The sequence below is a fragment of the Streptomyces radicis genome (assembly GCF_003626575.1).
GTDB classification, from domain to species: Bacteria; Actinomycetota; Actinomycetes; order Streptomycetales; family Streptomycetaceae; genus Streptomyces; species Streptomyces radicis.
Window position 1 is genome coordinate 1 of record NZ_RBDY01000045.1, and the last position, 48,393, is coordinate 48,393.

Here is a 48,393-nt window from a genome sequence, read left to right on the forward strand (position 1 = left end):
CACGACCACCACCGGGACACCCAGCCCCCGCACCTCCTCGTAGAACGCGGGATCCAGGGCCCACATGGCCAGGATCACCCCGTCCGGCGCGCGGCGGCGCAGCCCGGCCAGCCACCGCTCCCGCGCCCCGCGCCACCCGCTCAAGGGCGGACCGCCCCGCCGCGGCCACCCACCGACAGTGCAGCCCGTCGAGCGCCGCGCTCAGGGCCGCGTCATCGTCCGGCGCCAGACCGGCGGTCGCCAGAAGCCCGACGTGCAGCGACTCACGAACGTCCCGGACGGCGGCAAGCGCCGCATGGCCACCCCCGGGTCAGCCTCCCACGCCCCGGCGACCGCCTCGCCCTCCGCGGCGTCGACAAGCCCCGCCCACACGCCCCGATCCCGGAGGCTCTCCCTCGTGCGCCTGTCGATCAGGCGCTCGACGTAGCGACCGCTCAGGTGGCGGGCGGTCGGTGTGCGCGTACGAAGCCGGTTTGGTAGGCGATGGCTACGAGTTGTGCGCGGTGGCGGGCTTCGAGTTTGGTCATGATGCGCTGGATGAAGGTGCGTACGGTCAGTGGGCTGAGGTGCAACAGTTGGGCGATCTCGACGTTGGTGAGCCCTCTGGCGGCCTGCGCCAGGACTTCGCGCTCGCGGGAGGTGAGTGTCTCAAGTGCCCGTGGCACGGCGGTTGATGGGCCGGGGATGGCGAGGTAGCGGGTGACCACGGCGCGGGTGGCACTGAGCAGTTCGGTGGGGGTGGCGCCCTTGCCCAGGAATCCGGTCGCACCGGCACGCAGGGCCTGGGTCACGTACTCGTCGGTCTCGAAGGTGGTGAGGACGAGGATGCGGACCTTGCCGAGGGTTTCGCCCTGGGTGATCTCTTCGGCGGCGGTCAGCCCGTCCTTGCCGGGCATCCGGATGTCCATGACCACGACGTCCGGTGTGGTGGCCCTGGTCAGGTCGACGGTCCGGGCACCGTCCTCGGCGAGGCCGACGACTTCCATGTCGTCGGCGGCGTCGATGAGGATCTTGAAGGTGCCGGCCAGGAGGGCCTGGTCGTCGGCGAGCAGCACCCGGATGGTCACTGGTGATCCTCGTGGTCGGCGGGCGGGGGGCCGGTGGGGGTGGGGTGAGTCGGCGGGGAGCTCGGCGATCACCTCGAATCCACGGTCGTCCTTCGGTCGCGCTCGGAGACGTCCTCCTACGGCCTGGACTCGCTCGCGCATGCCGATGAGTCCATACCCGGGGATGGCGTTCGCCGCTGTGCGCCGAGGGCCGGTGTCGCAGACCGTGATGGTCAAGAGGCGGCCGGTGCAGGAGAGGTGCAGGAAGGCTGTGGGGGTTCGGGCGTGCTTGGTGACGTTGGTCAGGGCCTCTTGGATGATCCGGTAGGCCGTGAGGTCGACGCTTGGTGACGGTGGCTTGGGCGTGCCGTCGCAGGTGAGACGCACGGTGAGCCCGGCGTGTTCGAAGGTGTCGAGGAGATCGGGGAGATGGGCAAGGCCGGGTGCGGGACCCAGGGGGTCTTCGTGGCCGGTCTGGCGCAGCAGCCCCACGGTTGCGCGTAGTTCGTTCAACGCGGAGAGCAGCGTGGGAGTGAGGTGGCGCAGGGCGTCCCGCGCCTGGTCGGGCTTGGCGGACAGCAGGTGGTCGGCGGTGGCGGCCTGGGCGTGGGCGAGGGCGATGTGGTGGGCGACGACGTCGTGGAGTTCGCGGGCGATGCGCATCCGTTCGGCGCCGACCCGATGCCGTGCCTCGTCCTCGCGTGTGAGTTCGGCGAGTTCGGCTCGGGCCTCGACGGCGGCGACATAGTCGCGGCGGCTGCGGGTGGAGTCGGCGACGGCGCTGGCCAGGAGCACGAAGCCGACGAGGCCCACCTGTTCCGGCTGGACGCGAGAGTCGTCGGGGGCCCAGACGACGGAGGCGGTGAGGAGGGTGAGCGCGTAGGAGCCGCGGCTGAGCCGGGCGGACCGTCCTGGGTTTCTGTCGTCATCGGTCGGCGATCCCACCTGCGACGATGCGCGCGGCGAGGGCCCTGGCCGCTTCCTCGGCCGCGACCCTCGTGCACGCTCGGCCTGACGAAGATCACCCGTCGGGTCGGTCGCGCCGGAGACCTCCCGGTCGTCCGCCCACGCGAAGATGTGCCCGCCGACGCCGACCGCCGCCCGCAGCACGTTCTCGCGCTGCCGCTCAGGCGAGAGCCGACGCACGCCCAGCAGGCGTGTTCCGCGGCCATCGCAGGAACGCTCCACCCTCTCCGCGTCGAACGCCGCCCTCTCCCCTTCGGCGCGAAGCCCAGGGAGAATCGGCGGCCAGCCCCCCGGGGGCGGGACTCAGCCCAGGAAGCTCAGCCGCACCTGGCGTTCCGCGTTGTCGACATTCGTGTCGACAAGGCACACCGACTGCCACGTGCCCAGCTGGAGGCGGCCCGCGATCACCGGGATCGTCGCGTGCGGGGGGACCAGGGCCGGGAGGACGTGGTCGCGGCCGTGGCCCGGGGTGCCGTGGCGGTGGCGCCAGCGGGCGTCGGGGGGCAGCAGCTCGCGCAGCACCGCGAGCAGGTCGTCGTCGCTGCCCGAGCCGGTCTCCAGGATGGCGATGCCCGCGGTGGCGTGCGGGACGAAGACGTTGAACAGGCCGTCCGCGCCGCCCGCGGCCTCCCCGACGAACTCCTCGCACGCGCGGGTCAGGTCGGTGACGGACTCGGACGAGCCGGTCGGCACGCGCAGCACTCGGCTGCGCAGGGGGTCACTCATGCCTCCCACGCTACGCGGGCGTGGCCAGGCTGGACTGGCGGACGATCAGCTCGGGGTCGAGGACGATCCGCTGGTGGATGTGCAGGCCCGCCCCCTCGCCGGTCTCCTCGAGCAGCAGCTCGGCCGCCTGCCGCCCCATCCGCACCGCGGGCTGGCGCACCGAGGTCAGCGGAACGGCCGCGGCCGAGGCGAACTCGATGTCGTCGTACCCGACGAGCGCGACCTCGTCGGGCACGCGCACCCCGGCCGCGAAGAGGGCCTGGAGCACGCCGAGGGCCAGCAGGTCGTTGGCGCAGAACACCGCGGAGGGGCGCGGGGACAGGCCCAGCAGCCGGGCGCCCGCGTCGCGGCCGCACGCGACGTCGAGCCGTTCGGCCTCCACATGGACGAGGGAGTCCTCGCCGAGCCCGGACTCGGTGAGCGCGGCGACCGCGCCCTGCCTGCGGTCCTGGCACTGCGGCAGCGACATGGGGCCGCTCACATAGGCGACGCTCCGATGCCCCTGCTCCAGCAGGTGCCGCACGGCGAGCACGCCGCCGAGCACGTCGTCGACGGACACCGAGCAGCCCTCGGCGCTCGGCAGGACGCGGTCGACGAAGACGAACGGGATGTGGTGGCGGCGGAAGTCGGCGAGGTTGCGGCCCGACATGTCGGCGGGGGTCACCAGGACGCCGCGCACGCGCTGCTCGGCGAAGAGCGAGAGGTAGTCGGCCTCCTCGGACGTGCTCTGCGCGCTGTTGCACAGCATCACGCCCAACTCGGAGGCGCGCGCGACCCGTTCGGCGCCGGAGGCCACGTCGACGAAGAAAGGGTTCCCCATGTCGAGCACCAGCAGCGCGATGATGCGGGACTGACCGGCCCGCAGCTGGCGGGCGGACTCGCTGCGGACGTAGCCGAGCTCGGCGATGGCCGCCCGCACCCGCTGCCTGGTCTCCTCGGCGACCATGTGGGGGCGGTTGATGACGTTGGACACGGTGCCCACCGACACGCCTGCCTGCCGTGCCACCTCTTTGATCCCCACCGTGTGCGCCATCCTCGTGTCCCGCTCCCTCGTCCGCGCGCCCTGTCGCCGCCGAGCCATGGTATGTGCACCACCGGGCCGTGGGGCGTTCCGCGGCGGGACGCCGAAGGGCCGGAACGCGCCAGGTGGCGCGGGCCTCAGGGGAGGTGGAACACCTCGGTGAGCGGACGCATCGCCTCGTCCGGCCTGGCCCCGTCGAGGGCCTCGAAGAACTCCCCCATCTCGGCCTGCCAGCGGGCGTTGACCTCGGTGGCGTCCATGGCGCGCCGGGCCGCGGCGAAGTCGTCGGTCTCCAGGTAGCCGACCAGGAGGCCGTCGTCGCGCAGGAAGAGCGAGTAGTTGTGCCAGCCCGCCTCGGAGAGGGCCGCGCGCATCTCGGACCACACGTTCTCGTGCCGCTCGCGGTACTCCTCGATCCGGTCCTGGCGGACCTTCAGCAGAAAGCAGACCCGCTCCATGGCCCCTTCCCCCTTCTGAAAGGTTTCACCGGTCGCCGCACGCTAGCCACGCCCCTCGGACGGCGTCAAGATCCGCACGGCGCCCGGGCGAGCGCCGGGTGACCACGGCGGCGCGCGGCGTTCGGCGCACGCCCGCCCGTCTTGACAGCCCTTGCCGCCCGTCTTAGCGTCCAGACAGTGAAACGATTCATACCCCGCATCCGCACGGCGTCGCGCACCTTGGGAGCCCTGATCGCATGACCGCCCCATCCGCCGTCAAGGCGGCCCTCACCTCGCAGGCCATCGAGACCCCGTCGTGGGCCTACGGAAACTCCGGCACCCGCTTCAAGGTGTTCGCCCAGCCCGGCGTCCCCCGCGACCCGCGGGAGAAGCTCGACGACGCCGCCCAGGTCCACCGCCACACCGGCGTCGCCCCCACGGTCGCCCTGCACATCCCCTGGGACCGGGTGGACGACTACGCCGCGCTCGCACGGCACGCCGACGACCTGGGGCTGCGGCTCGGCGCGATCAACGCCAACGTGTTCCAGGACGACGACTACAAGCTCGGCAGCGTGTGCCACCCGGAGGCGGCCGTGCGGCGCAAGGCGCTCGACCACCTCTTCGAGTGCGTCGACATCATGGACGCCACGGGCTCGCGCGACCTGAAGCTGTGGTTCTCCGACGGCACCAACTACCCGGGCCAGGACGACATCAGGGCCCGCCAGGACCGGCTCGCCGAGGCGTTGACCGCGGTCTACGAGCGGCTCGGCGACGACCAGCGGATCCTGCTGGAGTACAAGTTCTTCGAGCCCGCCTTCTACACCACCGACGTCCCCGACTGGGGCACCGCCTACGCGCACTGCCTCAAGCTCGGCCCCAAGGCACAGGTCGTGGTGGACACCGGGCACCACGCCCCCGGCACCAACATCGAGTTCATCGTCGCGCTCCTGCTGCGCGAGGGGAAGCTCGGCGGCTTCGACTTCAACTCCCGCTTCTACGCGGACGACGACCTGATGGTGGGCGCGGCCGACCCGTTCCAGCTGTTCCGCATCATGTACGAGGTGGTGCGCGGCGGCGGGCTCGACCCGGCGGCGGGGGTGGCGTTCATGCTGGACCAGTGCCACAACATCGAGCCCAAGGTCCCGGCCATCATCCGCTCGGTGATGAACGTCCAGGAGGCCACGGCCAAGGCGCTGCTCGTCGACCGCGACGCGCTGGCCGCCGCGCAGGCGTCGGGGGACGTGCTGGGCGCCAACGCCGCGCTCATGGACGCGTTCTCGACGGATGTGCGGCCGCTGCTCGCCGAGGTGCGCGCGGACGCGGGGCTCGACCCCGATCCGGTGGCCGCCTATCACCGCTCGGGCTGGGCGGAGAAGATCACCGAGGAACGCAAGGGCGGCCAGCAGGCCGGCTGGGGGGCCTGAACCGATGACGACGCACGAGGACAACGGACCCGTCGATGAGCTGCTCGCGCGCTCCCACCGGCTGGGCTCGGACCCGCGCAACACCAACTACGCGGGCGGCAACACCTCGGCCAAGGGCACCGCGAAGGACCCGGTGACCGGTGGCGACGTCGAGCTGCTGTGGGTGAAGGGCTCGGGCGGCGACCTGGGAACGCTGCGCGCCGCCGGGCTCGCGGCGCTGCGCCTCGACCGGCTGCGGGCGCTGACCGAGGTCTACCCCGGCGTGGAGCGCGAGGACGAGATGGTGGCGGCGTTCGACTACTGCCTGCACGGCAGGGGCGGGGCCGCGCCCTCGATCGACACGGCGATGCACGGCCTGGTGGACGCGCCCCATGTGGACCATCTGCACCCGGACTCGGGGATCGCGCTCGCGTGCGCCGCGGACGGCGAGGCGCTGACCGCGGAGTGCTTCGGGGACCGGGTGGTGTGGGTGCCGTGGCGGCGGCCCGGCTTCCAGCTCGGCCTTGACATCGCGGCCATCAAGGCGGCCAACCCCGGGGCGATCGGCACGATCCTGGGCGGTCATGGCATCACCGCGTGGGGCGCCACGAGCGAGGAGTGCGAGCGGAACTCCCTGGAGATCATCCGCACCGCCGAGCGCTTCCTCGCGGAGCGCGGCGGGCCCGAGCCGTTCGGCGCGGTGCGGGCGGGGTTCGAGGCGTTGCCCGAGGGTGAACGGCGGGCGCGCGCCGCCGCGTTGGCGCCGGTGATCAGGGGGCTGGCGTCCACGGACCGGCCGCAGGTGGGGCACTTCAGCGAGGCCGAGGCGGTGCTCGACTTCCTGGCGCGCGCCGAGCACCCGCGCCTGGCGCGCCTCGGCACGTCGTGCCCCGACCACTTCCTGCGGACCAAGGTCCGCCCGCTGGTGCTCGACCTGCCGGCGGACGCGCCGCTCGACGAGGCCGTGGCGCGCCTGCGGGAGCTGCACGCCGAGTACCGCGAGGAGTACCGGGCGTACTACGAGCGGCACGCGGACGCGGCGTCGCCGCCGATGCGCGGGGCGGATCCGGCGATCGTGCTGGTGCCTGGCGTGGGGATGTTCTCGTTCGGCAAGGACAAGCAGACGGCGCGGGTGGCGGGCGAGTTCTATGTGAACGCCGTCAACGTGATGCGGGGCGCCGAGGCGGTGTCGTCGTACGCGCCGATCGAGGAGCGGGAGAAGTTCCGCATCGAGTACTGGGAGTTGGAGGAGGCGAAGCTGCGGCGCATGCCGCCGCCCAAGCCGCTGGCGACGCGGGTGGCGCTGGTGACGGGCGCGGGCTCGGGCATCGGGCGGGCGACCGCGCGGCGCCTCGTCGACGAGGGCGCGTGCGTGGTGGTGGCCGATGTCAACGCCGAGGCGGCGGAGACGGTCGCCAAGGAGCTCGGCGGCCCCGACCGGGCGGTGGCCGTGACCGTGGACGTCACGTCGGAGGAGGGGATCGCGGCGGCGTTCTCCACGGCGGCGCTCGCGTTCGGCGGGGTGGACCTGGTGGTCAACAACGCCGGGATCTCCATCTCCAAGCCGCTGTTGGAGACGACGACCGAGGACTGGGACCGGCAGCACGGCATCATGGCGCGCGGCTCGTTCCTGGTGTCGCGCGAGGCGGCGCGGGTGATGACCGAGCAGGGGATGGGCGGCGACATCGTGTACATCTCGTCGAAGAACGGCGTCTTCGCCGGGCCCAACAACATCGCCTACGGCGCGGCCAAGGCCGACCAGGCGCACCAGGTGCGGCTGCTGGCCGCCGAGTTGGGCGAGCAGGGGATCCGTGTCAACGGTGTCAACCCCGATGGGGTCGTCCGCGGCTCCGGCATCTTCGCCGGGGGCTGGGGGGCCAAGCGGGCGGCGGTGTACGGGGTGCCCGAGGAGCGGCTCGGTGAGTTCTACGCCCAGCGCACGCTGCTGAAGCGTGAGGTGCTGCCCGAGCATGTGGCGAACGCGGTGTTCGCGCTGACCGGCGGGGACCTGAGCCACACGACGGGGCTGCACATCCCCGTGGACGCGGGCGTCGCGGCGGCGTTCCTGCGCTGAACTCCCCTTCCGCGTCCGCCCGTTGACCGTTCGCACCGCCTTCGACCGAGGAGAACCGCCATGCCGTCCGCCCCCCGTCCCTTCGCCGCGGTGGATCTGGGGGCGGCCAGCGGCCGGGTGATGCTCGGGCGGGTCGCCGACGGCGAGCTGTCGCTGACCGAGGCGCACCGCTTCCCCAACGAGCCGGTGCGGGTGGGCCCGACGCTGCACTGGGACATCCTGGCGCTGTACCGGGGCGTGCTCGACGGACTGCGGGCTGCCGGGCGGACCGCGGGCGGGCGGCTGGCCTCGGTGGGGGTGGACTCGTGGGCGGTGGACTACGGGCTGCTCGACGCGTCGGGCGCGTTGCTCGGCAATCCGGTGCACTACCGCGACGGGCGCACCGAGGGCGTCGCGGCACGGGTGGCCGAGGCGCTGCCGCCGCGGGATCTTTATGCGGCGACGGGATTGCAGGAGCTTCCCTTCAACACCGTCTACCAGCTGGCCGCCGCCCGGGACACGCCCCAACTCGCCGCAGCGCGCACGCTGTTGCTGATCCCCGATCTGATCGCGTACTGGCTGACCGGCGTGGCGGGCACCGAGCTGACCAACGCGTCCACCACGCAGCTGATCGACCCGCGCACGCGCGACTGGTCGCCGGTGGTGGCGGACGCGGTGGGCGTGGACCTGGGCCTCTTCCCGCCGCTGCGCCTCCCCGGCGCGCCCGCGGGGGAGCTGCTGCCCGGGGTGCTCGACGGGACGGGGCTCACCGGTCCCGTTCCGGTGACGGCGGTGGGCTCGCACGACACGGCGTCGGCGGTGGCGGGGGTCCCCGCGGCGGGGGAACGTTTCGCCTATATCGCCACGGGCACGTGGTCGCTCGCGGGGGTGGAGCTGGACGCGCCGGTGCTGAGCGAGGAGAGCCGCAGGGCGAACTTCACCAACGAGCTCGGCGTGGACGGCACCGTGCGGTACCTGCGGAACATCATGGGCCTGTGGCTCCTCCAGGAGTGCCTGCGCGACTGGGCCGCGGCCGGGGAGCCGCACGATCTCGGCCCGCTGCTGGAGCGGGCGGCGGCCGCGGCGCCGCTGCGCTCGGTGGTGGACGCGGGGGATCCGGCGTTCATCGCGCCGGGGCGGATGCCGGAGCGGATCGCGCGGGCGTGCCGCCGCGGCGGGCAGCCGGTGCCGCGCGACGCCGGGGAGACGGTGCGCTGCGTGCTCGACTCGCTCGCGCTCGCGCACCGGGCCGCGGTCGAGGACGCGGTGCGGCTCTCCGGCCGCGCGGTGGACACCGTGCACGTGGTGGGCGGCGGGGCGCGCAACGCGCTGTTGTGCCAGCTCACGGCGGACGCGTGCGGGCTGCCCGTGGTGGCGGGCCCGGCGGAGGCGGCGGCCCTGGGAAACGTGCTGACACAGGCCAGGGCGGCGGGCGCGGTGGCCGGGGGGCTGGCGGAATCGAGGGCGCTGCTGGCCGCCACCCAGCCACTGAGGCACCATGAGCCGTCGGGTGACCGAGCGGTCTGGGACCGTGCGGCGGCCCGGCTGGCCGACGCCGGAGCGGCCGACGCCGAAACGGCCTTCGGCGGGAAGGAGAAGTAATGCGCGTCGCGCTCTTCGTCACGTGTGTCAACGACACGCTGTATCCGCGGACCGGGCGGGCGGTCGTGTCGCTGCTCGAGCGGCTCGGCGTCGAGGTGGAGTTCCCCGTGGAGCAGTCCTGCTGCGGGCAGGCGCAGTTCAACAGCGGGTACCGGCACGAGACCGAGCCCCTGGTGCGGCGTTTCGCGCGGGCGTTCGACGGCTTCGACCACATCGTGGCGCCCTCGGGCTCGTGCGCGGCGATGGTCAGGGACAACTACCCGAGGATCGGCGCCAAGGCCCGTGCGGAGGGCCGGGGTTCGGAGCTGGCGGACGCGGCGGCCTCGGTGGTGCCGCGCACGCACGAGCTGACGGAGTTCCTGGTGGACGTGCTCGGGGTGACCGACGTGGGGGCGTACTACCCGCACAGCGTCACCTACCACCCCACGTGCCACGGGCTGCGGATGCTGGGGCTTGGCGACCGCCCGACGCGGCTGCTGCGCGCGGTCAAGGGCCTTGAGCTCGTCGACCTGCCGGGCGCCGAGGAGTGCTGCGGCTTCGGCGGCACGTTCGCGGTGAAGAACTCCGCGGTCTCCTCGGCCATGGGCGCCGACAAGGCGCGCCACATCACCAGCACGGGCGCGGCGGCCGTGTGCACGGTGGACAACTCGTGCCAGATGCACATCGGTGGCACGCTGTCCAGGCTCGGCTCGCCGGTCCGCCCGGTGCACATCGCCGAGATCCTGGCCAGCACGGAGGAGGAGCAGTGGTAGGCACCTATCTCGGGATGCCCGCGTTCCCCGAGGCGGCGCGTGACGCGGTGCGCGACGAGCGGCTGCGGTCCAATCTCACGCACGCCACGCACACCATCAGGGACAAGCGCGCCAAGGCCGTGGCCGAGCTGCCCGACTGGGGGCGGCTGAGGGCGGCGGGCGCGGCGATCAAGGACCGGACGCTGCGCCACCTCGACCACTATCTGGAGCGCCTCGAGGAGTCGGTGACCGCCGCGGGCGGCCAGGTGCACTGGGCGGCCGACGCGCGCGAGGCCAACCGCATCGTCACGCGCCTGGTGCGGGAGACCGGCGAGGAGGAGGTCGTCAAGGTCAAGTCGATGGCGACGCAGGAGATCGGGCTCAACGCCGCGCTGACCGCCGCGGGGATCCGGGCCAACGAGACCGATCTGGCCGAGCTGATCGTGCAGTTGGGCGACGACCTGCCCTCCCACATCCTGGTCCCCGCGATCCACCGCAACCGGGGCGAGATCCGCGACATCTTCGCCGAGCGCATGGCCGACTGGGGCCGCCCCGCGCCCGAGGGGCTGACCGACTCCCCCCGCGACCTGGCGGAGGCGGCGCGGCTGCACCTGCGGCAGAAGTTCCTGAACGCCAAGGTCGGCGTCTCGGGCGCCAACTTCATGGTGGCGGAGACCGGCACGATGGTGGTGGTCGAGTCCGAGGGCAACGGGCGGATGTGCCTGACGCTGCCCGAGACGCTGATCTCGGTGGTGGGCATCGAGAAGGTCGTGCCGACGTGGCGCGACCTGGAGGTGTTCCTCCAGCTGCTGCCGCGCTCGTCGACGGCGGAGCGGATGAACCCGTACACGTCGATGTGGACCGGCACGACGGAAGGCGACGGGCCGCGGACGTTCCACCTGGTCCTGCTGGACAACGGCCGCACCGACACGCTCGCGGACACCGTGGGGCGGCAGGCGTTGCGCTGCATCCGCTGCTCGGCCTGCCTGAACGTCTGCCCGGTGTACGAGCGGGCGGGCGGGCACGCGTACGGCTCGGCCTACCCGGGCCCGATCGGCGCCATTCTCACGCCTCAACTGCGTGGCGTGGCCAGTGAGTTGGATGCCTCGCTGCCGTACGCCTCGTCGCTGTGCGGGGCGTGCTACGAGGTGTGCCCCGTGGCCATCGACATCCCCGAGGCGCTGGTGCACCTGAGGGAGCGGGTCGTCGAGGGCGGCGAGGTGACCGTGCGGGGCACCCGCACCACCGTGCGCCCGGCGCGCGGGCACGCGGCGGAGCGCGCGGCGATGCGCGCCTCGCGCTGGGCGCTCGACCACCCGGGCGTGCTGCGCGCCGGGCAGCGCGTGGCGGGCCGGGCGCGCCGGCTTGCGCCCCGGCGGCTGCCGGGCCCCGGGCGCGCCTGGACGGACACCAGGGACATCCCGGCGCTGCCCGCCGAGTCGTTCCGCGACTGGTGGCGGCGCACCAGGGAGAAGCCGACGCGGGAGAGCGGGAACGGCACGAAGGGGGCGGGCCGATGAGCGGGCGCGACGTGGTGCTCGGCCGGGTGCGGCGGGCGCTGGCCGACGTGCCGCGCGACGAGAGCCCCGACGACGTGCCCGTGGCCCGCGACTACGCCACCACCCACTCCCCCGCCGACGCGGTGGAGACCCTGGCCGAGAACCTGGCCGACTACCGGGCCCTGGTGCACCGCGCCGACGCGGCGGCCCTGCCGGGGCTGATCGCCCGGCTGCTGGCCGAGCGCGGCAGCCGCTCGGTGGTGACGCCGCCCGGGCTGCCACCCGAGTGGCTGAGCGGGACGCCGGAGGACGTCCGCCGCGTGGCGGACGCGGCCGACGCGACCCCGCACGACCTGGACGCGGTCGACAGCGTGGTCACGGGGTGCGCCCTGGCGATCGCCGAGACGGGCACGATCGTCCTTGACGGCGGCCCCGACCAGGGGCGGCGGCGCATCACGCTGGTCCCCGACCACCACATCTGCGTGGTCAGGGTCCCCGACCAGGTGGTGGACTCGGTGCCGCGGGCCCTGCCCCTGCTGGTCCCCGACCGGCCGCTGACCTGGATCTCCGGGCCCTCGGCGACGAGCGACATCGAGCTGGACCGAGTTGAGGGCGTGCACGGCCCGCGTACGCTTGAGGTGGTTCTGGTCCGCGCGTGAATGAGGTGGCCCATGCGACTGCTCGACGGCTTCGACCTGGCGCTCGACACGTTCTCCGAGCGGGTCCACCGCGTCGACGACGACCGGTGGGACACGGAGACGCCGTGCGCCGCCTGGTCGGTGCGCGACCTGGTCAACCATCTGACGAGCGAGCACCTGTGGGCGCCCTGGCTGCTGCGCGGCGCGACGCTGGCCGAGGTGGGCGACCGGTTCGACGGCGATGTGCTGGGCGACGACCCGGTGGCGGCGTGGGACGGCGCGGCGGCGGGCTCGCGCGCGGCGTTCCACGCCTCCGGCGCGCTGGACACGCCGGTGCAGACGAGCGGCGGGCCGACCCCGGCCGAGGAGTATCTGTCGCAGATGGCGCTGGACCTGGCCGTGCACGGCTGGGACTTGGCGCGCGGCATCGAGGTGGACGACCGGATCGACCCCGGCGTGGCGGATCTGCTGCTCGGCTACGCGGAGGAGAAGTCGGCCGCCTGGCAGAACCTCGGCATCTTCGACCCCCCGGTCCCCGTCCCCGACTCCGCCCCGCCCCAGGACCGCCTGATCGCGGTCCTGGGCCGCCGCCCCTGAGGGGCCCTCGCCGGGCGGGCCGAGCGGCAGGACCGGGCGGCAGGACCGGGCGGCACCCGGTCGTGAGGGACCGCATCGGGTGCGCCGCCCCGGACGGATGCCCTGAGGTGCTGAGCCGCCCCGCGGCGGATCAGCGCAGGCGTTTCGCCGGGTGGGCCGGGGTCAGCAGGTGCGTGGTCAGGCGCGTGGCGTGCGGGGCGACGAGGCCTGCCAGCTGGTCGACGGCCTGCTCGACGACCTTGCGGCCGGTGCCCGGCTCGACGGTCTCGAGCAGGAACACCACGTCGGACGAGCCGGGGGTGACCTTGGTGCGGTCGCTGTCACGGTGGTTCCAGTGGCGGGTCAGCACGCCGTCGCCGTCGGCGTAGACGACCTCGCCCGGCCTGGCCTCCTCGACGGTGTCCGGCTCGCCCAGCGGGACGAACGCGTCGCCCGGCACCGCGAACCGCAGCGCGATGTCGCCGCGCACGGCGCCCAGGTCGAACGCGCCCGCGGGGATGGCGTGGGTCACCGAGACGGCGTTGTAGGCGTCCACGGCGGGGCTGATGCGCGGCAGCCGCCCGGTCTTGCCGAGCCGCCGGGCCAGCGCGTCCATGCTGGGCCTGAAGCGGCGGGGGTTGGTGCCGAACGCCCGGTAGGCGGCGTGCCACGAGGCCGGCGACGGGTCGGACTCGGCGGGCGCGGTCCAGCCGCCGTCCCCGGCCGACGACTCGACGTCGGACAGCAGCCGTTCGGTCTCGGGCCATGGGTCCTGACCCCGCACGCCCTCGGCCACCACCGCGGCCACGGCGAGCGCGGGGAACGCCTCGCACACGTCGGCCGCCACCCACAGCTCCGTCATCCGACACGCTCCCTTCGCCATCAGCCCCCCGACCCTAGGGTCTGTGGTGAAAGTCCCGCCTGCCCCGCGACGCCTGGCACGCACACTCGCTGCGTTGTCGGGATCGCCCAAGTACGCCCAGTACGAGGCCGACCCTCCGCCTTGCGATCGCACGTACCAGACGCCGTGGGGCACGCCCTCCGGGCGAACGGCGCTACTTTCACAACAGACCCTAGCCGCTGCCCGCCCCGGCGGCGGCGAGCGCCGCAGCCAGGGGTGACTCGGGCTCGACGGTGTAGGCGATCAGCAGCTGGTCGGGCTCCTCGGGGAGCCACAGCGCGCGGTAGGGCAGGGTGAAGCGGCCGATGCGGGGGTGGTCGAGGCGGTAGGAGCCATGGGTCTTGCTGGTGAGGTGCTGTGCCGCCCAGATCGCGCGGAAGTCGGCGCTGCGGTCGAGGAGTTCGTCGACGAGGTCCTTCAGCCGCCCGTCGTCGGGGCAGCGGCCGAAGCTCAGGCGCAGCCGGGCGGTGACGGCGCGTGCCTTGACCTCCCAGTCGACGAACAGCGCGCGGGCGGCGGGGTCGAGGAAGACCTGCCGCGCCATGTGACGGCCCGTCGGGGTGAGGCTGAGGATGCCGCCGAAGACGACGCGGGCCGGGTGGTTCCAGGCGAGCAGCTCGGTGCGGCGACCGGCGACATAGGCGGGGGTGGCGGGCATGGCGTCAAGCAGGCGTTGCAGCCCTGGCACGGCGCACTCGGCGTAGTCGCGCGACGGCTCGCGCGCCGGGCGTGCGAGCCGGTGGAGATGGAGGCGTTCGACGGGGTTCATGCGCAGGGCGCGGGCGACCGCGTCGAGCACGGCGGCGGAGGCCTTCTCGTTGCGGCCCTGTTCGAGGCGCACGTAGTAGTCGAGGCCGATCCCGGCCAGCCAGGCCGCCTCCTCGCGGCGCAGGCCCGGCACCCGGCGCCGCCCTCCGTAGCTGCGCAGACCGACGTCGGCCGGGGTCAACCTGGCGCGGCGGGAACGGAGAAAGGCCGAGAGTTCCGAGCGTCGGTCCATCCCGGCAGTATCCGGGGGCCCGCCGCCGTAGGTCCAACGTCGTGAAGGCGCTGGGCCTCCGGTCGGTTACGGGGCGGGAAGGGGGTCCGTAGCGTCGGTGGCATGGAGAGAGACGCCACGGGCACGCTCGACGAGGCACTGGTCAGGCTGCACACCACGGGACCCGAATTCGAAGGGTGGCTGAGCAATCACGCGCCGATGGCCGTGGAAGCGCTCATCCGCCATGGCGAAGGGGCAAGGGTGCACCGCTGGTTGGACGCCTATCGGGGCCGTCTCGAGGACCTTCCCACCTCCTACGGCCGGATCGCCGAGCGGGGCTGGCGCGAGGCGCTCGGCGATCCGCGCCATCTCGCCGACTGGCCGGTGTACTTCGCGGAGCGGCTCGCCGAGGCGCCCTGGCGCGATGTGCTGGCCGTGTGGTGGCCCCGGCTGCTGCCCGGCATCACGGCGAGCGCGACGCACCCGGTGATCCGCGTCGGGCACGCGGTGCGGACGCTTCTCGCGGAGGGCGAGAACGGGCCGCGGCTGGCCGAGTTGGCGCACGCGCTCGGCTACTGGGCGGCGCGCCACCAGACGCTCGTGGTGGGCGGCGCCGCGGCGCCCTCGCCGGTGGGCGCGGAGGAGGCGCTGCGGGCGGTGCCGCACGTGGCCGACCGGTCGGGCGGCATCAACCACCGCCTCGCGCAGGTGCGGGACGTTCCTTCGTGGGCGGCGGGGGACGCGGCGGCGGCGCCCGAGCGGCTGCGGGAGCTGGTGGTGGGCGCGGCCCGTCACTACGCCACCCACGCGCACGGCTCCCCCGTGATGCTGGTGCACGCGGTGACGGCGCCCAACGCGGTGCTGCGGACGCTGCCCGCGCTGCCGCCCGCGCTGTGGCGGGCGAGCCTGGCGGCGGCGTGGACGGCGAGCGCGGGGGTGGTGGCGTCCTATGGCCCGCCCGACGGGGCGCGCGCGCCGGAGCACGTGGCGGGGACGACGCCGGACGAGGTCTTCGCGCGGGCGGCCGAGCACGGCGACGCGCACGTCATCAAGCTGGTCGACACGGTGCTCGACGTGGTGTCGGACGACGACCCGCTCCCGCTCGCCGCGGCCCTGGCGTCCCTGCGCATGACGCCCCGCGAGGGGTAGCGGGCCCGGTCACGCGCCGTTCTCGGGGAGGCAGGCGGCCCAGCGCAGGCCGCCGAGAAGGTGGCGGGTGAAGTCGGGGTCGGAGAAGCACTCCGCGGAGTGGCCGAGCGCGGTGTAGAACGAGCGGCCGCCCGCGCGTTCGTGGCACCAGACGAGCGGGTGGTCGGCGCCCATCCGCCCGCCGGTGTAGGTGCTCTCGTCGGCGGCGGCCAACACCCGTACGCGCTCACGGGGGTTGGTCGCGAAGTTGTACCACTCGTCGGTGAACTCCCAGCGCTCGCCGAGGTGCGCGGTCGCCGGGTGGTCGCGGTCCTCGACGGACACCACGCCGGGCTGGAGGTCGGGGTGGCCGTCGAACACGGTGCCCACGAGCGTCTCGCCGAACCACGGCCAGCCGTACTCGGTGGTCGAGGCGGCGTGGACGCCGACGAAGCCGCCGCCGTCGGCGACGAAGCTCCGCAGCGCCGACCTGCCCTCGTCGGTCAGGACGTCGCCGCTGGTGGACAGGAAGACCACGGCCCGGCTGCCGGGCAGCCCCCGGGTCAGCTCGTCGGGGTCCTCGGTGGCCGTCACGTCGAGGCCGTGCTCGGCGCCGAGCCGCCGGAACGCCTCGACCCCGGCGGGGATGGAGTCGTGCCGGTAGCCGGTGGTGCGGGAATAGACCAGGATCCGGGGATCGCTCATGGCGTCCCATGGTAGGCGCGGCCGCCGCGGTCCGCCCGGCGCGGGCGGGCGGTTGAAACTGTCATGATCACCGCCATTCCGGGGCACCTCGCCCGGCGCGGCGGCGGAGGCGAAGGAATATCCGGCGGCATATTCACCCGGCGGGTCTTCCACTGGACACCCGTGGGGCCCCATGATCTTGACCATCCCCTGGGAGGAGTACACATGCCCCGTGAACCTGTCGCCCGGATCTTCGCCCAGCAGGCGGAGGCGTGCGCCCGGCTCGGTTCGCCGCTCTACGCGGCGCTGCTGGAGCGCGCGGCGGACGACATCAGGGAGGGCGGGCCCTGCGCCGCCGTGCTCGCGGGGTACGAGGAGGGGGCGTGGGGCGACGCGTTACCGCTCCGGCTCACGGGTGCGGTGCACGCGCTGGCGCTCACCGGGCGCGCGCCCGGGCTCGCGGAGCACTATCCCAGCGCGGGGGGCGTCTTCAGCGCCGAGCGGCCCTACGCGGCGTGGCCCGCGTTCCGCGAGGTGGTCGCGGCGGAGTCCGAGTGGATCAGGGAGTGGCTGCGACGGCCCCCGCAGACGAACGAGGTGGGCCGCGCCAATCTGCTGCTCGCCGGGCTGCTGTACGCCGTGCCGTCGGCGCAGCTGCCGGTCAGGCTGTTCGAGCTGGGGTCGAGCGCGGGGCTGAACCTCAGGGCGGAGCAGTTCCGTTACACCGCCGGAGACTTCGCGTGGGGCCCGCCCGACTCGACCGTGCGGCTCTCCGACGCGTGGGACGGCGAGGTGCCCGACTGGCTGCGGATGGGCGCGGAGCGGCACCAGGCGCTGCGGATCGTGGAGCGGCGCGGCTGCGACCTGACGCCGATCGACCCGCTGTCGGCGGACGGCTCGCTGGCGCTGCGGGCGTATGTGTGGCCCGACCAGCGGGACCGCTTCGCGCGCCTCGACGGCGCGCTGAGCATCGCGGCCAAGGTCTATGCCACGGTGGAGAGCGCGGGGGCGGCGGAGTTCCTCTCGGCGGTCGAGCTCGAGCCGGGCACGTTGACGGTCGTGTGGCACTCGGTGATGCGGCAGTACGTGCCCGCCGACGAGTGGGCCGCGGTGGAGCGCGAGCTCGACCGGCTCGCGGCGGCCTCGGGGCCCGATGCGGGGTTCGCGGTGATCAGGTTCGAGCCGGGTGAGGTCGAGGGCACGCGCGGCTTCTGGCTCTCGGTGCGCTCGGACAAGGGTCCTGAGCGGCCGCTGGCGCTCGCGCACCCGCACGGGGTACCGGCCCGCTGGCCCACGGCGGGCGGGTGACCGACGATGGGCGCATGGCACACACGATGAGCCCGGCGGAGTGCCGGGAATTCCTCGCGGAGGGCACCAGGACGGGGAAGCTGGCGACCGTGCGGGCCGACGGCTGGCCGCATGTGGCGCCGGTGTGGTTCGTGCTCGACGGCGACGCGCTGGTGTTCACCACGGGGGCCGCGACGGTCAAGGGGCGCAATCTCGCGCGGGACGGCAGGGTGGCGATCACCGTGGACGACGAACGGGCGCCGTACGCGTTCGTCGTGGTGCGGGGCCGGGTGGCACTGAGCGAGGACGTCGAGTCGCTGCGCGCGTGGTCGACGCGCATCGGCGGCCGGTACATGGGCGCGGACCGCGCGGAGGAGTTCGGGGCGCGCAACGGCGTGCCGGGCGAGCTGCTGGTGCGGGTCACGCCCGAGAGCGTCGTCGGGCAGTCCGCCGTGGCCGAGTGAACGGGCGGCGCTGATGCCCGGCGGCCGGGTGGACCACCCGTTCTTCGCCCGCGTGTACGCGCGCGCCGCCCCGGCGCTCGACCGGCGGGGCCTGGCGGAGCGGCGGGCCGCGCTGCTCGCGGGCCTGGCGGGCGACGTGGTGGAGATCGGCGCGGGCGAGGGCCGGAACTTCCCGCACTACCCGCCCGAGGTCACCCGTGTGGTGGCCGTCGAGCCCGAGCCGAGGCTGCGGCGCCTGGCGCGGGAGCGGGCGGCCTCGGCGCCGGTGCGGGTCGAGGTGGTGGACGCGCTGGCCGGGCGGCTGCCCGTGGACGACGCGTCGCTCGACGCGGCGGTGGCGTGCCTGGTGCTGTGCTCGGTCGCCGACCAGGAGGCGGCGCTCAACGAGGCGTACCGCGTGCTCAGGCCGGGCGGGCAGCTGCGGTACCTGGAGCATGTGCGGGCGCCTTCCGCGGGGCTGCGCGGGGTGCAGCGGCTGCTGGACGCGACGGTCTGGCCGCGGCTCGCCGGCGGCTGCCACACGGGCAGGGACACGCTGTCGGCGGTGGAGCGGACGGGGTTCGCGGTGCCGGAGCCGGTCCGTTTCCTCTTCCCTTCCGTTCCCCGGGTGCGGACGCCGTTCTCGTTCCATGTGCTGGGCACGGCCCACCGGCCGCCCGCCGCGCCCTGATGGGATGATCCTCCGAGCGTCGCCCTCGTCGGATGGGGGCGTGGGGAGGAGGAACGGCCGTGGCGCGGCTGATCGAGACCGTTGCGTGGGTGCACCTGGACGAGCGGCACCGGATCCTGGGGGCGCGCTCCCGGGGGCGGACGCTGTTCTACATCCCTGGCGGCAAGCGCGAGGTGGGCGAGGACGACGTGACGGCGCTCGTGCGGGAGGTGCGCGAGGAGCTCGCGGTGGCCATCGACCCGGCGACGGTGGCGCACGTCGGGACGTTCACCGCGCACGCGGACGGGCACCCCGAGGGCACGCTGGTGCGGATGGCCTGCTACACGGCCGAGCACCGGGGGACGCCGGTGGCGAGCGGCGAGGTGGAGGAGCTCGCCTGGCTGACGCTGGCCGACCGGCACCGCACGGCGCCCGTGGACCACGCGGTGTTCGACGTGCTGGCGGGCGAGGGCCTCCTGCGGTGAGGGATCCGCGGTGAGGGGTCCGCGGTGAGGGCCTGACGTTGAGGGGCCCGCGTCGAAGGGCTCCTACCATGGGGGCAGCGAGGAAGGGTGGTCCCGGTGGCGGGTGCGCGGGTCGACGGGCGGGTGGCGCGGGGGAACCAGACGCGGCGGCTCGTGCTGGGGCGGACGATGGACATCGCGTCGGTCGAGGGCCTCGACGGCCTGTCGATCGGGCGGGTCGCCACCGAGCTGGGGCTGAGCAAGAGCGGCGTCTTCGCGCTGTTCGGCTCCAAGGAGGAGATGCAGCTGGCCACGATCCGCGCGGCGCGTGCCGTCTACGCGCGGCGGGTGGTGCACCCGGCCGAAGAGGTGCCGCCGGGGGTGGGCCGGGTGCGGGAGCTGTGCGCGTCGTATCTGGCGTACTCGCGGGGCCGTACGTTCCGCGGGGGCTGTTTCTTCACGGCCGTGGCGGCGGAGTTCAGCGCGCGGGACGGCGCGGTGCGGGACGCGGTGGCGGCGGCGCGGGCCGAGTGGATCGGCTGTGTGCGCGGCGTGATCCAGGAGGCGCGGGACCTCGGCGAGCTGCGCGCCGACGTCGATGTGCCGCAGCTGGCCTTCGAGTTGGCGGCGCTGCTGGAGATGGCCAACGCGGACTCGGTGCTGCACCGGGACGACGGCGGGTACGGGCGCGCGGCGCGGGCGATCGACGAACGGCTCGCCGCGGCGACGCCGGGCGGCTGACCCGGGGTCGGGGCTGCCCCGGCGGCGGCCGCCCGGCGCCGCGCGGTCAGCCCGCCAGCCACTCCTCCACCGCTTCGGCGGCGGCGTCGGCGTGCGCCTCCATCATCGTGAAGTGGTCGCCCGGCACGTCGACGGCCCGGTGCGGGTGCTTCCAGGTGGCCCGCCACGGCTCGCCCGTCGGCAGCCCGGCGAGCGGCGTGCTCGAGCGCACCAGGAGCGTCGGCGCCGAGACCGGGGACGGCGTCCAGTCGAAGCTCATGTAGCGGCCCATCGCGGTGAGCCACGCGTCGTCCTCGCCGCCGAGCACGCGGTCCCCGCGGTCCTGGAGGCCGCGGATGACGGCGGGGATGAGGCGTTCGAGCAGCTCGGTCTCGTCGGGCGGGTAGCTGTCGAGCAGGACGACCCGGTCGGGCGCGGTGCCGCGGGCCTGGAGCTCCTCGGCCACGGCGTGGGCGACGAAGCCGCCCGATGAGTAGCCGACCAGCGCGAACGGCGTCCCGTCGGCGAGCCGCAGCGCCGTTTCCGCGTGGGCGCGGGCCAGGGCCTCGGGCGTGGCGGCGACGGGCTCGCCCGCGCGGAAGCCCGGGTGGGGCAGCGCGATGACGGTGCGCCTGCCGCGCAGGGCGGCGGCGAACCGCGCGTACTGGTGGGGCCCCGAGACGCCGATGATCGGCGGGAGGCACAGCAGCAGCGGCCCTTCGTGGTCGCCGCCCGCGAGCCGCACGCCCGCGGCGCCGTCGGGCGGGGTGGCGTGGGGCGGGGTGGCGTGGGGCGGGGTGGCGTCGAAGGCGGGCCTGAAGCGGGAGAGCGCGTCCATGGAGGCGACGAACTCCCTGATCTCGCCGCGTTCGACGGCCCCCCGGAACAGCGGAAGCAGACTGCCGCCGCCCGTGCCGCCCGGTGCGGTTCCGGTGGGCGCGGCGTCGGGGGCGCCGAGGGATTCGGCGAGCTCGGCGTGCAGCCGCTCGGCGAGGTCGGCGGGGGTGGGGTGGTCGAAGACGAGGGTGGGCGGCAGGGTGAGCCCGGTGGCGGTGGAGAGCCGGTTGCGCAGCTCGACGGAGGTGAGCGAGTCGAAGCCGAGGTCGCCGAAGCCCGCCGCCGGGTCGACCGCGTCGGCCGCCCCGTGGCCGAGCACGGTGGCGGTCTGCTCGCGCACCAACGCGCCGAGCGCGGCGAGCCGTTCGCCCTCGGGCAGGGCCGCGACGCGCTGCCGCACGCCGGGGTCGACGGCGGTGAGGGTCGCCCGGCGCACCGAGGGCCGCACGAGGCCGCGGAAGAGTCCGGGCACGGGGACGCCCGCGGCCTCGGCCTGGGCGGCGAGCGCGTCGAGGTCGAGGCGCACGGGGACGAGCACGGGGCGTTCGGGGTGGGCCAGGGCGAGGTCGAGCAGCTCGAGGCCCGCCGCCGCGCTGAGCGGCACGACGCCGCCCCTGGCCATGCGGCGCAGGTCGGTCTCGGTGAGGTCGGTCATGGTGCTCGCGGGGGCCCAGGTGCCCCAGGCCAGGGAGGTGGCGGGCCTGCCCTGGGACCTTCTGCGGGTGGCGAGGGCGTCGAGGAACGCGTTGGCCGCGGCGTAGTTGGCCTGGCCGAGGCCGCCGAACGTGCCGGAGGCGGAGGAGAAGAGGACGAACGCCCTCAGGTCGTGGCCCTCGGTGAGCTGGTCGAGGTGGACGGCGGCGTCGACCTTGGGCCGCAGCACGCGCGTGAGCTGGTCGGGGGTCAGGGAGACGGCGAGGCCGTCGTCGAGGACGCCCGCGGCGTGGACGACGGCGGTGAGCGGGTGCTCGGGCGGGATGCCGTCGATGAGCCTGGCCAGGGCGTCCCGGTCGGCGACGTCGCAGGCCGCGGTGGTGACTGCGGCGCCGAGCGCGGCCATCTCGGCGGCGAACTCGGCGGCCCCTTCGGCCCGTTCACCGGCGCGGCTGACCAGCAGCAGATGGGTGGTGCCGCGGTGGGTGACGAGGTGGCGGGCGACCAGGCGGCCGAGGGTGCCGGTGCCGCCGGTGACGAGGGCGGTGCCGGGCAGCGCGAGGGCGGCCTCCGGCGTCTCGCCCCGCGTCTCGTCCGGTTGCGGGGCCGGTTGCGCGGCCTGCACCGTGGCCAGGCGCGGGGCGTGGGCGGTGCCGCCGCGGAGCGCGAGCTGCGGCTCGTCGGCGAGGGCGAGCGCGGCGGCGACGTCGCGCCAGGGCACGGGATCGCCGGGGGCCGCGGGGTCGCCGGGGGCCGGGATGTCGGAGCCCGCGATGTCGAGCAGGGCCAGCCGCCCCGGGTTCTCCGACTGGGCCGAGCGCGCCAGGCCCCAGAGGGCGGCGGCGGCCGGGTCGACGGGCGCGTCGCCGGGTCCGGCTCCGCCGCGGGTGAGCAACGCGAGCCGCGTGGTGGCCAGTTGGCCGTCGGCGAGCAGGTCGCGCACCAGGGCGAGGGTCTCCCCCGCCGCCGCGTGGGTGCGGCGGACGAGGTCGTCGGGCCCCGACGTCGGCCCTCCCGCGAGGGCGAGGACCAGCTCGGGGGCGGGGGTGCCCGAGGCGACGGCCGCGGCGAGCTCGGCCAGGTCGCGATAGGCGTCGACGGGCACGCCGACGCCCTGGAGGCCCTCGGCGAGCGCGATGTCGCCGAGCGCCGCCCAGCGCCCCGCGGGCACGCTCGGCACGGGGCCGCGCGGCAGCGGCGTCCAGGCCGTCTCGTACAGCCAGTCGTGGGCGGCGTCGGTCCGTTCGGCGGCCCGCCGCACGGCGGCCACGTCGACGGGCCTGGTGACCAGGGCGTCCGCGGTGAGCACGGGCCGCCCCGCGGCGTCGGCGAGGGTGACGGCGAACGCGTCGCCCCCGCGGTCGGCGAGCCGCACGCGCAGGGTCGCGGCGCCGACGGCGCGCAGGGCGACGCCGGTCCAGGAGAACGGCAGCCGCACCTCCGCCTCGGCGCGGCCGACGGCGGCGGCGTGCAGGGCGGCGTCGAGCGCGGCGGGGTGGAGGCCGTAACGCTCCGCCTCGCCCCGGCGTTTGTCGTCGAGCCGCACCTCGGCGAACGTCTCGGCGCCGCGCCGCCAGACGGCGGCCAGGCCGCGGAACGCGGGCCCGTAGTCGTATCCGGCCTCGGCGAGCCGCTCGTAGGCGCCGTCGAGGGCGACGGGCTCGGCGCCCTCGGGCGGCCAGACGGCGAACGCGTCGTCGGGGCCCGCGCCGCCCTGGGCGTCGGCCGGGGTGTCGGTGGCCGGTGCCAGGACGCCGTCGGCGTGCCGGAGCCAGGGCTCGTCGTCGGAGCGGCGGGTGTGGATGCCGAGGGCGCGGCGGCCCGTCGCGTCGGCGGGGTCGGCGACGACGCGGAGTTGGACGCCGCCGCGCTCGGGCAGCACGAGGGGGGTGTGCAGGGTGAGCTCGTCGACGCGCTCGGCGCCGGTGGCGGCGCCCGCGCGCAGCGCGAGCTCCAGCATCCCGGCGCCGGGCAGCAGGACCGTTCCGGCGACGGCGTGGTCGGCCAGCCAGGGCTCGTCGCGCACGGCGAGCCGCCCGGTGAGGACCAGCGAGCCGTCGGGGAGGTCCACGCGGGCGCCGAGGAGCGGGTGTTCGGCCGCGTCGGCGCCCGCGGCGGTCAGGTCGCCGCTGCCGCGCCCCGGCTCGAGCCAGAAGCGTTCGCCCTGCCAGGCGTAGGTGGGCACGTCGACGCGGCGGCCGCCGGGCGCGGCGGCGCGCAGGTCGAGCCCCACGCCGTGCGCGTGGGCCTCGGCGACGCCCGCGAGGAAGCGGTCGAGGCCGCCGTCGCCGCGCCGCAGCGAGCCGAGTGCGACGGCCTCGCGGCCGAGGGAGGCCGCGATCTCCTGGAGGTTGAGGCCGAGGGCGGGGTGGGGGCTCATCTCGATGAACGTGTGGTGTCCCGCGGCCATGAGCGTGGCGGCCGCGCGGTCGAAGCGGACGGCCTGCCGCAGGTTGGCGAACCAGTAGGCGGCGTCGAGGCCCGCGGTGTCGGTGATCTCGCCGGTGACGGACGAGCAGAACGGCACGTCGGAGGGCCTGGGCTCGATCCCGGCGAAGGCGGTGTCCATGTCGTGGCGCAGCACCTCGACGTGCGGGGAGTGGCCCGCGACGGTGACGGCGACGCGGCGGGCCTTGGCGCCGTCGGCGGCCAGCTCCGCGAGCAGTCCTTCGACGGCGGCGGGGTCGCCCGAGACGACGGTGGTGCAGGGGCTGTTGACGGCGGCGATGGACAGCCGCCCCTGCCAGGGGGCGAGCCGGGGCTCGATCTCCTCGGGGGGCAGCAGGACCGAGCCCATGGCGCCGGTGCCCGCGAGCCGCTGGTACGCCTGGCTGCGCAGGGCGGCCATGCGGGCGGCCTCGTCGAGGGTGAGGGCGCCCGCGACGTGGGCGGCGGCGATCTCGCCCTGGCTGTGGCCGAGCACGGCGGCCGGGCGCACGCCGTGGGCGCGCCACAGCGCGTCGACGCAGACCATGACGGTGAACAGGGCGGGCTGGACGACGTCGAGCCGTTCCAGGGACGGCGCGTCGGGCCCGCCGCGGAGGGCGGCCTCGAGGGACCAGTCGAGATAGGGCTCGAACGCCTTGCGGCACTCGGCGAAGCGTTCGGCGAACGCGGGTGCGGTGTCGAGGAGTTCGGCGGCCATGCCGGGCCATTGGGAGCCCTGGCCCGGGAAGACGAACACGGGTTTGACCGGCTCGTCGGGCGCGGTGCCGAGGGCGGCCGCCGGGTGGGCGCGGCCCTCGGCGACGGCGGTGAGCGCCTCGGCGAGCGCCTCGGGGTGGCGGCCTGTGACGGCGGCGCGCCGGGCGAACGTGGCGCGGCCCGCGGCGAGCGAGTGGGCGATGTCGAGGGGGCGCGTTCCGCCGTTCCGCAGGTGGGCGGCGAGGGTGGCGGCCTGGGCGCGCAGGGCGGGCTCGGTCCGCGCGGAGACGGGCAGCACGACGACGGGCGCCTCGCCTTCGGGCGCCCCGCCTTCGAGCTCGCGTCCTTCGGGCTCGGGCGCTTCCGGCTCGGGGGCGCGGTCCCGCGGGTCCGGCTCCTCGAGCAGGACATGCGCGTTGGTGCCGCTGACGCCGAACGACGAGACGCCCGCGCGCCGGGCCCTTCCCGTCTCGGGCCAGGGCGTCGCGGTGGCGAGGAGGGAGACGGCGCCGCGTGACCAGTCGACGTGCGGCGTGGGCTCCTTGAGGTGCAGGGTGGCCGGGAGGGTGCCATGGCGCAGGGCGAGCACCATCTTGATGACGCCCGCGACCCCGGCGGCGGCCTGGCTGTGGCCGAGGTTGGACTTCGACGAGCCGAGCCACAGCGGGCGTTCGGGCGCGCGGTCCCGGCCGTAGACGGAGATGACGGCCTGGGCCTCGATGGGGTCACCGAGCGTGGTGCCCGTGCCATGGGCCTCGACGGCGTCGATGTCCCCGGGGCGCAGCCCGGCGTCGGTCAACGCGGCCCGGATGACGCGCTGTTGGGAGGGCCCGTTGGGCGCGGTGAGGCCGTTGGACGCCCCGTCCTGGTTGACGGCGGAGCCACGGACGACGGCGAGCACGGGGTGCCCGTTGCGGCGGGCGTCGGAGAGGCGTTCCACGACGAGGACGCCGACGCCCTCGGAGAAGCCGGTGCCGTCGGCGGACGCGTCGAACGGCTTGCAGCGGCCGTCCTCGGCGAGCCCGCGCTGCTTGGACATGGCGACGAACGGCGTGGGCGAGGGCATGACCATGACGCCACCGGCGAGGGCGAGGGAGCACTCGTCGGCACGCAGGGCGCGGCAGGCGAGGTGGAGCGCGGTGAGGGAGGCGGAGCAGGCGGTGTCGACGGTGAGGGAGGGGCCTTCGAGGCCGAGGACGTAGGACAGGCGGCCCGAGATGACGCTGCCGGTGTTGCCGGTCATGAGGTAGCCCTCGACGCCGTCGGGCAGCTCGGCGGTGTCGGCGCCGTAGTCCTGGGTCGCGGCGCCGACGAAGACGCCGGAGTCGCTGCCGCGCAGCGAGGTGGGGGCGATGCCCGCGCGCTCGACGGCCTCCCAGGCGACCTCGAGGAGCTGCCGCTGCTGGGGGTCCATGGCCAGGGCCTCGCGGGGGTTGATCCCGAAGAACGCGGCGTCGAACAGGTCGGCGCCGGTGAGGAAGCCGCCCTCCCTGGTGTAGGCGGTGCCGGGGTGTTCGGGGTCGGGGTGGTAGAGGGCGTCGAGGTCCCAGCCGCGGTCCTCGGGGAACGGGCCGATGCCGTCGCCCTCGTCGGCGAGCAGCCGCCACAGGTCCTCGGGGGAACGGACGCCGCCGGGGTAGCGGCAGGCCATGCCGACGATGGCGATGGGCTCGTCGGTGGCGCGGCGGGGCGCGGCGGCGCGGGGGAGGTGTGGGCCGGGGGCGGCGGTGAACGCGGCGGCTTCGGTGGCCTCGGCTGCCTCGGCTGCGAGGTGCGCGGCGGCGGCGCGCGCGGTGGGGTGGTCGAACACGAGGCTGGCGGGCAGGTCGACGCCGGTGGCGGCGACGAGGCTGTTGCGCAGCTCGACGGCGGTGAGGGAGGTGAAGCCCAGGTCGCTGAACGCCGCGTCGGCCTCGACGGTGTCCGGGTCGGCGTGGCCGAGGACGGCGGCGATGTGGCGGCGCAGCAGGTCGAGGGCGGCGGCCTGCCGCGCGTCGGGGTCGAGACCGGCGAAGGGGTCGGCGGGCTGGTCGTGTGGGGCGTTGCCCTGTGTGGCGTTGTCCCGCGCGGCCGCGGGGGCGGCGCCGGTGGTGGTGAGCCCGGCGTCGAGCCAGTAGCGGTCGTGCGTGAACGCGTAGGTGGGCAGCGGCACGCGGCGCGGCGCGAGCCCCGCGTGGAACGCCGCCAGGTCCGGCGTCCGGCCCGCGGTGTGCAGCCGGGCGAGTGCGGTGGTGACGTCGGTGACCGGGTCGCCGTCGGCCAGGACGGTCGGCACGAACGTCGGCGCGAGCCCGCCCTCGGCGTCCGGCGGGAGGCAGGCCTGACCCATGCCGGAGAGCACGCCGTCGGGGCCGACCTCCAGGTGGGTGGTGACGCCGTGGGCGTGCAAGGCGGCGATGGCGTCGGCGAAGCGCACGGTGCCGCGCATGTGCCGCACCCAGTGGTCGGGGTCGGCCAGGAGCGCGGGGTCGGCGAGGGCGCCGGTGGCGTCGGAGACGAGGGGGATCGTGGGCGCGTGGTGGGTGACGCCGCGCGCGACGGCCGCGAACTCCTCGAGCACGCCCGCCAGATGGGGCGAGTGGAAGGCGTGGCTGACCTTGAGCGCGGTGGTCTTGCGGCCCCGTTCGCGCCAGGCGTCCGCGATGCGACCGACCTCCTCGGCGTCGCCCGAGACCACGACGGAGGTGGGGCCGTTGACGGCGGCGAGGGAGACGCGTTCCTCGTTGCCGGTGAGGAAGGGCGCGATCTCCGGCTCGCTCGCCTCGATCGCGGCCATCGCGCCGCCGCCCGGCGCGCTGGCCATGAGCCTGCCACGGGCGACGACGAGGGCGCACGCGTCGGGGAGCGTGAGCACCCCGGCGACATGGGCGGCGGTCAGGCCGCCGAGCGAGTGGCCGAGAACGGCGTCGGGGCGGACGCCCCACGAGGCGAGGAGGCGGGTCAGGGCGACCTCGAACGCGAACAGCGTGGGCTGCGCCAGGTCGGTCCCGTCGAGCGCGTCGGCGGGGTGGGTGCCGGGCGCGGCGGTGAGCGGGTCACGCAGCGGGCGGCCGAGCCGCGGCTCGATGTGGGCGGTGACCTCGTCGAGGGCGTCGGCGAAGGCGGGGAACGCCGCGGCGAGGGCGGCGCCCATGCCGGGCCACTGGCTGCCCTGCCCGGTGTAGAGGAACGCGAGCCTGCCGCGCCGCGCCCGCCCTGTCCACAGCCGAGGTGCGGGGTTTCCGGCGGCCAACGCCTCGCAGACGGCGAGGAGTTGGCCCCGGTCGCGGGCGACGAGCGCGGCGCGGTGCTCCATCGGGGAGCGGGTGGAGGCGAGCGAGTGGGCGATGTCGGCGAGGCGCTCGCCGGGCCTTGCGGCGAGGTGGTCGCGCAGCCGCCCCGCCTGGCCGCGCAGCGAGGCGGCGGAGCGGGCGGAGAGGAGGAACGCGAGGGGGCGGGGCGCCGCGTCGCCACCGTCCTGGTCGGTCTCGGGGGGCGTCGTCTCTGCGGGCGTCGTCTCGGCGGGCGCGGTCTCGGGGGCCTGTTCGAGGATGACATGGGCGTTGGTGCCGCTCACGCCGAACGACGAGACGCCCGCCCGGCGCGGCCCGGCGCCGCCGTCCCAGGGCGCGGGCTCGGTGAGGATCCGCAGGGCGCCGGAGTCCCAGTCGACGGCCGGGGTGGGCTCGTCGACGTGCAGGGTGGCGGGGAGGGTGCCATGGCGCAGGGCGAGCACCATCTTGATGACGCCCGCGACCCCGGCGGCGGCCTGGGTGTGGCCGAGGTTGGACTTCACCGAGCCGAGCCACAGCGGGCGTTGGGGCGCGCGGCCCTGTCCGTAGACGGCCTGGAGGGCCTGGGCCTCGATGGGGTCGCCGAGGGTGGTGCCCGTGCCATGGGCCTCGACGGCGTCGATGTCGGCGGCGGTCAGCCCCGCGTCGGCCAACGCGGCCCTGATGACCCGCTGTTGGGCGGGGCCGCTGGGCGCGGTGAGGCCGTTGGACGCCCCGTCCTGGTTGACGGCGGACCCGCGGACGACGGCGAGCACGGGGTGCCCGTTGCGGCGCGCGTCGGAGAGGCGTTCGACCAGGAGCACGCCGACGCCCTCGCCCCAGCCCGTGCCGTCGGCCGCGGCGGCGAACGCCTTGCAACGCCCGTCGGGCGCCAGGCCGCCCTGCTTGCCGAACTCGACGAACGCGGTCGGCGTGGCCATCACGGTCGCGCCGCCCGCGAGCGCGAGGTCGCACTCGCCGCGGCGCAGGGCCTGGGCGGCCAGGTGCAGCGTCACGAGGGACGCGGAGCACGCGGTGTCGACGGTCACGGCAGGGCCCTGGAGCCCGAAGGTGTAGGCGAGCCGCCCGGAGACGACGCTGGCGGCCGTTCCTGTGATGAGGAAGCCCTCGACGCCGTCGAGCGCGCCGGAGTAAAGCGCCGCGTAGTCCTGGCCGTTGGTGCCCATGAAGACACCGGTGGCGCTGCCGCGCAGCGTGGCCGGGTCGATGCCCGCGCGCTCGAACGCCTCCCACGAGGTCTCCAGCAGCAGCCGCTGCTGCGGGTCCATGGCCAGGGCCTCGCGCGGGCTGATGCCGAAGAACGCCGGGTCGAACGCGCCCGGTTCGCTCAGGAATCCGCCGCGCGCGGCGGCGCTGCCTCCCGTGTCGGGTCCCGTGAGCGCGTCGAGGTCCCAGCCGCGGTCGTCGGGGAACGGCACGAGGGCGTCCTCGCCCGCGGCCAGCAGCCGCCACAGCTCGTCGGGCGAGGCGACGCCGCCGGGAAAGCGGCAGCCCATGGCGACGATGGCGATGGGCTCATGGGCGGCGTCGGTCAACTCCCGGTTGAGCCGCCGGAGTTTCTTGTTCTCCTTGACGGAGGCGCGCAGTGCGGCGACGACGGTCGCCTCGGTGCCGGTCATGCTCGTTCCCCCGGGTTCCCTGTGTGGTGGGCCGTGTCGGTGTCGTGGCGGGTGGCGCCGTCGGTCTCGTCCTTGTCGCCGCCGTCGCCCGCCTCGGAGAGGACCAGGTGCACGAGGTCGTCCACGCTCATCGCGTCGACCTCGGCCAACTCGTCGGCCTCGTCGGTCTCTTCGGGCGCGTCGGTCTCGCTGGCCCGGGCGGCCGGGGCGGAGGACGCGCCGTGTTCGGCGGCGAGGCCGAGCAGCGCGTCGTAGAGTCCTGACTCCTTGAGCCTGAGCAGCGGGATGCGGCTGATGAGCGCGACGACATCGTCCGCGCCGCCGCCCGTGAACGCCCCGTCGGCGGCGCCCAGTTCGGCGAGCAGATGGGTGGTGAGGTCCGCGATGGTGGGGTGGTCGAAGGCGAGCGTGGTGGGGAGCGGCAGCCCGGTGGCCACGCCGAGCCGGTTGCGCAGGTCGACGGCGGTGAGCGAGTCGAACCCCAGGTCGCGGAAGGCCCGCGTCTCGTCCACGGTGTCGGGCGAGGCGTGCCGAAGGACGGCGGCCACCTGTTCGCGCACCAACTCCCCGACGATCTCGCGCCGTTCGTCCCCGCCGCGCCCGGCGAGCCGGGTGGCGAGCGCGGGCCCCCGCGGGGTGTCGGCCGCGGGGGCGGGGCGCGCCTCGGGCAGGTCGTCGAACAGGGTGGTGGGCCGGACGGCGCGCAGCGCGGGCGCGAAGGTCTCCCATGCGATGGCGGCGACGCCGACGGCGGCTGGCCCCGATGCGCTGCTGGACTCCAGGGCGGTGGCCAGCGCGGCCACGGCCCGCCCCGGGTCCATGGGTTCGACGCCGCGCTGCCTGAGCCGTTCGCCGACGTCCCCGGTGGCGAGTCCGGCGTCGGCCCAGGCGCCCCAGGCGAGCGACGTGGCGGGCAGGCCATCGGCGCGGCGGCGCTCGGCGAGGGCGTCGAGGAACGCGTTGGCGGCGGCGTAGTTGCCCTGGCCGACGTTGCCGACGACCCCGGCGAACGAGGAGAACAGCACGAACGCCGACAGGTCGAGGCCCGCGGTGAGTTCGTGGAGATGGCTGGCGGCGTCGACCTTGGGCCGTGCCACGGCGGCGAACCGCTCGGGGGTGAGGTCACCGAGCGCCCCGTCGTCGAGCACGCCCGCGGTGTGGAAGACGGCGGTGATGCCGGGGTGGGCGGCGAGGACGGCGGCGAGCGCGTCGCGGTCGGCGGCGTCGCAAGCGGCGATGGTCACCTCGGCGCCCGACGCCCGTAGCTCATCGGCCAGTTCGGCGGCCCCCTGCGCGCGTTCGCCGCTGCGGCTGAGCAGCAGCAGGTGTGCGGCGCCCTCGCGGGCCAGCCAGCGGGCCACATGTGCGCCGAGCGCGCCTGTGCCGCCGGTGATGAGGGCCGTGCCCTCGGGACGCCAGGGGCGGCGCCCGGTGGCCTGATGCGCGCGGTGCAGGCGGCGGGTGTGCAACGCCGGGCCGCGCAGGGCCAGTTGATCCTCGCCCTGCCCCGCGGCGCCGCCCAGGACGGCGCACAGCCGTTCCAGTGTGGGTGGTTCGGGCGGACCGGCGGGGAGGTCGATCAACCCGCGCCAGCGCTCGGGGTGTTCGAGGGCGGCGACCCGGCCGAGGCCCCACAGCCTGGCCTGCCACGGGTCGGGCGCGGCGTCCGTGGCGCCCGTGGTGACGGCGGCGCGGGTGAGGACCCACAGCGGGGCGTGCACGCCGACGTTCGCGAGGGCGCGGGGCAGGCCCGCGCTGGCCGGGAGGGGATCGCCGTCGGTGGCCAGGGCCAGCAGGGAGAGCACGCCCGCGATCTCCCGCGCCGGGGGAACGGCCTCGCCGGGGGCGGCGAGGGCGACATCGGCGCCCGCGCCCTTCAGCGCGTCGGCGACGGCGGCCATCGCGTCGTTCTCGATGACGCCCGAGGGGGTGAGGAGCAGCCAGGTGCCGTTGAGCCCGGGGGCGTGGCCCGCTGCGGGGTCGGGCAGGCGCTTCCACGCGACCCGGTACAGCCAGCCGTCGGCGTCGGGCGTGCCACGCCTTGGCGGGGCGGCGTCGAGCCAGTAGCGCTGGCGTTGGAAGGGGTAGGTGGGGACGTCGACGCGGCGGGCGCCGGTGAAGACCGTGTCCCAGTCGAGGGGGACGCCATGCGTCCAGGCTTCGGAGAGGGAGGCGAGGAAGCGGGCTCGGCCGCCCTCGTTCCGCCGCAACGAGCCGATGGCGACGGCGTCTTCGAGCCCCGGCACCAGAACGGGGTGCGCGCTGCACTCGATGAACACCCCGTGGCCCTGGGAGCGCGCGGCCTCGACGGCCTCGTCGAAACGGACGCGGCTGCGCAGGCTGTCGAACCAGTAGGCGGCGTCCAGCGTGGCCGTGTCCGCCCTGGTGCCGGTGACGGTGGAGTAGAGCGGCACGGTCGCGGTGCGGGGTGCCAGCTCGGCGAGGTCGGTCAGGATCCGCTCGCGGAGGCCATCGACCTGGGCTGAGTGGGAGGCGTAGTCCACGGGGATCCGCCGCGCCCTGATCCCCTCGGCCTCGCAGGCGGCCAGCAGTTCGTCCAACGCGCCCGGCTCACCCGAAACGACCGTGGCGCGGAGGCCGTTGACCGCCGCGACGGAGAGCCGCTCACCCCACGCGGCGATCCGGGACTCCACCTCGGCCACCGGCTCGGCCAGCGACACCATCCCGCCAAGCCCGGAGAGCGCCAGCAACGCCCTGCTCCGCAGAGCGACCACGCGCGCGCCATCCTCAAGAGACAGCGCCCCGGCCACACACGCGGCGGCGATCTCCCCCTGGGAATGCCCGATCACCGCAGCGGGCTCCACACCATGAGACCGCCACAACCCGGCCAACGACACCATCACCGCCCACAACACCGGCTGCACCACATCGACCCGCTCGAACCACCCGGCATCGCCCGACCGCAGCACCTCTTCGAGCGACCAGTCCACAAAGCCACCCAGCGCCGCCTCGCACTCCCCGATCAGCCCCGCGAACACCGGGGACTCGTCGAGGAGTTCGACCGCCATCCCCACCCACTGCGACCCCTGACCGGGGAAGAGGAACACCGGGCGATCCGCGCCCGGTGCGACGCGGCCCCTGATCTCGTCGGCCCCGAGGACCACCGCGCGGGATGCCAGCGCCGCGCGGCCCGACGCGAGCGACCAGCCCACGTCGTTGGATGCCACTCCCCCGCGCACGCGCCGCACCCAGGCGTCCACGGCGCCGTCGTCCGCGCCGGACACCGCCAACGGGACGGTGGAGGAGGGGACTTCGGGGCCCGATCCGGCGTTCTCCCGGGTGGGCGGGCCCTGTTCGATGACGACATGGGCGTTGGTGCCGCTCATGCCGAAGGAGGAGATGCCCGCACGACGGGGGCGCCCGGTGTCGGGCCACTCCCTTGCCTCGGTGAGCAGCCGGACCTGGCCCTGGTCCCAGTCGATGTGCGGCGATGGCTCGTCCACGTGCAGCGTGCGCGGCAGCACCCCGTGCCGCATCGCCTGCACCATCTTGATCACACCACCCACACCGGCCGCCGCCTGGGCATGCCCGATGTTCGACTTCAACGACCCCAACCACACAGGCCGTTCCGCGTCCCGACCCTGGCCATAGGTCGCCAGCAGCGCACCCGCCTCGATCGGATCACCCAGCGTCGTCCCCGTCCCATGCCCCTCCACCGCGTCCACATCGCCCACCGAAAGACCCGCGTGGGCCAACGCCGCCCGGATCACCCGTTCCTGCGAGGGTCCGTTCGGCGCGGTCAGACCGTTCGACGCGCCGTCCTGGTTCACGGCGCTGCCCCGCACCACCGCCAGCACCCGGTGCCCGTTGCGACGCGCGTCGGAGAGGCGTTCGAGCAGCAACACACCGACGCCCTCCGCCCATGCCGTTCCGTCGGCTGCGGCGGCGAAGGGCTTGCAGCGGCCGTCGGGGGCCAGGCCGCGCTGGCGGCTGAACTCCACGAAGAGACCCGGCGTGGCCATCACGGTGACGCCCCCGGCCAGGGCGAGCGAGCACTCGCCGTTCCGCAGCGACTGGGCCGCGAGGTGCAGGGCCACGAGCGACGACGAGCACGCCGTGTCCACCGTGACGGCGGGGCCTTCGAGGCCGAACGTGTAGGCGACCCGGCCCGTTGCCACGCTGCCCGCGCTGCCGCTGCCCAGGTAGCCCTCCAACCCCTGGGCCTCGTCCGGCAGTTCATGCAGGCGGGAGGCATAGTCGTGGTACATCACACCGGCGAAGACGCCGACGTCCTTGCCGCGCAGGGACATCGGGTCGAGGCCCGCCCGCTCGAACACCTCCCATGAGGTCTCGAGCAGCAGCCGCTGCTGCGGGTCCATCGCCAGGGCCTCGCGCGGCGAGATACCGAAGAGGCCGGGGTCGAACTCGGCGGCGTCGTACAGGAAGCCACCCTCGCGCACATAGGACGTGCCCGAGCGCTCGGGGTCGGGGTGGAAGAGCGCGTCCACGTCCCAGCCCCGGTCGGCCGGGAATCCGGACACGCCGTCCCCGCCATCGGCGACAAGGCTCCACAGGTCCTCGGGCGACGCGACGCCACCCGGGTAGCGGCAGCCCATGGCCACGATGGCGATCGGCTCGTCAACGGCGGTGGCCCGGCGGCGCGTTGAGGAGGCGGCGCGGGTGCCATGTGCCGGTCCCGCGTCGGTGAGGCGCCCGGCGACGAACGCGGCCAGGGCCTCGGGGGTGGGGTGGTCGAACACCAGGGTCGTGGGAAGGCGCAGGCCGGTGGCCGCGCCGAGGCGGTTGCGCAGATCGACGGCGGTCAGGGAGTCGAATCCGAGGTCCTTGAACGCCCGGTCTCCGGCGATCGATTGGGGCGCGGGGTGCTTGATGACCTGGCCGACCTGTGACCGGACGAGGTCGAGCACGGCACGGGCGCGTTCGGGCTCCGAGAGGTCGGCGAGCCGCTGCGCGAGCTCGCCGTCCGGGCGGGCGGCGGCGCCGCGCGGGATGGCGACGGGCGCCAAGCCCCTGAGCAGCGGAGGGAGTTCACCGGTCGCGGCAAGCTCCTGGAGGCCGGTACGGGAGAGCGCGACGGGGACGAGGCAGGCGCGGTCGCCGCCGAGCGCGGCGCTCAGCAGGGCGAGGCCCTGGGTGGTGGTGAGGGGCTTGAGACCGCCGCGCTCCATCCGCGCCAGATCCGCCTCGCCCAGGCCACCGGTCATCCCACTGCGCCGCTCCCACAGCCCCCACGCCAACGACACCCCCGGCAGACCCTCCACACGCCGAAGCCCCGCAAGCCCGTCCAACGCCGCGTTCGCCGCCGCATACGCCGACTGCCCCGCAGACCCCAGCACCCCGGCGGCCGACGAATACAACACAAAGGCAGCCAACGGCTGTTCACGCGTCAGCTCATGCAGATACCACGCACCATCCACCTTGGCCCGCAACACAGCGGCGAGCCGTTCGGGAGTCAGCGACTCCACCAGGCCGTCGTCGAGCACACCGGCCAGGTGAACGACGGCCGTGAGGGGGCGTTCCACCTCGGCCAACAGCCCGGCGAGCGCCGCACGATCCCCCACATCACACGCCACCACCCGCACCGAGGCACCCAACGCCCCCAGCCCCGCCACCAACTCCCCCACACCCTCGGCCTCCTGGCCACGCCGCGACACCAACAACAGATGACGCACACCATGCCCGACCACCAGATGCCGCGCCGCCTCCCCACCCAACGCCCCCGTACCACCCGTGATCAACACCAGACCCTCGGGATCCAGGGCCACATCGGCGGCCGGGAGATCACGCACCCGTTCGAGGCACGGCACATACAACCGCCCCTCCCGCCAGGCCAGTTGAGGCTCACCCGACGCCAACACCTTCCCCAACACCTCACCGGACGGCACCCCCTCACCCGACGCCAGCAACACCAGACGCCCCGGATGCTCCAACTGCGCCGACCGCACCAACCCCCACACAGCCCCAGCCACCGGATCACCGGACACCTCACCCGTGACCACCACCAAACGACCCCCACCCGCAAGCGCCTCACGCACCACCCCCAGCGCACGCACCACCACCTCATGCACCGCGCCCACGGGATCGCCGTCGTCGGCGGGACGCAGCTCGACGATCGTCGCGTCCGCGTCGCCCTGGCTCTCGGAGTCCGCCGGGTCGAGGGGGCGCCAGACGATCTCGTGGAGTGCCTGGTGGCGGTGGCGGGACGCGGCGCGCAGGCTCTCGGCGTTGATCGGGCGGGTGAGCAGGGCGTCAACGGTGATGACCGGCGTGCCGGTGGCGTCGGCGACGGCCAGCGCGACGGAGTCGCCCGCGTGGTAGGTGATGCGGACGCGCAGGCTGGAGGGCCCGGCCGCGTGAAGGGTGACGCCCTGCCAGGAGAACGGCAGGCGCGCCTGGTCGGGGTGCTCGACGGGGCCGAGGCCGACGGCGTGGAGGGCGGCGTCAAGCAACGCCGGGTGCACGCCGTAGGCGTCGGCCTCGCCGCGCAGCTCCTCGGCCAACTCGACCTCGGCGAACAGCTCGTCGCCGCGCCGCCAGGCCCGCCGCACGCCACGGAACAGCGGCCCGTAGTGCAGACCGAGCGCGGCCGCCCGCTCGTACAGGCCCTCAAGTGCGAGGGGATCGGCGCCGGTTGGGGGCCAGTGCGCGAGGTCGTCGACGCCCTGGGGCTCGTTGCGCGCGGGGCCGACGAGGCCGGTGGCGTGGCGGGTCCAGCCGTCGGGCCCGTTCTCCTCGGGCAGGCGCGAGTGGAGGGTGAGGTCGCGGCGGCCCTGGGCGTCGGGGGCGCCGAGCTCGACCTGAAGGCGCAGATCGCCGCGTTCGGGCAGGACGAGCGGGGCTTCGAGGGTCAGCTCGTCGACGGTCTCGCAACCGGCCTCGTGGGCGGCCCGCAGGGCCAGTTCGAGGAGGCCGGTGCCGGGCAGCAGGACGACGTCGTTGACCGCGTGGTCGGCGAGCCAGGGCTGGGCGCCGCGCGAGAGGCGCCCGGTGAAGAGGAAGCCGTCGGACTGGGCGAGGCCGGTCCAGGCGCCGAGCAGCGGGTGACCGGTGCCGTCGAGGCCACCCCCGACGGGCGCGGATCCCTCGGCGCTGAGCCAGTAGCGCTGGCGCTGGAACGGGTAGGTCGGCACATCGACCGGGCGGCCACCGGCGAACACCGTGTCCCAGGCGACGGGCACGCCCCTGACCCAGCCCTCGGCGAGGGAGGTGAGAAGGCGCTGGAGGCCGCCCTCGTTCCGCCGCAACGAGCCGATGGCGACGGCGTCTTCGAGCCCCGGCACCAGAACGGGGTGCGCGCTGCACTCGACGAACACACCATGACCCGCCGAACGAGCCGCCTCCACCGCCTCGTCGAACCGCACCCGACCACGCAGACTCTCGAACCAATACCCCGCGTCCAGACCCGACGTGTCCAACTCCCCACCCGACACCGTCGAATAGAACGGCACCCCGCCGGGACGCGGCTCAACACCCGCAAGATCCACCAGAATCCGCTCACGCAAGCCATCCACCTGCGCGGAGTGCGACGCGTAGTCAACGGGAATGCGGCGGGCCCGCACCCCCTCCGCCTCGCACGCCGCCAGCAGCTCGTCCAACGCCCCCGGCTCACCCGACACCACCGTGGCGCGCGGGCCGTTGACCGCCGCCACGGACAAACGCTCACCCCACGCGGCGATCCGGGGCTCCACCCCCGCCACCGGCTCGGCCAGCGACACCATCCCCCCAAGCCCGGAGAGCGCCAGCAACGCCCTGCTCCGCAACGCCACCACCCGCGCGCCATCCTCAAGAGACAACGCCCCCGCCACACACGCCGCGGCGATCTCCCCCTGGGAATGCCCGATCACCGCAGCGGGCTCCACACCGTGCGACCGCCACAACCCGGCCAACGACACCATCACCGCCCACAACACCGGCTGCACCACATCCACCCGCCCCAACCACGTGGCGTCGCCCGACCGCAGCACCTCTTCGAGCGACCAGTCCACAAACCCACCCAGCGCCGCCTCACACTCCCCGATCAGCCCCGCGAACACCGGTGACTCGTCGAGGAGTTCGACCGCCATCCCCACCCACTGCGACCCCTGCCCGGGGAACACGAACACCGGACGCCCCGCCCCCGGTACCACCGAGCCGACCACCGAATCCGAGCCGAGCAGCACGGCGCGTTGGCCGAACGGGGAGCGCCCGGCGGCCAGGGTGAACGCCGCGTCGCCGAGGGGGAGTTCGGGGTGGGCGGCGAGATGGGCGCGGAGGCGTTCGGTCTGGGCGCGCAGGGCGGGCGCGCTCTTCGCGGACAGGATCAGGGGCACGACGGGCAGTTGTGCCGCCTCGCCGGGCCCGTCGTCCGGCGCGGCCTGTTCGAGCACGATGTGCGCGTTGGTGCCGCTGACGCCGAAGGACGAGACGGCGGCCCTGCGGGGGCGATCGTCGGCGGTGGGCCATTCCCTGGCCTCGCTGAGTAGCCGGACCGCGCCCGTGGCCCAGTCGACGTGGGTGGTGGGGGTGTCGGCGTGCAGGGTCCTCGGGAGCGTGCCGTTCCGCATGGCCTGGATCGTCTTGATGACGCCCGCGACGCCGGACGCGGCCTGGGTGTGGCCGATGTTGGACTTCAACGACCCCAGCCACAGCGGCCGTTCGGCGTCCCGGTCGCGTCCGTAGGTGGCGAGGAGCGCGCGGGCCTCGATGGGGTCGCCGAGGGTCGTTCCGGTGCCGTGTGCCTCGACCGCGTCCACGTCGGCGGGGGTCAGGCCCGCGGCGTCGAGGGCGGCGTCGATGACGCGCTGCTGGGCGGGGCCCCTGGGCACGGTGAGGCCGCTGCTCGCGCCGTCCTGGTTCACGGCTGAGCCGCGCACCACCGCCAGCACGCGGTGCCCGTTGCGGCGGGCCTCGGAGAGGCGTTCGAGCAGCAGCACGCCGACACCCTCGCCCCAGCCCGTGCCGTCGGCGTCCGCGCCGAAGGCCTTGCACCGCCCGTCGGGCGCGAGGCCGCGCTGCTTGCTGAACTCCACGAACATGCCGGGCGTCGACATCACGGTCACGCCGCCCGCGAGCGCCATCGTGCACTCGCGCTTGCGGAGGGCCTGGCAGGCCAGGTGGATGGCGACCAGGGAGGACGAGCACGCGGTGTCGACCGTGACGGCCGGGCCTTCGAAGCCGAACGTGTAGGCGACGCGGCCCGTTGCGACGCTGCCCGACCTGCCGTTGCCGAGGTAGCCCTCCAACTCGGGCGGTGTGGCGGGGAGATCGGTGGCGTAGTCGCTGTAGGCGACGCCCGCGAAGACGCCGACCGCCTCGCCGTGGAGGGAGTCGGGGCGGATCCCGGCGCGTTCGACGGCCTCCCACGAGGTCTCGAGGAGCAGCCGCTGCTGGGGGTCCATGGCCAGGGCCTCGCGCGCGGAGATCCCGAAGAACTCGGCGTCGAAGTCGCCGACGTCGGTGAGGAATCCGCCGGAGCGGGTGTAGGAGGTGCCGGGGGTGTCGGGGTCGGGGTCGTAGAGGCCGTCCACGTCCCAGCCCCGGTCGGCCGGGAACTCCCCTATGGCATCGATCTCTTGGGCGACAAGGCGCCACAACTCCTCGGGTGTGCGCACCCCGCCGGGGTAGCGGCAGGCCATGCCGACGACGGCGATGGGTTCCCGGTCCGCGGTCCGGACGTCGTGCAGCTTCTCGCGGGTGTGACGCAGGTCGGTGGTGACCAGCTTCAGATAGTCGCGGAGCTTCTGTTCGTTCGACATCTGTCCTCTTCGGGCGGGTGGGGCAGGTGCGGGGCGGCGGGGGTGGGGGTCAGGACAGGCCGAGGTCCTCGTTGATGAGGGTGAACAGCTCGTCGTCCGAGGCGTTGGCGATGTCCTCGTCGGTCGCGGTGCCCGTCGGGGTGGCGTCCTCGGCCGAGCGCAGGCGCGCGAGGAGGCGTTCGAGCCGGTCGGCGACGGCGTCCCGTTCGTCGGGGGCGATGCCGTCGACCGGGAGGGCGTCGAGGGCGTCGAGCACGTCGAGGCCCGTGGCGGGCGCGGTGCCGCTCGCGGGGCCGCTCGGGTGGTGGGTCAACGGGTCGGGGGCGGGGGCGAGTTGCTCGGCGAGGTGGCGCGCGAGGGCCAGCGGGGTCGGGTGGTCGAACAGGGCGGTGGAGGCGAGGCGCAGCCCTGTCACCTCGTTGAGCCGGTTGCGCAGCTCGACGGTGGCGAGGGAGTCGAAGCCCGCCTGGGTGAATCCGCGGGTGGGGTCGATGGCGTTGGGGCCGGTGTGGCCGAGGGCCAGGGCCGCCTTGCCGCGGATGAGGGCGAGCAGCGCCTCCTCGCGTTCCGCCGTGTCCCGCCCGGCCAGGCGGCGCCGCAGCGCGGCTGCCTCGGCGGCGGCTCCGCCCCCGGTTCCGGTGGTGTGGCGGGTGCGGGCGGGGGCCAGCTCGCGCAGCAGCGGCGGCACGGGGTCGGCCGTCCTGAGCGCGGCGGGGTCGAGGCGCAGCGGGACGAGGTGGGGCTCGGCGGTGCGGCTGGCGGCGTCGAACAGCGCCATGCCCTGGTCGGTCGTGAGCGGGATCGCGCCCGACCTGGTGAGCCGCTCGCGGTCGGCGGCGGCCAGCTCACCGGCCATGCCGACCTCCCACGCGCCCCAGGCGAGGGACTGCGCGGGCCGCCCGGTGGCGTGCCGTTGGTGGGCGAGGGCGTCGAGGAACGCGTTGGCGGCGGCGTAGTTGGCCTGGCCCGCGCCGCCGATGACCCCGGCGGCCGAGGAGAACAGGACGAACGCGGCCAGGTCGAGGTCGCGGGTCAGCTCGTGCAGGTGCCAGGCGGCGTCCACCTTGGGGCGCAGGACGGCGTCGAGCCGGTCGGGGGTGAGGGCCTCGACCACGCCGTCGTCGATGATCCCGGCGAGGTGGACGACGGCGGTCAGGCCGTGGCCATGCTCCGGGGTGCCAGCCTCGGTGACAAGGGCGGCGAGGCGTTCACGGTCGGTGACATCGCAGGCCCGCAGGTCGGCGGTGGCGCCCAACGCGGCGAGCTCGGCGGTCAGTTCGGCGGCGCCTTGGGCGTCGGGGCCCGAGCGGCCGATCAGCAGGAGGCGGCGGGCGCCGCGCCGGGCGAGGTGGCGGGCGAGCGCCCGGCCGATGGCGCCTGTGGCGCCGGTGATGAGGACGGTGCCCTCGGGGTTCCAGGGGCGCGGCTCCCGGCGTTCGCCTTCGGCTGCCGTGGCGCGGACGAGGCGGGGGGCGTGGAGCGTGCCAGCGCGGAGGGCGAGCCTTGGCTCGTCCGAGGCCAGCGCGGCGGCGAGCGGCCCCGGGGCGAGGGGCTGTCCCGGCTCGGCGTCGACAAGGAGGAGACGGCCAGGGTGCTCGGCCTGCACGGAGGCGAGCAGGCCCCAGACGGTGGCGGCCGCCGGGTCAGGCGGGGCGTCGGCGGCGTTCGTCGCGCCGCGCGTGACGACGACGAGGCGCGCGGGGGTGAACTCGCCCGCCAGCCACGCCTGTACGAGGTCGAGCGCCCGGCGCGCGGCGTGGTGGGCGGCGTCGGGGAGCGGGAGTGCCGCGTCGGGCGCGACGGTGACGAGGACGGCGTGGGGGACGGGCTCGCCTTCGGCGACGGCCTTCGCCAGGTGGCCGAGGTCGGGGTGGTGCGCGGCGCCGTCGAGCCGGGCCGCGTCCATGGTGACGGCGTCCGCTCCGATGGCGTCCGCTCCGATGGTGGCCCACCGGGCCCCTGGCGATGCGGGCGCGGTGGACAGCGGCCGCCATGTCACCCGGTGCAGGGCGTCCTGGCGCGGCGCGAGCTGCTCCGTGGAGACACGCCGGGTGACAAGCCTGCCGATGTGGGCGACGGGCAGCCCATCGGTGTCCATCAGGGTGACAGAGACGCCGTCGGCTCCGGTGGGGCGCAGCCGCACGCGGAGCGCGGCAGGCGCGGGCGCGTACCGGGTGACGTCGTGCCATGCGAACGGCAGGCGCCCGGTCGACTCGTCGAGGGAGTCGAGGCCACCCGCGTGGAGGGCGGCGTCGAGCAGTGCGGGGTGGATGCCGTAGCGGTCGGCCCCTGGGCGCTGGTCGTCGGGCAGGGCGACCTCGGCGAGCGTGTCGTCGCCGTGGCGCCAGGCGGCGCGCAGGCCGTGGAACGCGGGGCCGAGGCCGAAGCCGCGGGCGGCGAAGCGGTCGTAGAAGTCGGCGGTGTCGATCGCGGTGGCGCCGGGCGGGGGCCAGGCGCCCTCGGGGGCGGGGGCGTCGCCGGGTGCGGCGGGGGCGAGGACGCCCTCGGCGTGGCGCGTCCAGGGCGCCTCGGGCTCGGCCTCGGGGCGCGAGTGCAGGGTGAGCGTGCGCCGCCCCGCCTCGTCGGGCGGGCCTACCCGCACCTGGGCCAGCTGACGCCCGCCGTCGGTGGGCAGCAACAGGGGTGCGTGCAGGGTGAGTTCGTCGACGCGGTCGCAGCCGACGCGGGCTCCGGCGTGCCAGGCCATCTCGACGAGTGCGGTGCCGGGGACGAGCAGGGTGTCGAGGATGGTGTGGTCGCCGAGCCAGGGCTGGTCGGCGGTGGAGAGCCGCCCGGTGAGCAGCAGCCCGTCGCCGTCGGCGAGCGTCGTCGTGTCGGGGAGCAGCGGGTGGGCGTCGGTGGCGGCAGGGGCGGCGCCCGGGGCTCCGGCGGCGAGCCAGTAGTGCCGCCGCTGGAAGGCGTAGGTGGGCAGGGGAACGGTCCTGGCGCCGCCGCCCGCGAGGGGGGCGGCGCGGTCGGGGGCGTGGCCGCGCACATGGAGGCGCCCGAACGCCGCCGCGAGCGCGGTGGGTTCGTCGTGCCCGGAGCGCAGGGTGGGCACGAACGCGGTGTCGCGGGCGTCGGGCAGGCAGTCCTCGCCCATGGCGGTCAGGACGGCGTCGGGTCCGAGTTCGAGGAACGTCACCACGCCCCGCGCGTGGAGGTGGGCGATGCCATCGGCGAACCGGACGGGCAGGCGGGCATGGCGAACCCAGTAGTCGGGGCTGCCGAGTTCGTCGTCGTCGACGACCGTGCCGGTGACGTCGGAGACGACGGGGATGCGGGCGGGGTGGTAGGCGATGCCCTCGGCGACGGCGGCGAACGCGCCGAGCATGCCGTCCATGTGGGGCGAGTGGAACGCGTGCGACGTGCGCAGCCGCTTGGTCTTGCGGCCCTGCCCGGCCCAGTGGGCGGCGGCCTCGTCGACGGCGTCGGCGTCTCCGGCCAGCACGACGGATGAGGGGCCGTTGACGGCGGCGAGCGCGAGGCGTTCACCGTGTCCTTCGAGGAACGGGCCGATCTCGTCCGGGGTCGCCCGGACCGCGAGCATCGCCCCGTCGGCGCGCTGGGCCTGCATCAACGCCCCGCGCGCGGCGACGAGTCGGCAGGCGTCGGGCAGGGTGAGCAGGCCCGCGACATGCGCGGCGGCCAGCTCGCCGACCGAGTGGCCGAGGAGGATGTCGGGCCGCACGCCCCAGCTCTCCAGGAGGCGGAACAGCGCCACCTGGACGGCGAACAGGGCGGGTTGGGCGTACTGGGTGCGGTCGAGCAGGTCGGGCTCGCCGTCGATGACGTCGCGCAGCGGACGCCCCAGGTGCCGGTCGAGCTCCCCGCACACCGCGTCGAACGCCTCGGCGAACGCCGGGAACACGGCCGCGAGTTGGGCGCCCATCCCGGGCCGCTGACTGCCCTGCCCCGTGAACAGGAACGCGAGGGTGCCGTCGACCGGCGCCCCCTGGGCGGTGCGGGGCGAGGGGGTGCCCGAGGCCAGGGCGTCGAGGGCCGTGAGCAGCGCCGCGCGGTCGCCGCCGCCGGGGAGCGTGAGGGCGGCGCGGTGGCTGAGGGCGGCCCTGCCGAGGGCGATCGAGTGGGCGATGTCGAGCGGGCGCGGCGCGGGGTGGGCGGTGAGGTGGGCGTGGAGCCGGGCGGCCTGCGCGCTCAGGGCCTCGGGCGACTCGGCGGAGATCAGCAGGGGGACGGGGAGCGCGGGGCGGCCCGGCTCGTCGGGGTCGGGCGCCGGGTCGGCCAGCTCCGCGGCGTCGAGGGGAAGTTCGAGGATGGCGTGGGCGTTGGTGCCACTGACGCCGAACGACGAGACACCCGCGCGGCGGGGGCGGCCCGTCTCGGGCCACTCCACGGCCTCGGTGAGCAGCCGAACGTCCCCCGCCTCCCAGTCCACATGGGAGGAGGGCGCGTCGATGTGCAAGGTGCGGGGCAGGGTGCCCCGGTGCATGGCCTCCACCATCTTGATCACGCCCCCGACCCCGGCGGCGGCCTGGCTGTGGCCGATGTTGGACTTCAACGACCCGAGGTAGAGCGGCCGTTCGGGATCACGCCCCTGACCGTAGGTGGCAAGGACGGCCTGCGCCTCGATCGGGTCACCCAGCGTCGTCCCCGTGCCATGCGCCTCAACGGCGTCCACCTCGGCGGCACCCAGCCCCGCGCTGGCCAACGCCGCACGGATCACCCGCTGTTGAGCCGGACCGTTGGGGGCGGTGAGGCCGTTCGACGCCCCGTCCTGGTTGACGGCCGAGCCCCGCACGACGGCGAGCACCCGGTGGCCGTTGCGACGGGCGTCGGAGAGGCGTTCAAGGAGCAGCATCCCCACGCCCTCGGCCCACCCGGTCCCATCCGCCGCCTCGGCGAACGGCTTGCACCGCCCATCGGCCGCCAGCCCACGCTGCCTGCTGAACTCCACGAAGGCGCCTGGGGTTGCCATGACGGTGACGCCTCCGGCCAGGGCCATCGCGCACTCGCCGTTGCGCAGCGACTGCGCCGCCAGGTGCAGGGCGACCAGGGACGAGGAGCAGGCGGTGTCGACGGTGATGGCGGGCCCTTCGAGGCCGAGGGCGTAGGCGACCCGGCCCGAGGCGACGCTGCCCGCGCTGCCGTTGCCGAGATAGCCCTCCAGGTCGCGGGCGGCGGGCGAGCCGCCCCCGTAGCCGCCGTGGATCAGGCCCGCGAAGACGCCGGTGGCGCTGCCGCGCGCCGAGGAGGGGTCGATGCCCGCGCGCTCGAACGCCTCCCACGACGTTTCCAGCAGCAGCCGCTGCTGCGGATCCATCGCCAGGGCCTCACGCGGCGAGATCCCGAAGAAGTCCGCGTCGAACTCCCCGGCGTCCCGCAGGAATCCGCCCTCGCGGACATACGACGTGCCCACCCGCTCGGGATCCGCGTCGAACAACGACGCCACGTCCCAGCCCCGATCCCCCGGGAACCCCGAGACGGCGTCCACCCCCTCGGCCACCAGCCGCCACAACTCATCGGGCGACGTCACCCCACCCGGGTAACGGCACGCCATCCCGACGATCACCACCGGATCGTCACCGGGCGCGACCGGTGCCAACGCCGGTGGCTCGGCCGCCCGTTGGGGCTCGCCGGGGCCGAGCAGCGCCCGCAGCTCGGCCGCGAGGGCATGGGGCGTGGGGTGGTCGAACACGGCGGTCGAGGGCAGGCGGAGACCGGTGGCCGCGTTGAGCCGGTTCCGCAGCTCGACGGCGGTCAGTGAGTCGAACCCCAGCTCCTTGAAGGCCCGTTCGGCGCCCACCGCCTCGGTGGTGTCGTGCCCGAGCACGGCGGACGCCTGGGCGCGGACCAGCGCGAGCAGCTCATCGGCGGACGCGTGGGCGTAGCGCCCTGGGCCGCCGTCGCCCGTGGCGCGCGGCAGGCGGCGCCGGGTGGCCGAGCGCACCAGGCCGCGCAGCAGCAGCGGCGCCTCGTCGAGTGCGGCCCTGGCGCGGAGGGTCGCGGTGCGCAGACGGATGGGGGCGAGCAGCGTCTCCCCGGCGGCCAGCGCGGCGTCCAGGAGGGCAAGGCCCTCCTCGGTGGTCAGCTCCTCGATCCCGGCCTGGCGCATCCTGGCCACGTCCTCATGCCCCAACCCCCCGGTCATGCCGCTGCGTTCGGCCCACAGGCCCCACGCGAGCGAGACGGCGGGCAGGCCGAGGGAGCGCCGGTGGAGGGCGAGGGCGTCGAGAAACGCGTTGGCCGCCGCGTAGTTGCCCTGGCCCGGGCCGCCCAGGAGGCCCGCGGCCGAGGAGAACAGCACAAAGGCGGCCAGGTCACGCCCGCGCGTCAGCTCGTGGAGGTGCCAGGCCGCGTCCACCTTGGGGCGCATCACCCGTGCGAGCCGCTCGGGCGTCAACGAGCCCAGCACGCCGTCGTCGAGCACGCCCGCCGTGTGCACCACGGCGGTCAGGGGGCGTTGGGCCGGGATGCTGTCGAGGAGCGCGGCCAGCTGGTCGCGTTCGGCGGTGTCGCACGCCGCGACGGTGGCGCTGGCGCCCAACTCGGCCAGCTCGGCGACGAGTTCGTCCGCGCCCTCGGCGGCGGGGCCGCTCCGGCTCACCAGCAGCACATGGCGCGCGCCATGGGCCGCGACGACATGGCGGGCCACGGCGCGGCCCAGGGTGCCGGTGCCGCCGGTGATCAGCACGGTCCCGTCGGGCGACAGCGCGGTGAGCGGCGGCGGGGGCACGGTCAGGACGATCTTGCCGATGTGCCGGGCCTGTTGGAGGTACCGCAGCGCCTCGGGTGCCCGCCGCACATCCCATGTGGTGGTGGGCAGCGGGGTGAGCACACCGGCCTCGGCCAGGTCGAGCACCTCGTGCAGCAGCTCCCGCACCCGGTCGGGCCCGGCCTCTATGAGGTCGAACGCCCGGTAGGTGACGTCGTCCCTGGCGGCGCCCTCCCTGATGTCGGTCTTGCCCATCTCGACGAACCGGCCGCCGCCCGCCAGGAGTCGCTGCCCCGCGTCGACGAACTCGCCCGCCAGGGAGTTGAGTACGACGTCGACGCCCCGGCCGCCGGTGGCGGCGCGGAAGGCGTCCTCGAAGTCGAGGGTGCGCGAGGACGCGATGTGCTCGTCGGGCAGCCCGGCCGCGCGCAGGGCGTGCCACTTGGCGGGGCTCGCGGTGCCGAGGACGTGCGCGCCCCAGTGCCGGGCGAGTTGGACGGCGGCCATGCCGACGCCCCCGGCCGCCGCGTGCACCAGGACGGTCTCGCCCGCGCGGAGGCGGCCGAGGTCGCGCAGCCCGTAGGCGGCGGTGAGGAAGGCGATGGGCGCGGTCGCCGCCTGGACGAACGACCAGCCGCGCGGGATTCGCACGAGCATGCGGTGGTCGGCGACGGCGGTCGGCCCGAACGAGCCGGGCAGCAGTCCCATCACCCGGTCGCCAGCCTTGAGTTGCGTCACATCGTCGGCCACGTCGACGACCACGCCCGCGCCCTCGCCGCCGAGCTCGTCGCGGCCCTCGCCGCCGTCGCGGCCCGTGACCATGCCGAGGGCGAGGACGACATCGCGGAAGTTGACACCCGCGGCGCGCACGGACACCCGCACCTGGCCGGGGCCGAGCGGCTCGGTGACCTCGGGGCACGCGCCGAGCAGTACGTCGCGCACCGTGCCACCCGACGCCCCTGCGTCGCCGAGGCGCAGGCGCCAGGCGTCAGGGGACTCGCGCGGCGGGGCGAGCGGCGGCTCGGGCCTGTCGAGGCGGGGGGCGTGGGCCGTGCCGGAGCGCAGCGCGAGCTGGGGCTCGCCCCCGGCCACGGCGGCGGCCAGGGCCGCGCGGGACGCGGGGTCGTCGTCGGTGTCAACCAGCGTGAACCGGCCGGGGTGCTCGGCCTGCGCCGACCGCAGCAGGCCCCATGCGGCGGCGCCCGCCAGGTCGGCGACGGCCTCGCCCTGCTGAACGGCGACCGCGCCCCGGGTGAGCAGGACGAGCCTGGTGTCCCGGTGGGCGTCGTCGGCGAGCCATGCGCGGACCCGCTCGAGGGCGTCGACGACGGCCGCGTGGGCGGCGCCCGGCAGGTCGCCCTCCGCGCCGGTGCGCGGGGCCAGCTCGACGGTGACCGGCTCGGGGGCGTCGGGGTCACCCGGGAGGGGTGACAGCGGGGTCCAGCGCACCCGGAAGAGGAAGTCCCGTGCCGCGCGCGCCGTTTCGGTCGCGAACGCGTCGGTGGCCAGGGGGCGGGCGACCAGCGCGCCGACGGACAGGACGGGCAGGCCCCGCTCGTCGGCGACCTCGATGGCCACCTCGTCCTCGCCGCGCGCTGCGAGGCGCACACGCAGCACATCGGCGGGGCCGGTGGCGTGCGGTGAGACAGCGCGCCAGGCGAAGGGCAGGCGTCCCTCACCGGCCAGGACGCCCCCGACGCGCAGCGCCTGGAGCCCGGCGTCGAGCAGCGCGGGGTGCGGGGAGAAGTCGTCCGCGCCCCGCCCCTGGGCGGCCTCGGGCAGCGCCACCTCGGCATACAGCTCGCCGTCGCCGCGCCAGACGGCGCGTAGCCCCTGGAACGCCGGTCCGTAGGCGAACCCGGCCTCGGCGGCGGTCGCGTAGAAGTCGGTGAGGTCGGCGGGCACCGCGCCCTCCGGCGGCCAGGGAGCCAACTCCCCCGGCGCGTGGGGTGTTTGGGTGGACAGGGTGCCGGTGGCGTGCCGCGTCCACTCCTCCGCCCCCTGGCCCTTGGCGTGCAGCGTCAACGACCTGCGCCCCGCGTCATCGGGGGCGGAGACGCTGAGCTGCACCCGGGTGTCACCGGTCTCGGCGATCACCAGGGGCGCTTCGAGGGTGAGTTCGTCCAGGTGCCAGCAGCCGACCTGGTCACCGGCGTGCAGCGCCAGCTCGAGCATGGCCGTGCCGGGCAGCAGGATCGCGCCGTTGACCGCGTGGTCGGCGAGCCACGGGTGGGTGCGCGGGGAGAGGCTGCCGGTGAACAGGAACCCCTCGCTGTCCACCAGTTCGACGCCTGCGGCGAGCAGCGGATGCCGGGTCTCCCCCAGCCCCATGCGCGCGGTGTCCACGGCCCCGGCGCCCGCGTCGAGCCAGTAACGGCGGTGCTGGAAGGGGTAGGTGGGCACATCGACCCGACGGGCGCCGGGGAACACCGTGCCCCAGTCAACAGGAACGCCATGCGCCCAGGCTTCGGAGAGGGAGGCGAGGAAACGGGCCTGACCAC

At 75.2% G+C, this 48,393-nt stretch carries 22 protein-coding genes and 1 pseudogene; 13 read left to right on the top strand and 10 right to left on the bottom strand.

Features of this window, described 5'->3' with window-relative positions; genetic code table 11:
- Positions 1-434: 434 nt before the first annotated feature.
- The 4 genes from D7318_RS34850 to D7318_RS30815 form a co-directional block, all read right to left on the bottom strand.
- On the bottom strand, positions 435-2,192 hold the full coding sequence (locus D7318_RS34850; RefSeq protein ID WP_147437888.1) for a response regulator: 1,758 nt from the start codon (positions 2,190-2,192) through the stop codon (positions 435-437).
- Positions 2,193-2,315: 123 nt separating this feature from the next.
- Entirely contained in the window at positions 2,316-2,738 is a 423-nt protein-coding gene (locus tag D7318_RS30805; RefSeq protein ID WP_120700549.1) for a secondary thiamine-phosphate synthase enzyme YjbQ, read from the bottom strand.
- Positions 2,739-2,748: 10 nt separating this feature from the next.
- Complete coding sequence (locus tag D7318_RS30810) at positions 2,749-3,771, bottom strand: LacI family DNA-binding transcriptional regulator (RefSeq protein WP_120700550.1); 1,023 nt, start codon at positions 3,769-3,771, stop codon at positions 2,749-2,751.
- A 125-nt stretch (positions 3,772-3,896) separates the two neighbouring features.
- On the bottom strand, positions 3,897-4,217 hold the full coding sequence (locus D7318_RS30815; protein ID WP_120700551.1) for an L-rhamnose mutarotase: 321 nt from the start codon (positions 4,215-4,217) through the stop codon (positions 3,897-3,899).
- Positions 4,218-4,453: 236 nt separating this feature from the next.
- Here D7318_RS30815 and rhaI point away from each other — a divergent pair, with 236 nt between their 5' ends.
- The 7 genes from rhaI to D7318_RS30850 are packed head-to-tail and all read left to right on the top strand — an operon-like array spanning position 4,454 to position 12,719.
- A complete protein-coding gene (gene rhaI, locus D7318_RS30820; protein WP_120700552.1) occupies positions 4,454-5,620 on the top strand; it encodes an L-rhamnose isomerase in 1,167 nt (388 codons plus the stop codon).
- Between the two features lie 4 nt (positions 5,621-5,624).
- Entirely contained in the window at positions 5,625-7,673 is a 2,049-nt protein-coding gene (locus D7318_RS30825) for a bifunctional aldolase/short-chain dehydrogenase (RefSeq protein ID WP_120700553.1), read from the top strand.
- Between the two features lie 60 nt (positions 7,674-7,733).
- Positions 7,734-9,254, top strand: a complete 1,521-nt coding sequence (locus tag D7318_RS30830) for a rhamnulokinase (protein ID WP_120700554.1) — start codon at positions 7,734-7,736, stop codon at positions 9,252-9,254.
- Positions 9,254-10,006 carry a (Fe-S)-binding protein gene (locus D7318_RS30835; protein ID WP_120700555.1) on the top strand — a complete coding sequence of 251 codons (753 nt, stop codon included), beginning with the start codon at positions 9,254-9,256 and terminating at the stop codon, positions 10,004-10,006. The genes D7318_RS30830 and D7318_RS30835 overlap by 1 nt, the downstream gene beginning before the upstream one ends.
- Positions 10,000-11,505, top strand: a complete 1,506-nt coding sequence (locus D7318_RS30840) for a lactate utilization protein B (protein ID WP_120700556.1) — start codon at positions 10,000-10,002, stop codon at positions 11,503-11,505. The genes D7318_RS30835 and D7318_RS30840 overlap by 7 nt, the downstream gene beginning before the upstream one ends.
- Positions 11,502-12,143, top strand: a complete 642-nt coding sequence (locus D7318_RS30845) for a LutC/YkgG family protein (RefSeq protein ID WP_120700557.1) — start codon at positions 11,502-11,504, stop codon at positions 12,141-12,143. Before D7318_RS30840 ends, D7318_RS30845 begins: the two co-directional genes overlap by 4 nt.
- A 12-nt stretch (positions 12,144-12,155) precedes the next feature.
- A complete protein-coding gene (locus D7318_RS30850; RefSeq protein WP_120700558.1) occupies positions 12,156-12,719 on the top strand; it encodes a TIGR03086 family metal-binding protein in 564 nt (187 codons plus the stop codon).
- A gap of 130 nt (positions 12,720-12,849) precedes the next feature.
- Here the strand turns inward: D7318_RS30850 and D7318_RS30855 are convergent, their stop codons facing one another.
- Together D7318_RS30855 and D7318_RS30865 are read right to left on the bottom strand one after the other, a co-directional pair.
- Positions 12,850-13,560 (bottom strand): B3/B4 domain-containing protein, encoded by a 711-nt coding sequence (locus D7318_RS30855; RefSeq protein WP_120700559.1) that lies wholly within the window; start codon positions 13,558-13,560, stop codon positions 12,850-12,852.
- Between the two features lie 211 nt (positions 13,561-13,771).
- The gene (locus tag D7318_RS30865; RefSeq protein ID WP_120700560.1) at positions 13,772-14,599 is read right to left on the bottom strand and encodes a helix-turn-helix transcriptional regulator; all 828 of its coding nucleotides are present in this window, start codon (positions 14,597-14,599) and stop codon (positions 13,772-13,774) included.
- Positions 14,600-14,701: 102 nt separating this feature from the next.
- Between D7318_RS30865 and D7318_RS30870 the strand changes: the two genes are divergently transcribed.
- Positions 14,702-15,727, top strand: coding sequence for a questin oxidase family protein (locus D7318_RS30870; RefSeq protein WP_120700561.1), 1,026 nt, complete (start codon positions 14,702-14,704; stop codon positions 15,725-15,727).
- Between the two features lie 9 nt (positions 15,728-15,736).
- On the opposite strand, the gene D7318_RS30875 is transcribed toward D7318_RS30870, so the two are convergent.
- On the bottom strand, positions 15,737-16,411 hold the full coding sequence (locus tag D7318_RS30875) for a ThuA domain-containing protein (protein ID WP_120700562.1): 675 nt from the start codon (positions 16,409-16,411) through the stop codon (positions 15,737-15,739).
- Positions 16,412-16,615: 204 nt separating this feature from the next.
- Here D7318_RS30875 and D7318_RS30880 point away from each other — a divergent pair, with 204 nt between their 5' ends.
- The 5 genes from D7318_RS30880 to D7318_RS30900 all read left to right on the top strand — a co-directional run bounded on the left by D7318_RS30880 (position 16,616) and on the right by D7318_RS30900 (position 19,995).
- Positions 16,616-17,698 carry a DUF2332 domain-containing protein gene (locus tag D7318_RS30880; RefSeq protein WP_120700563.1) on the top strand — a complete coding sequence of 361 codons (1,083 nt, stop codon included), beginning with the start codon at positions 16,616-16,618 and terminating at the stop codon, positions 17,696-17,698.
- A 14-nt stretch (positions 17,699-17,712) separates the two neighbouring features.
- Positions 17,713-18,141, top strand: coding sequence for a PPOX class F420-dependent oxidoreductase (locus tag D7318_RS30885; RefSeq protein ID WP_120700564.1), 429 nt, complete (start codon positions 17,713-17,715; stop codon positions 18,139-18,141).
- A 13-nt stretch (positions 18,142-18,154) separates the two neighbouring features.
- A complete protein-coding gene (locus tag D7318_RS30890) occupies positions 18,155-18,811 on the top strand; it encodes a class I SAM-dependent methyltransferase (protein ID WP_120700565.1) in 657 nt (218 codons plus the stop codon).
- A 59-nt stretch (positions 18,812-18,870) separates the two neighbouring features.
- A complete protein-coding gene (locus D7318_RS30895; protein ID WP_120700566.1) occupies positions 18,871-19,275 on the top strand; it encodes an NUDIX hydrolase in 405 nt (134 codons plus the stop codon).
- Between the two features lie 96 nt (positions 19,276-19,371).
- Positions 19,372-19,995, top strand: a complete 624-nt coding sequence (locus tag D7318_RS30900) for a TetR/AcrR family transcriptional regulator (protein WP_120700567.1) — start codon at positions 19,372-19,374, stop codon at positions 19,993-19,995.
- 70 nt (positions 19,996-20,065) lie between these two features.
- Here the strand turns inward: D7318_RS30900 and D7318_RS30905 are convergent.
- The 3 genes and pseudogenes from D7318_RS30905 to D7318_RS34410 all read right to left on the bottom strand — a co-directional run.
- Positions 20,066-29,500: pseudogene (locus D7318_RS30905) on the bottom strand (type I polyketide synthase); the annotation flags it as partial.
- A complete protein-coding gene (locus D7318_RS30910) occupies positions 29,497-39,216 on the bottom strand; it encodes a type I polyketide synthase (RefSeq protein WP_120700569.1) in 9,720 nt (3,239 codons plus the stop codon). The gene D7318_RS30910 and the pseudogene D7318_RS30905, both read right to left, overlap by 4 nt.
- A gap of 49 nt (positions 39,217-39,265) precedes the next feature.
- The gene (locus D7318_RS34410) at positions 39,266-48,295 is read right to left on the bottom strand and encodes a type I polyketide synthase (protein WP_230424272.1); all 9,030 of its coding nucleotides are present in this window, start codon (positions 48,293-48,295) and stop codon (positions 39,266-39,268) included.
- Positions 48,296-48,393: the final 98 nt, after the last annotated feature.

What these genes read in the sequence shown, in the direction of transcription:
- D7318_RS30845 (WP_120700557.1), top strand. Translation starts at nt 11,502, where the DNA reads ATGAGCGGGCGCGACGTGGTGCTCGGCCGGGTGCGGCGGGCGCTGGCC.
- D7318_RS30875 (WP_120700562.1), bottom strand. Translation starts at nt 16,411, where the DNA reads ATGAGCGATCCCCGGATCCTGGTCTATTCCCGCACCACCGGCTACCGG.
- D7318_RS30850 (WP_120700558.1), top strand. Translation starts at nt 12,156, where the DNA reads ATGCGACTGCTCGACGGCTTCGACCTGGCGCTCGACACGTTCTCCGAG.
- D7318_RS30810 (WP_120700550.1), bottom strand. Translation starts at nt 3,771, where the DNA reads ATGGCGCACACGGTGGGGATCAAAGAGGTGGCACGGCAGGCAGGCGTG.
- D7318_RS30880 (WP_120700563.1), top strand. Translation starts at nt 16,616, where the DNA reads ATGCCCCGTGAACCTGTCGCCCGGATCTTCGCCCAGCAGGCGGAGGCG.
- D7318_RS30855 (WP_120700559.1), bottom strand. Translation starts at nt 13,560, where the DNA reads ATGACGGAGCTGTGGGTGGCGGCCGACGTGTGCGAGGCGTTCCCCGCG.
- D7318_RS30890 (WP_120700565.1), top strand. Translation starts at nt 18,155, where the DNA reads ATGCCCGGCGGCCGGGTGGACCACCCGTTCTTCGCCCGCGTGTACGCG.
- D7318_RS30910 (WP_120700569.1), bottom strand. Translation starts at nt 39,216, where the DNA reads ATGTCGAACGAACAGAAGCTCCGCGACTATCTGAAGCTGGTCACCACC.
- D7318_RS30865 (WP_120700560.1), bottom strand. Translation starts at nt 14,599, where the DNA reads ATGGACCGACGCTCGGAACTCTCGGCCTTTCTCCGTTCCCGCCGCGCC.
- D7318_RS30885 (WP_120700564.1), top strand. Translation starts at nt 17,713, where the DNA reads ATGGCACACACGATGAGCCCGGCGGAGTGCCGGGAATTCCTCGCGGAG.
- D7318_RS30825 (WP_120700553.1), top strand. Translation starts at nt 5,625, where the DNA reads ATGACGACGCACGAGGACAACGGACCCGTCGATGAGCTGCTCGCGCGC.
- D7318_RS30835 (WP_120700555.1), top strand. Translation starts at nt 9,254, where the DNA reads ATGCGCGTCGCGCTCTTCGTCACGTGTGTCAACGACACGCTGTATCCG.
- D7318_RS30805 (WP_120700549.1), bottom strand. Translation starts at nt 2,738, where the DNA reads ATGAGTGACCCCCTGCGCAGCCGAGTGCTGCGCGTGCCGACCGGCTCG.
- D7318_RS30815 (WP_120700551.1), bottom strand. Translation starts at nt 4,217, where the DNA reads ATGGAGCGGGTCTGCTTTCTGCTGAAGGTCCGCCAGGACCGGATCGAG.
- rhaI (WP_120700552.1), top strand. Translation starts at nt 4,454, where the DNA reads ATGACCGCCCCATCCGCCGTCAAGGCGGCCCTCACCTCGCAGGCCATC.
- D7318_RS30870 (WP_120700561.1), top strand. Translation starts at nt 14,702, where the DNA reads ATGGAGAGAGACGCCACGGGCACGCTCGACGAGGCACTGGTCAGGCTG.
- D7318_RS30830 (WP_120700554.1), top strand. Translation starts at nt 7,734, where the DNA reads ATGCCGTCCGCCCCCCGTCCCTTCGCCGCGGTGGATCTGGGGGCGGCC.